This is a genomic window from Empedobacter sp. R750, assembly GCF_030324345.1.
Lineage (GTDB): Bacteria > Bacteroidota > Bacteroidia > Flavobacteriales > Weeksellaceae > Empedobacter > Empedobacter falsenii_C.
The window spans coordinates 1-57,671 of the sequence record NZ_JACAGF010000013.1 but is presented as its reverse complement, the minus strand read 5'-3'; the positions used below and the strand labels follow the sequence as shown (position 1 = coordinate 57,671).

The 57,671-nt window shown below is 32.5% G+C and carries 51 protein-coding genes and 2 tRNA genes (1 of these 53 running past the window's edge); 28 read left to right on the top strand and 25 right to left on the bottom strand.

Annotation, left to right across the window (positions count from 1 at the left end; genetic code table 11):
• The 3 genes from mqo to HXZ74_RS13145 form a co-directional block, all read right to left on the bottom strand.
• On the bottom strand, nucleotides 1-378 hold the 5' end (the start) of the coding sequence (mqo, locus tag HXZ74_RS13155; RefSeq protein WP_115001727.1) for a malate dehydrogenase (quinone). The gene continues 1,098 nt to the left of window position 1, outside the view; the window shows 378 of its 1,476 coding nt (coding positions 1-378); its start codon is at nucleotides 376-378; the stop codon falls past the left edge of the window.
• A 254-nt stretch (nucleotides 379-632) separates the two neighbouring features.
• A complete protein-coding gene (locus HXZ74_RS13150; RefSeq protein ID WP_115001726.1) occupies nucleotides 633-992 on the bottom strand; it encodes an RDD family protein in 360 nt (119 codons plus the stop codon).
• A 60-nt stretch (nucleotides 993-1,052) separates the two neighbouring features.
• Nucleotides 1,053-2,534, bottom strand: coding sequence for a hypothetical protein (locus HXZ74_RS13145; RefSeq protein ID WP_115001724.1), 1,482 nt, complete (start codon nucleotides 2,532-2,534; stop codon nucleotides 1,053-1,055).
• Between the two features lie 148 nt (nucleotides 2,535-2,682).
• Here HXZ74_RS13145 and HXZ74_RS13140 point away from each other — a divergent pair, with 148 nt between their 5' ends.
• The 4 genes from HXZ74_RS13140 to leuB are packed head-to-tail and all read left to right on the top strand — an operon-like array spanning nucleotide 2,683 to nucleotide 6,966.
• Nucleotides 2,683-3,858: a 2-isopropylmalate synthase gene (locus HXZ74_RS13140; protein WP_115001722.1), complete on the top strand. Its 1,176-nt coding sequence runs from the start codon at nucleotides 2,683-2,685 to the stop codon at nucleotides 3,856-3,858.
• The gene (gene leuC, locus HXZ74_RS13135) at nucleotides 3,855-5,240 is read left to right on the top strand and encodes a 3-isopropylmalate dehydratase large subunit (protein ID WP_115001721.1); all 1,386 of its coding nucleotides are present in this window, start codon (nucleotides 3,855-3,857) and stop codon (nucleotides 5,238-5,240) included. The genes HXZ74_RS13140 and leuC overlap by 4 nt, the downstream gene beginning before the upstream one ends.
• Nucleotides 5,241-5,252: 12 nt before the next feature.
• Entirely contained in the window at nucleotides 5,253-5,855 is a 603-nt protein-coding gene (gene leuD / locus HXZ74_RS13130; RefSeq protein WP_115001719.1) for a 3-isopropylmalate dehydratase small subunit, read from the top strand.
• A complete protein-coding gene (gene leuB / locus HXZ74_RS13125; protein ID WP_115001717.1) occupies nucleotides 5,842-6,966 on the top strand; it encodes a 3-isopropylmalate dehydrogenase in 1,125 nt (374 codons plus the stop codon). Before leuD ends, leuB begins: the two co-directional genes overlap by 14 nt.
• Before the next feature lie 82 nt (nucleotides 6,967-7,048).
• On the opposite strand, the gene groL is transcribed toward leuB, so the two are convergent.
• From groL to miaB, 9 genes are all read right to left on the bottom strand, one after another.
• On the bottom strand, nucleotides 7,049-8,674 hold the full coding sequence (gene groL / locus HXZ74_RS13120) for a chaperonin GroEL (protein WP_115001715.1): 1,626 nt from the start codon (nucleotides 8,672-8,674) through the stop codon (nucleotides 7,049-7,051).
• Between the two features lie 116 nt (nucleotides 8,675-8,790).
• A complete protein-coding gene (locus HXZ74_RS13115; protein ID WP_019975019.1) occupies nucleotides 8,791-9,069 on the bottom strand; it encodes a co-chaperone GroES in 279 nt (92 codons plus the stop codon).
• Nucleotides 9,070-9,228: 159 nt separating this feature from the next.
• A complete protein-coding gene (locus tag HXZ74_RS13110; RefSeq protein WP_286475776.1) occupies nucleotides 9,229-11,475 on the bottom strand; it encodes a zinc-dependent metalloprotease family protein in 2,247 nt (748 codons plus the stop codon).
• 5 nt (nucleotides 11,476-11,480) lie between these two features.
• Nucleotides 11,481-11,819, bottom strand: a complete 339-nt coding sequence (locus HXZ74_RS13105; RefSeq protein WP_115001712.1) for a hypothetical protein — start codon at nucleotides 11,817-11,819, stop codon at nucleotides 11,481-11,483.
• Nucleotides 11,820-12,007: 188 nt separating this feature from the next.
• Nucleotides 12,008-12,358, bottom strand: a complete 351-nt coding sequence (gene secG, locus HXZ74_RS13100; protein WP_038332909.1) for a preprotein translocase subunit SecG — start codon at nucleotides 12,356-12,358, stop codon at nucleotides 12,008-12,010.
• A 4-nt stretch (nucleotides 12,359-12,362) separates the two neighbouring features.
• Nucleotides 12,363-13,571, bottom strand: coding sequence for a tetratricopeptide repeat protein (locus HXZ74_RS13095; RefSeq protein ID WP_115001710.1), 1,209 nt, complete (start codon nucleotides 13,569-13,571; stop codon nucleotides 12,363-12,365).
• A gap of 23 nt (nucleotides 13,572-13,594) precedes the next feature.
• Nucleotides 13,595-14,104 carry an LptE family protein gene (locus HXZ74_RS13090; RefSeq protein ID WP_115001709.1) on the bottom strand — a complete coding sequence of 170 codons (510 nt, stop codon included), beginning with the start codon at nucleotides 14,102-14,104 and terminating at the stop codon, nucleotides 13,595-13,597.
• A gap of 1 nt (nucleotide 14,105) precedes the next feature.
• The gene (locus tag HXZ74_RS13085; RefSeq protein ID WP_115001707.1) at nucleotides 14,106-15,377 is read right to left on the bottom strand and encodes a sigma-54 interaction domain-containing protein; all 1,272 of its coding nucleotides are present in this window, start codon (nucleotides 15,375-15,377) and stop codon (nucleotides 14,106-14,108) included.
• A 102-nt stretch (nucleotides 15,378-15,479) separates the two neighbouring features.
• Nucleotides 15,480-16,925 carry a tRNA (N6-isopentenyl adenosine(37)-C2)-methylthiotransferase MiaB gene (miaB, locus tag HXZ74_RS13080; protein WP_280062433.1) on the bottom strand — a complete coding sequence of 482 codons (1,446 nt, stop codon included), beginning with the start codon at nucleotides 16,923-16,925 and terminating at the stop codon, nucleotides 15,480-15,482.
• 119 nt (nucleotides 16,926-17,044) lie between these two features.
• On the opposite strand from miaB, the gene HXZ74_RS13075 reads away from it, so the two are divergent.
• From HXZ74_RS13075 to HXZ74_RS13040, 8 genes are all read left to right on the top strand, one after another.
• A complete protein-coding gene (locus HXZ74_RS13075) occupies nucleotides 17,045-17,839 on the top strand; it encodes a hypothetical protein (protein ID WP_115001703.1) in 795 nt (264 codons plus the stop codon).
• A gap of 85 nt (nucleotides 17,840-17,924) precedes the next feature.
• The gene (gene topA, locus HXZ74_RS13070; RefSeq protein ID WP_038332922.1) at nucleotides 17,925-20,459 is read left to right on the top strand and encodes a type I DNA topoisomerase; all 2,535 of its coding nucleotides are present in this window, start codon (nucleotides 17,925-17,927) and stop codon (nucleotides 20,457-20,459) included.
• The gene (locus HXZ74_RS13065) at nucleotides 20,459-21,610 is read left to right on the top strand and encodes an arginase family protein (RefSeq protein ID WP_038332924.1); all 1,152 of its coding nucleotides are present in this window, start codon (nucleotides 20,459-20,461) and stop codon (nucleotides 21,608-21,610) included. Before topA ends, HXZ74_RS13065 begins: the two co-directional genes overlap by 1 nt.
• A 108-nt stretch (nucleotides 21,611-21,718) precedes the next feature.
• On the top strand, nucleotides 21,719-23,158 hold the full coding sequence (gene porK, locus HXZ74_RS13060) for a T9SS ring complex lipoprotein PorK/GldK (protein ID WP_038332926.1): 1,440 nt from the start codon (nucleotides 21,719-21,721) through the stop codon (nucleotides 23,156-23,158).
• Nucleotides 23,159-23,193: 35 nt separating this feature from the next.
• The gene (gene porL / locus HXZ74_RS13055) at nucleotides 23,194-23,865 is read left to right on the top strand and encodes a type IX secretion system motor protein PorL/GldL (protein WP_038332928.1); all 672 of its coding nucleotides are present in this window, start codon (nucleotides 23,194-23,196) and stop codon (nucleotides 23,863-23,865) included.
• Between the two features lie 49 nt (nucleotides 23,866-23,914).
• Complete coding sequence (gene porM, locus HXZ74_RS13050) at nucleotides 23,915-25,483, top strand: type IX secretion system motor protein PorM/GldM (RefSeq protein ID WP_286475774.1); 1,569 nt, start codon at nucleotides 23,915-23,917, stop codon at nucleotides 25,481-25,483.
• Nucleotides 25,484-25,506: 23 nt separating this feature from the next.
• Nucleotides 25,507-26,409, top strand: coding sequence for a type IX secretion system ring subunit PorN/GldN (gene porN / locus HXZ74_RS13045; protein WP_038332933.1), 903 nt, complete (start codon nucleotides 25,507-25,509; stop codon nucleotides 26,407-26,409).
• A 76-nt stretch (nucleotides 26,410-26,485) separates the two neighbouring features.
• A complete protein-coding gene (locus HXZ74_RS13040; RefSeq protein ID WP_286475772.1) occupies nucleotides 26,486-26,869 on the top strand; it encodes a hypothetical protein in 384 nt (127 codons plus the stop codon).
• A gap of 114 nt (nucleotides 26,870-26,983) precedes the next feature.
• Here HXZ74_RS13040 and HXZ74_RS13035 read toward each other — a convergent pair whose 3' ends face one another.
• A complete protein-coding gene (locus HXZ74_RS13035) occupies nucleotides 26,984-27,781 on the bottom strand; it encodes an endonuclease/exonuclease/phosphatase family protein (protein ID WP_286475770.1) in 798 nt (265 codons plus the stop codon).
• Nucleotides 27,782-27,925: 144 nt separating this feature from the next.
• Between HXZ74_RS13035 and HXZ74_RS13030 the strand changes: the two genes are divergently transcribed.
• From HXZ74_RS13030 to HXZ74_RS13020, 3 genes are read left to right on the top strand one after another with little or no spacing between them, the layout of a single operon-like run.
• Nucleotides 27,926-28,069 carry a hypothetical protein gene (locus tag HXZ74_RS13030; RefSeq protein ID WP_286475768.1) on the top strand — a complete coding sequence of 48 codons (144 nt, stop codon included), beginning with the start codon at nucleotides 27,926-27,928 and terminating at the stop codon, nucleotides 28,067-28,069.
• A gap of 40 nt (nucleotides 28,070-28,109) precedes the next feature.
• Entirely contained in the window at nucleotides 28,110-29,168 is a 1,059-nt protein-coding gene (locus HXZ74_RS13025; RefSeq protein ID WP_286475766.1) for an NAD(P)/FAD-dependent oxidoreductase, read from the top strand.
• A gap of 11 nt (nucleotides 29,169-29,179) precedes the next feature.
• On the top strand, nucleotides 29,180-29,641 hold the full coding sequence (locus HXZ74_RS13020; protein ID WP_286475764.1) for a hypothetical protein: 462 nt from the start codon (nucleotides 29,180-29,182) through the stop codon (nucleotides 29,639-29,641).
• A gap of 244 nt (nucleotides 29,642-29,885) precedes the next feature.
• Here the strand turns inward: HXZ74_RS13020 and HXZ74_RS13015 are convergent, their stop codons facing one another.
• A complete protein-coding gene (locus HXZ74_RS13015; protein ID WP_280062439.1) occupies nucleotides 29,886-30,206 on the bottom strand; it encodes a hypothetical protein in 321 nt (106 codons plus the stop codon).
• 107 nt (nucleotides 30,207-30,313) lie between these two features.
• Between HXZ74_RS13015 and HXZ74_RS13010 the strand changes: the two genes are divergently transcribed.
• From HXZ74_RS13010 to HXZ74_RS12995, 4 genes are all read left to right on the top strand, one after another.
• Complete coding sequence (locus HXZ74_RS13010; protein WP_038332953.1) at nucleotides 30,314-32,230, top strand: ABC-F family ATP-binding cassette domain-containing protein; 1,917 nt, start codon at nucleotides 30,314-30,316, stop codon at nucleotides 32,228-32,230.
• 74 nt (nucleotides 32,231-32,304) lie between these two features.
• Nucleotides 32,305-32,784, top strand: a complete 480-nt coding sequence (locus HXZ74_RS13005; RefSeq protein ID WP_286475762.1) for a DNA-deoxyinosine glycosylase — start codon at nucleotides 32,305-32,307, stop codon at nucleotides 32,782-32,784.
• Between the two features lie 169 nt (nucleotides 32,785-32,953).
• Nucleotides 32,954-33,026 (top strand) — tRNA-Gly (locus tag HXZ74_RS13000).
• Between the two features lie 23 nt (nucleotides 33,027-33,049).
• Nucleotides 33,050-33,133, top strand: a tRNA-Leu gene (locus HXZ74_RS12995).
• A 125-nt stretch (nucleotides 33,134-33,258) separates the two neighbouring features.
• On the opposite strand, the gene rho is transcribed toward HXZ74_RS12995, so the two are convergent.
• Nucleotides 33,259-34,914, bottom strand: coding sequence for a transcription termination factor Rho (gene rho / locus HXZ74_RS12990; protein ID WP_286475760.1), 1,656 nt, complete (start codon nucleotides 34,912-34,914; stop codon nucleotides 33,259-33,261).
• Nucleotides 34,915-35,088: 174 nt separating this feature from the next.
• Here rho and HXZ74_RS12985 point away from each other — a divergent pair, with 174 nt between their 5' ends.
• The 5 genes from HXZ74_RS12985 to HXZ74_RS12965 all read left to right on the top strand — a co-directional run bounded on the left by HXZ74_RS12985 (nucleotide 35,089) and on the right by HXZ74_RS12965 (nucleotide 41,208).
• On the top strand, nucleotides 35,089-35,502 hold the full coding sequence (locus HXZ74_RS12985) for a DUF4293 domain-containing protein (protein WP_038332961.1): 414 nt from the start codon (nucleotides 35,089-35,091) through the stop codon (nucleotides 35,500-35,502).
• Nucleotides 35,503-35,987: 485 nt separating this feature from the next.
• Nucleotides 35,988-38,174, top strand: a complete 2,187-nt coding sequence (locus HXZ74_RS12980; RefSeq protein ID WP_286475757.1) for a glutamine synthetase III family protein — start codon at nucleotides 35,988-35,990, stop codon at nucleotides 38,172-38,174.
• 176 nt (nucleotides 38,175-38,350) lie between these two features.
• On the top strand, nucleotides 38,351-39,268 hold the full coding sequence (locus HXZ74_RS12975; protein WP_286475756.1) for a T9SS-dependent choice-of-anchor J family protein: 918 nt from the start codon (nucleotides 38,351-38,353) through the stop codon (nucleotides 39,266-39,268).
• Nucleotides 39,269-39,377: 109 nt separating this feature from the next.
• On the top strand, nucleotides 39,378-40,469 hold the full coding sequence (gene prfA, locus HXZ74_RS12970) for a peptide chain release factor 1 (protein WP_038332970.1): 1,092 nt from the start codon (nucleotides 39,378-39,380) through the stop codon (nucleotides 40,467-40,469).
• 85 nt (nucleotides 40,470-40,554) lie between these two features.
• Nucleotides 40,555-41,208 carry a phosphoribosylanthranilate isomerase gene (locus HXZ74_RS12965; RefSeq protein ID WP_286475754.1) on the top strand — a complete coding sequence of 218 codons (654 nt, stop codon included), beginning with the start codon at nucleotides 40,555-40,557 and terminating at the stop codon, nucleotides 41,206-41,208.
• Nucleotides 41,209-41,290: 82 nt separating this feature from the next.
• Here HXZ74_RS12965 and HXZ74_RS12960 read toward each other — a convergent pair whose 3' ends face one another.
• Nucleotides 41,291-42,151 carry a hypothetical protein gene (locus HXZ74_RS12960; protein WP_038332976.1) on the bottom strand — a complete coding sequence of 287 codons (861 nt, stop codon included), beginning with the start codon at nucleotides 42,149-42,151 and terminating at the stop codon, nucleotides 41,291-41,293.
• Between the two features lie 448 nt (nucleotides 42,152-42,599).
• On the opposite strand from HXZ74_RS12960, the gene HXZ74_RS12955 reads away from it, so the two are divergent.
• The gene (locus tag HXZ74_RS12955) at nucleotides 42,600-43,301 is read left to right on the top strand and encodes a DUF6261 family protein (RefSeq protein WP_038332978.1); all 702 of its coding nucleotides are present in this window, start codon (nucleotides 42,600-42,602) and stop codon (nucleotides 43,299-43,301) included.
• Between the two features lie 237 nt (nucleotides 43,302-43,538).
• Here HXZ74_RS12955 and HXZ74_RS12950 read toward each other — a convergent pair whose 3' ends face one another.
• The 4 genes from HXZ74_RS12950 to HXZ74_RS12935 all read right to left on the bottom strand — a co-directional run bounded on the left by HXZ74_RS12950 (nucleotide 43,539) and on the right by HXZ74_RS12935 (nucleotide 48,251).
• Nucleotides 43,539-45,110 carry a DHA2 family efflux MFS transporter permease subunit gene (locus HXZ74_RS12950; RefSeq protein ID WP_125349612.1) on the bottom strand — a complete coding sequence of 524 codons (1,572 nt, stop codon included), beginning with the start codon at nucleotides 45,108-45,110 and terminating at the stop codon, nucleotides 43,539-43,541.
• Nucleotides 45,111-45,131: 21 nt separating this feature from the next.
• Nucleotides 45,132-46,325 (bottom strand): HlyD family secretion protein, encoded by a 1,194-nt coding sequence (locus tag HXZ74_RS12945; RefSeq protein WP_280062832.1) that lies wholly within the window; start codon nucleotides 46,323-46,325, stop codon nucleotides 45,132-45,134.
• 11 nt (nucleotides 46,326-46,336) lie between these two features.
• The gene (locus HXZ74_RS12940; protein ID WP_286475792.1) at nucleotides 46,337-47,545 is read right to left on the bottom strand and encodes a TolC family protein; all 1,209 of its coding nucleotides are present in this window, start codon (nucleotides 47,543-47,545) and stop codon (nucleotides 46,337-46,339) included.
• A gap of 76 nt (nucleotides 47,546-47,621) precedes the next feature.
• Complete coding sequence (locus tag HXZ74_RS12935; protein ID WP_221854140.1) at nucleotides 47,622-48,251, bottom strand: TetR/AcrR family transcriptional regulator; 630 nt, start codon at nucleotides 48,249-48,251, stop codon at nucleotides 47,622-47,624.
• Nucleotides 48,252-48,356: 105 nt separating this feature from the next.
• Between HXZ74_RS12935 and HXZ74_RS12930 the strand changes: the two genes are divergently transcribed.
• The 3 genes from HXZ74_RS12930 to HXZ74_RS12920 all read left to right on the top strand — a co-directional run bounded on the left by HXZ74_RS12930 (nucleotide 48,357) and on the right by HXZ74_RS12920 (nucleotide 51,184).
• Nucleotides 48,357-49,628: a DUF2851 family protein gene (locus HXZ74_RS12930; protein ID WP_286475751.1), complete on the top strand. Its 1,272-nt coding sequence runs from the start codon at nucleotides 48,357-48,359 to the stop codon at nucleotides 49,626-49,628.
• On the top strand, nucleotides 49,629-49,850 hold the full coding sequence (locus HXZ74_RS12925) for a PspC family transcriptional regulator (RefSeq protein ID WP_038332996.1): 222 nt from the start codon (nucleotides 49,629-49,631) through the stop codon (nucleotides 49,848-49,850).
• Nucleotides 49,851-49,984: 134 nt separating this feature from the next.
• On the top strand, nucleotides 49,985-51,184 hold the full coding sequence (locus HXZ74_RS12920; RefSeq protein WP_286475750.1) for a ComEA family DNA-binding protein: 1,200 nt from the start codon (nucleotides 49,985-49,987) through the stop codon (nucleotides 51,182-51,184).
• A 90-nt stretch (nucleotides 51,185-51,274) separates the two neighbouring features.
• On the opposite strand, the gene HXZ74_RS12915 is transcribed toward HXZ74_RS12920, so the two are convergent.
• From HXZ74_RS12915 to HXZ74_RS12895, 5 genes are all read right to left on the bottom strand, one after another.
• Nucleotides 51,275-54,187 carry a M16 family metallopeptidase gene (locus HXZ74_RS12915; protein ID WP_286475749.1) on the bottom strand — a complete coding sequence of 971 codons (2,913 nt, stop codon included), beginning with the start codon at nucleotides 54,185-54,187 and terminating at the stop codon, nucleotides 51,275-51,277.
• Between the two features lie 71 nt (nucleotides 54,188-54,258).
• Nucleotides 54,259-54,636 (bottom strand): fluoride efflux transporter CrcB, encoded by a 378-nt coding sequence (gene crcB / locus HXZ74_RS12910; protein ID WP_280062828.1) that lies wholly within the window; start codon nucleotides 54,634-54,636, stop codon nucleotides 54,259-54,261.
• Complete coding sequence (locus HXZ74_RS12905) at nucleotides 54,636-54,839, bottom strand: hypothetical protein (protein ID WP_115001670.1); 204 nt, start codon at nucleotides 54,837-54,839, stop codon at nucleotides 54,636-54,638. The genes crcB and HXZ74_RS12905 overlap by 1 nt, the downstream gene beginning before the upstream one ends.
• Before the next feature lie 73 nt (nucleotides 54,840-54,912).
• Nucleotides 54,913-56,481, bottom strand: coding sequence for an NAD(P)/FAD-dependent oxidoreductase (locus HXZ74_RS12900; RefSeq protein ID WP_286475748.1), 1,569 nt, complete (start codon nucleotides 56,479-56,481; stop codon nucleotides 54,913-54,915).
• Nucleotides 56,482-56,593: 112 nt separating this feature from the next.
• Nucleotides 56,594-57,671, bottom strand: a 1,078-nt coding sequence (locus HXZ74_RS12895) for a C1 family peptidase (protein ID WP_286475747.1), incomplete at its 5' end; no start/stop codon positions are given.

Genomic DNA, 57,671 nt, shown 5'->3' with positions numbered 1-57,671 from the left:
GAAATTTACATCGTCATCGCCCCAAACAAAAGACATGTGTGGAGTAGGACGTAAGAATTTTTCGGGAGAAGAAACGTAATTATTTTCGACTAAGTAAGACCAAAACTCTTTAGAAGTTTCAAATTGTTTTGCAATATTAATTGCTTTATCAATATTAACCACTCCATTTTTGTCCATTGGCGTATAATTCAATTCGCAAAAAGCAGAGTGACCAGTACCTGCATTATTGAAAGCATCAGAACTTTCAAATCCAATCTTATCTAATTTTTCGAAAACAGAAATCTTAATAGCCGGATTTATTTTTTTAAGAAGTATGCTTAAAGTAGCACTCATGATACCAGCACCAACTAACACTACCTCTTGAGGTTGTTTTTCCATTTCTCAAAAATATATTTACGTTGCAAAGGTATTAATAAATAGCCTTTTTTGCGAAATAATACGCAGAAAAAACAATGATTTTTTACATAAATTATTGTTTTGAGATAATTTGAATAGATTTTATTTTATAGAAAATTATTCAAACTCTGTTTTTCCGATACTTTCGATGTTGTCTGCTTGTGATAAATCTAATTCAAAAGCTTTTTTATTGACAACTGTAGTTTTAGAAATCTTATCGTGCCAACCATTTTCTCCTAAAAAAGATAAAACTTAAAAGGAATTATTCTACAAAGACTTCTCATAAAATAATCTTTCGTGGTAGGTGTAGAACCATCTATCATCACAACTTTTGTTCCGGTAACTAATTTGCCAATAGAACGTCCTTTTGTGATAGATTCTATCAGAAAGTAATAAAAAACTAAAACAATTGCTGCTATAATATTATAAATCAAATTGCTTTCAGGTAATTGGAAATTCATCATTACTGCTACTACACCTAATATCAATCCAATAATAAATGTACATATCAAGTATACTATGCCATCTATTAAATAATTTGCTAATCTCAAACCTTGATTGGTTTTGTGTTCGCCAACTTTGTAATCTTGATACATAATGTTTAGTGTTAATTAGTTGTAAATATATGATAAATGATAATTTTAGTGGAATTATTATTAAATTTTATCTTCCATCCAACGTCTAAGGTTGATATAATTGGTATTTCTACGCAACAAATTTTCATTGTCCGAATCTTTCAAGAAATCATCTAATTCTCTGAAAGCTTTAACTTTTTCATGAGGATACAAATCATTTAATTCAATAAAAAATAAACTAATTTTTCGTGTAATAATGTTACTATTTTTCATCTTTTTACAGAATTGATGCGTTTTGTACGAATACATATCCAATTCTTGATCGTTGCCAGAATCATATAAATTCATCATAATCAAAACCAAGGTGTAAAAATGTAAATCTTCTTGAATTGTAGATTCACTATTGATAATTTTTTGACAATAATCAAAGGAATTATCCCAATCTTTATTCAGAAAATAATACGCAGCTATTTTTAGATAAAGCACTAAAATATGGTGGTTATCGATTTTATGTTGATGCAATTTTATTTCGCGCAAAATATCTTTAATTAAAAAAGGGCTAATATTTTCTTTTGGATTAATGAAAAAATAATTCAGTTTACTATTAAATTTATTGATAAACCAAAGCGCTTCCACATTATCATTTTGAGGCAAAATCTCGTAAACAGATTCCAATTTATCAAACCAAAATTTGAATTCTTCCGAATTTTTTTTCAGATATAAAATTTTCAATAAATATGAATTTCCTTTGATAAACCAAACAGGGTGACTAAGAATTCGCTCTTTTTTCTCGTAAAATAACTCAACCCATTTTTTAGAAAATTCATAGGCAGAATGTAGGTTTTGCGTTAACATCGACAACCAAACATTTGCTTTATAAAACCACAATTTCTCTTTGAATTTTAATTTCTTGAAATCGATATTTTTTGTTTCCGAATCAAAGAAATTCTGAATTTTCTTAATTTCTTCTTCATCTTTTGCATATCCATTTTCAAGCAAAATGCTATATAATTTCAGCGATAAATTAGATAATTTACTCGCTTGTAAATTCTGTAAACTTAACTCTTCCGATTGTTCAATCAATTGATCTGCACGACCAGAAATACTTCGTGTAATAAATTGCGATTCGATAATTTTTTCGAGCTCTAAAATATCATAAGCAATAGCTTTTTCGTCAAAATCTAAGGCTTGAGTTTTGGCTTTGTCCAACATTTTTAGACTTTGCTTGTGCAAGCCTTTTTGGTATAAAATTGTAGCAAAATCAAATTGTTCACGTATTTGCATACGCGAATTCTGTTGCGAAGGATTCATTCTCAAGCTAAACAAAATTTGCTTGTATAAATGCGCTTTTAGATTTGATAATTGTTGTTTTGTGGTAATTTTTTTCTTCAAAATTGACGTTTCATCATATTCTTCCAACTTATCCAACGCTTCAAATAATAACAAAAATTTTGCATCTGCATTAATTTGCAAACGATTTACATAAAGCTTGAATTGACGTTTTTCGGAACGATTAAGCGACTTTATTAAACTAAATAGTGCGTCTTTGTTATGATTTGACATTGTAATTAAATTATATATAATAGATTGAAAATGAAATAATTGAATAAAATATTTCGGCTTTAAGAATTGTAAAACCTATTTCAATTTGAAAATTTAAAGTTAGTACAATTTTAATTTTACATCACAATAACAAACAAAACTAATTGCAATGAGTGCTGAGAAGATTCAAATTTTTGATACGACACTGAGAGATGGAGAGCAAGTGCCGGGGTGTAAGTTAAACAAAAAACAGAAGTTAGAAATTGCGGCTCGATTGGACGAATTAGGCGTTGATATAATCGAGGCTGGTTTTCCAATTTCAAGTCCTGGAGATTTCGAAGCCGTAAATGCAATTTCAAAATTAGTGAAAAATGCCACAGTTTGTGGTTTAACTCGCGCAAACAAAAAAGATATAGAATCTGCTGCCAAAGCTTTGCAATATGCGGTAAAACCAAGGATTCATACTGGAATTGGAACTTCGGATTCTCATATTATTCACAAATTTAATTCGAATCGTGAAGCGATTATCGAACGTGCAGTTGAAGCGGTTGCTTATGCAAAAACATTTGTAGATGATGTTGAGTTTTATGCTGAAGATGCAGGAAGAACGGATAATGCTTTTCTTGCTCAAGTTTGTGAAGAGGTGATCAAAGCTGGTGCGACGGTTCTTAATATTCCAGATACAACGGGTTATTGTTTACCTTTTGAGTACGGAAATAAAATTAAATATTTGAAAGATCATGTTCAAGGGATTGATAATGTGATTATTTCTTGTCACAATCATAATGATTTAGGTTTAGCGACAGCGAATGCAGTTGCAGGAGCAATAAATGGAGCACGCCAAATAGAATGTACGATTAACGGAATTGGAGAGCGCGCTGGTAATACAGCTTTAGAAGAAATTGTGATGATTTTTAGACAACACAAAGAATTGAATTTCTATACAGATATCAATGCTCAAATGTTAACAGAATTAAGCCAATTAACTTCTGAAACAATGGGAATGATGGTGCAACCAAACAAAGCAATTGTAGGATCGAATGCTTTTGCTCACAGTTCTGGAATTCATCAAGATGGTGTGATTAAAAATCGTGAAACATACGAAATTATCAATCCAGCAGATGTTGGTGTCAATGAATCCTCTATTATTCTGACAGCTCGTAGCGGGCGTTCGGCGTTAGCTTATCGTCTGAAAGATATTGGTTTTAATACATCTAAAAATGAATTAGATATTTTATATGAACAATTTTTAGAAATCGCAGATTTGAAGAAAGAAGTTGTTCGCGAAGATTTACTTGTATTAATGCATCAGTTTAACCAAACAACACAAAGAAAATTTGCATGAGAACATTATTCGATAAAGTGTGGGATGCCCATGTTGTCAGCCAAGTAGAAAATGGACCCCAAGTTGTTTACATTGATAAACATTTGATTCACGAAGTAACAAGTCCACAAGCTTTTGCAGAATTAGAAGCGAGAAATATTCCAATTTTTCGTCCAGATCAAATTGTTGCAACTGCGGATCATAATGTACCAACGATCAATCAAGATCAACCAGTTCGAGATCCATTATCAAAACAACAATTAGAACAATTAGCAATTAATTGCGAAAAAAATAATATTACATTTTATGGCTTAGGTCATCCGTATCAAGGAATTGTTCACATTATTGCGCCAGAATTGGGCGTTACACAACCGGGAATGAGTATGGTTTGTGGTGATAGTCACACGTCTACGCATGGTGCTTTTGGAGCAATTGCTTTCGGAATTGGAACAAGCCAAGTGGCGCAGGTTTTTGCAAGTCAATGTTTGTTGATGAATAAACCAAAATCGATGCGAATCAAAGTGAATGGAAAATTGAATCCAAATGTTCAACCAAAAGATGTGATTTTGTATATCATTTCTAAAGTTGGAACAAATGCAGGAACAGGTTTTTTCTGTGAATATGCAGGAGATGTTTTCGAGAATATGTCGATGGAAGGTCGAATGACCGTTTGTAATATGTCGATTGAAATGGGCGCTCGTGGCGGAATGATTGCACCAGACGAAACAACTTTTGCTTATTTAAAAGATAAACCATTTGCCCCGAAAGGAGAAGAGTGGGAGCAAAAAGTAGCGTATTGGAAAACTTTACCAAGTGATGCTGATGCGATTTTTGATGAAGAAATAGAATTTGATGCGGCGGATATTTATCCAATGATTACGTTTGGTACGAATCCGGGAATGGGAATTTCGGTGAAAGATATCATTCCATCAAAAGATTCGTTAAGCGATAATGAAAAAGAATCGTTTGAAAAAGCATTGAAATATATGGGTTTCCAAGATAATCAATCAATCATCAATCATCCAATTGATTATGTGTTTATCGGAAGTTGTACCAATGCAAGAATCGAAGATTTGCGTGAAGTGGCAAATTATGTGAAAGGAAAACAGCGCAATGAAAATGTAACAGCGTGGATTGTTCCAGGATCGAAACAAGTAGAAAAGCAAGCGATAGAAGAAGGTTTGGATAAAATTTTTGAAGCTTCTGGATTCAGATTGCGCGAACCAGGTTGTTCGGCTTGTTTGGCGATGAATGACGATAAAGTTCCAGAAGGAAAATATTGTGTTTCGACTTCGAATAGAAATTTTGAAGGTCGTCAAGGTCCAAATTCTCGTACATTATTAGCAAGTCCTTTGATTGCTGCTGCTGCTGCAATTCATGGAAAAATTGTTGATATCAATTAAAATTTACTCAAAATGGATTCAATCAATCAATTAAAATCATCGGCTGTTCCGATTAAAATAGAAAATATAGATACCGATCAAATTATTCCAGCTCGTTTCTTGAAAGCAATTAGTAGAGAAGGTTTTGGAGATAATTTATTCAGAGATTGGCGATTTAATCAAGATAATCAATCAATTGATAACTTTCCGCTGAATGATTCAAAATATGCAGGAAAAATATTAGTTGCAGGTAAAAATTTTGGTTGTGGTAGTAGCCGCGAACACGCTGCTTGGGCAATCAAAGATTACGGATTTGATGTGGTGATTAGTTGTTATTTTGCAGATATTTTCAAAGGAAATGCATTGAATAACGGAATTTTACCAATCGTTGTTTCAGATGAAATTTTAAATCAAATTTTTGAAATCATCGATCAAAATCCTTCAACAGAATTTGAAGTTAATTTAGAAAATCAAACCTTAAAAATTCAAGATCAAACCATCTACTTTGATGTTGATTCTTATAAAAAAATCTGTTTATTAAATGGATATGATGACATCGATTTTTTAATCAGTCAAAAAGATAAAATAGAAACTTACGAACAAAACCATAAATCTTTACAACATGAAAACGCATAAAATTGCAGTACTTTCTGGCGATGGAATAGGACCAGAAGTCGTTTCGGAAACAATAAAAGTTCTGAAAGTCGTAGAACAAATTTTTAAATATAATTTCGAATTTGAGGAAGCTTTGATTGGTGCAATTGCAATAGACGAAACGGGAAATCCTTTGCCTGATGCGACATTGCAATTATGTAAAGATGCAGATGCGGTTTTGTTTGGTTCTATTGGAGATCTAAAATATGACAATAATCCGAACGCTAAAGTTCGTCCCGAACAAGGTTTGTTAAAGCTGAGAAAGGAACTTGGTTTATTTGCAAATATCCGTCCAATTAAGGCTTACGAATCTTTGTTGGGGAAAAGTCCATTGAAACGTTCGCACATCGAAGGAACAGATATGGTTATTTTTCGTGAGTTGATTAATGGAATTTATTTCGGAGAAAAATTTACGGCGCAAGATGGTTCGCATGCCTATGATACGTGTTCGTACAATAGAAAAGATATTGAACAAATTACACATTTAGCTTTTCAGGAAGCAATGAAACGTCGTAAAAAAGTAACGTTGGTAGACAAGGCAAATGTGTTGGACACGTCTCGTTTGTGGAGAAAAGTTGCGATGGATATTAGCCAAGAATATCCAGAAGTTGAATTAGATTTCTTGTTTGTTGATAATGCAGCGATGCAATTAATTATCAATCCAAAACAATTTGATGTGATTTTGACTGAGAATATGTTTGGCGATATTATTTCGGATGAAGGAAGTGTAATTGGAGGAAGTATAGGTTTGTTGCCTTCGGCTTCTATTGGTACAGAAAATGCATTGTTCGAGCCTATTCATGGTTCGTATCCACAAGCAAAAGGAAAAGGAATTGCAAATCCTATGGCTTCTATTTTGAGTGCTGCAATGATGTTGCATTATTTGGGATTAGAAGAAGGTGCGAAAGCAATAGAAAATGCGGTGGAAAATGCGATTAATAATTTGATTGTAACTTCAGATTTAGATGAAACGAGTGATTATTCGACATCTGTTGTAGCAAATTATATTGCGAAGATATTATTGAGCGATCATGATCATCATTCATATTTCAATTTTGAAAATGTATTGATGGGAAAATCGACGATTATATAGTTTTTATTATTTATGACTTAATGAAAAAGCCATTCAGATTTCTGAATGGCTTTTTCTATTGTATATTTTTATGAGTTGATGATTACATCATTCCTGGCATTCCGCCTCCCATTGGCGGCATAGCTGGCTCATCTTTTTTAATTTCTGTAACAACCGCTTCAGTAGTAATTAACATACCTGCAACAGAAGCAGCGTTTTCTAATGCAACACGAGCAACTTTAGTTGGATCAATAACTCCAGCCTCGATCATGTTTACATATTCGTCAGTTTTTGCATTGTATCCGAAATCACCATTTCCTTCTTTTACTTTAGCAACAACTACAGAACCTTCTCCACCAGCGTTGTGAACGATTTGGCGTAATGGTTCTTCAACTGCACGCGTTACAATTTTAACACCTGTCGCTTCGTCAGCATTTGTTGTGTCAATTGTTAAGTTAGATAAAGCTCTAACGAAAGCAACACCACCACCAGCAACGATACCTTCTTCTACAGCAGCGCGAGTTGCGTGTAAAGCATCATCAACACGGTCTTTGATTTCTTTCATTTCAACCTCAGAAGCAGCACCAACGTATAATACAGCAACACCTCCAGCTAATTTAGCTAAACGCTCTTGTAATTTTTCGCGATCGTAGTCAGAAGTAGTTGTTTCTACTTGCGCTTTAATTTGGTTAACACGAGATTTGATTTGCTCAGCATCACCAGCTCCGTTAACAATAGTTGTATTGTCTTTGTCGATAACTACTCTTTCTGCAGTACCTAACATTTCTAAAGTAGCAGTTTCTAACGTAATTCCTTGCTCTTCAGAAATAACAGTTCCTCCTGTTAAGATTGCGATATCTTGTAACATTGCTTTTCTACGATCTCCGAATCCTGGTGCTTTAACAGCAGCAATTTTTAAAGATCCTCTTAAACGGTTCACTACTAAAGTAGCTAAAGCTTGACCTTCAACTTCTTCAGAAATGATTAAGAATGGACGACCTGATTGAGCAACTGGCTCTAATAAAGGTAAGATTTCTTGTAAGTTAGATATTTTTTTCTCACATAATAAGATGTAAGGATTCTCTAATTCAGCAATCATTTTATCTGCATTTGTAACGAAGTAAGGAGATTGATATCCACGATCGAATTGCATCCCTTCTACAACGTCAACATAAGTTTCTGTTCCTTTCGCTTCTTCAACAGTGATAACACCTTCTTTTCCAACTTTAGAAAAAGCTTCTGCGATTAATGATCCTATTGTATCATCGTTATTTGCAGAGATAGAAGCAACTTGTTTGATTTTTTCTGATGAATCACCAACTTCTTGAGATTGCTCTCTTAAGTTAGCAACGATTCCTGCAACAGCTTTATCAATACCACGTTTTAAGTCCATTGGGTTTGCACCAGCAGCAACGTTTTTCAAACCTTCGCGAACGATAGCTTGAGCTAAAACTGTAGCAGTTGTAGTACCATCACCAGCAACGTCGTTTGTTTTAGAAGCAACTTCTTTTACCATTTGCGCACCTAAGTTTTCGATTGGATCTTCCAATTCGATTTCTTTTGCTACAGAAACTCCGTCTTTAGTTACATGTGGAGCACCGAAAGATTTTTCTAAAACTACGTTACGACCTTTTGGTCCTAATGTTACTTTAACTGCATTTGCTAATGCATCAACACCTCTTTTTAAAGCGTCTCTTGATTCAATATCGAATTTAATATCTTTTGCCATTTTTATTTATGTTTTGATGTCTTAAGTCTTAAGTCTTAAGTCTTAAGTCGAATATGATTAAAAATTAAAAAATAAGTTACTTTGTACTTAATACATTTTACTTATTACAACTAAATTTAGATAATTGCCAAAATATCAGCTTCACGCATGATTAAGTAATCTTTACCTTCTAATTTTAATTCAGTTCCTGAATATTTACCGTAAAGAACTTTGTCACCAACTGCAACTGTCATTGGTTCGTCTTTTTTACCATTACCAACTGCAACTACAATTCCTTCTTGTGGTTTTTCTTTTGCTGAATCTGGGATAATAATTCCTGAAGCTGTTTTAGTTTCTGCTGGAGCAGGCTCAATAACCACTCTATCTGCTAATGGTTTAATGTTTAATTGTGACATATTTGTATTTTTTATTTTTTCTAAATTGATGATTTTTAATCAACGAAAAACGTGCCAATAGCCAATTTCTGCCATTATGGATAAGTTAATTGTAATGAGAAAAAATAAAAATGCCAAGCTGTCAGACAACTTGGCATTTAAAGTAATTTTTATGAATAATTATTTTTTGATAATCACTTTTTTCGTGAATTGTTCGTTACCTGCTTCAATCGAAACAATGTAAACACCATTTGATAAATTCGATAAATTAACTTGTTGAGATTTCGAAGAATTTAACGTGTTTGAATAAACTGTTCTTCCTGCTAAATCTGTCACCGTAATTTTACCTGATGTAAATGATTTTGTAAAATCTAAATTGATAATTCCATTTGATGGATTTGGAGAAATCGTAGCTAAATCTTTCGAATTGATTTCAGAAGTTGCTAATTTATCAGAAATTTCAAAATTTGCAGCATTTACAGCTAAGAAAACATTATCAATCGCTTTAATCATAATGCGCGCTTCTTTTGTCAAGGTAACATTTGTTGGAACTGTAAAATCATATTTTCCATTATTTGGAACTGATTCAGCTAAAACATAATCAAATGTTTTTCCACCATCAACCGATAATAAAATTTTTACGTTTTGTGTATCAATTCCATTTGCATCCGTTCCCGCAACATCCCAAGTAATTGATGCTGGATAATTTTGAGTCCAATAATCAGTTGTTGCTTGCGAAGTCACTTTGAATGGACCGAAATCTTTTGTAACAAGTACAACATTTTTACGATCAGTTTGACCTCCTTTAGGATTGTTATCTCTAACTAAAAGAGAGAATTTTAGCGTACGAGCAACGCTTGGAATAACTTCCCAGTTCATAGGAGCTGGATTTGTCTCTAAAGTTAATTTACCATCAACAATTGATTGTAAATTAGGGAAGTATCTGTATCCTACTGTAGTTGGATTAAGAGATCGAAATGTTGGTCCATTTTTATTAGTAGATACAGGAGGTTGTGTAGCTATTTGTGTATCTGTTTGTTCCCAGTTGTATGTTATTGCGTCTCCATCAGGATCACTAGCTGTTGCTTCCAAAACAAAAGCGGTTGAGTGAGGAATGTTATATGACAATTTATCTAGAACAATGACAGGTTCATTGTTTCCTGAATCAGTATTTACTGAACAACTTCCATTTGTAGAAGTAACAAAATTATATATATTACTAACACTTACAGTAGAAAAATAAGGGTCACTATTATTTTGTACATTAGGAGGACAAATACCAGCATAAGCCATAATGGTACTTCCACTACCAGGTTCAACTGCTGTAGCGCCTGAGCGATTTCCACTACAAGAATTGTTAAAAGTATGTGGTGCTCCAAATTGGTGTCCCATTTCATGAGCTACATAATCGATATAGAAAGGGTCATTTATAGGTGCTCCTAATCCAGTTACACCTCCTGCTTTAATTGTGCTACAAGGACTTTGTAAGTAAGCTACTCCACCACCACCAGTAGAAAAAACATGGCCAATATCATAATTATCTACACCTATTTCTCTGTCTAAAACAATTTGATTTTCTTTTAGCATAGCACTTCCACTATTGTTGGTGTATTCATCTGTTGTAATAAAAATAATTTTATCATTATTTTCCACTAGTTCCATTGTTACACCAAACTCTTTTTCATAAACACCATTTACACGAGTCATAGCTACATTTATAGCTGAAATAACAGCTGCTAGTTTTTCTTCATTGGTACCAGATGATAATCCAGCTCTATTTACATGGTATCTAGAGTACTCTATAGTTGTCGCTAAAGCTAAACGGTATTTTCTCATTTTACCATCAATAGCAGTTTTATTCGTAGGTATATCATTTGTGATTTGATTGATTAATTTCTGTTGATATACATCATCTGTATGACAAGAAAAATTAATATTATCATCAACATTTTTTCTACTATAAGAAATGTAAGTTGACAAATCTTCTGTATAAGCATCAATATAAGAAATATCGTGACCTTTCTGTATCATTGCACTAAAACCGTGATAAGGAGAATAACTAAAACGGATTGTAGCTTTTCCATCAACAGATTTCCCTACATAAGATTTAATCGTGTTATATTTCTCTTGTAATTTAGGCGCCATAATAGATGCTTCTTCAACAAGATATTTTGTTATTTCTCCATTTTCATTCGGAATGTTTACTAACTGAGCATTATTATTCCCTTTGTTGGCAATAGAATTTAAGTCATTAAGTAAACTTGTAACATCTAATTTAAATAATGTAAATTCTTTAGGAACAGTTGATCTTTCAACTAAATTAGTAGGTTGAAAATTTTTATTTTTCAATTCTTGCCAATGATTACTTTGCGCAAAAACCGAACTTCCTCCCATCAGAAGAGATAAGATAATAAATTTTGTTTTCATAAATTTCAATATTCTAGTGTTAAATAATTAATTTCTTTAGGTATTTCTATAAAAAATAAGTTGATAGATTTATCAGCTTCATCTTTATATTGATGTAGTTTTAAAATGTTTTTTTTAGAAGAACTAGTTAATTCAGAGATTTCGTAACGATCAATATCTTCTTTACAAATAACTGCAATATTTTTATTTGAGAAGTCAATTATTTCTAATGGTGCATTTCGTTGTCCTGGAATAATTAATGACGTTTGAAATTCATCAAAATCTTTCATATTTGTAAAAACTTTTACTTCATTTTTACATCCTTTTCCATCAAATGCAGTTCTAAAAATATTTAATTCATTCATAGAAATAGTTTTTAAAACTTTTTGTTGACCGCATCCGATAAAAAATAAAGATATTAATAGTATAAAGAAGTAATAGTGTTTCATATTCAGTGTTTAGGACTAAATTATGAATAAATATTCAATATAAGGCATTAAAAAACGCGAATCATTCGATGATTCGCGTTTTTTGATTTATTTTCTTATCAAAATTACTTCGCTGGTTGAGCTGGTAATTGATTTTGACTTGCTCCGTTTGCAGCAGGTTGCGTTGGTAAATTATTAGCCGGTGCCGTAACATTTGGCTTAATTGGTTTTATCGCATTTGGATTTTCATGCGAAGCACTTGCTCCAATAATCAATACGATTACAGCGATAAATAATCCCCAAGTTGTGTTGTCTAAGAATTTATTTGTTCTTTGAACTCCAAACATTTGGCTTCCTCCGCCACCTCCGAAAGTAGAAGATAATCCTCCTCCTTTAGGGTTTTGAGATAATACGATTAGTACTAATAATACACATAAAATCATGATAATAATCATGAAAAACTGAAATAGTCCCATTTTATTATTTAGAGTTTTTTAAATTTTCAATTTCTTTAATTCGATTTGCAAATAAACTATTTTTTTCTGGATATTTCAAAATTAATATCTTATAAGCTTTAATTGCCTTATCATATTTTTTTTGCTCAATATAAATTTGAGCCAAAGTTTCGGTCATCAAATCCGAATATTCTTCCGTATTCTGAACGAAATTTGATGGTGTGTTGACTGGTGTAATATCCGTTTTTTTCATCGGAACGATTTTCGGATTTTTTTCCAAAAAGTCATCAATCAACTTGTATTTTATTTCTCTTTCTGCAATTTCTTGTTCTTCCTCAATCTCTTGTTGTGTTTTTGATTGAGAAGGAACTTTTTTCAACCAATCTGAAAAAGAAAACGTCGATTCATCCGAATTATTTTCAATGATCTCTACTTTTTCTTCAATCATTTCAGGTTCAGATTCTTCAATTGCTTCAGCATTTTCAGACAATCCTTCTACAATTTCTTCTTCCTGATTATCTTCTATTGTTTCAATTACTTGCTGAGGTTCAGATTCAAAAATTTCAATTCCAGAAGTTTGTTGAACAGCATTTTCTATATCATTTTCAGAAGTCAAATTTTCTTCTTTCGAATTATTTTCTACCACAACTTTATTCGTGATTTCAGCAACTTCGTTCAATTCTTCATCCGAAATAATATCAACCACATGATCTGTTCTCAATTCCGATTCTTCTGTATCATTTTCGATCATTTCGTCCACAATATCTTCATTAATTTCATCAGAATTTATGTCAGAAACAACTTCAATTTCTTGGTTTGATTCTTCTTTTTCTTCAATGATTTCATCAACAACTTCAACTGTTTCGTTATTGTTTTCGATGATTTCAGAAGTAGAATTTTCTAAAATTGGTTCAGAAATAATTTCGTTTTCAACTAATTCTTCCACTTTTTCTTCTTCAATTTCAGGAGAAATAGTTTCATTTTCTACTTTAATCTCTTTCTGAATTGGTTCCGAATTGATGTAATGATACAAATCGACACGATTGCTGCTGTGAATTGACGTTTTGTTCAAATAATCCTCAAAAGAAGGATGATTTTCCTTTTTCAAACCATAAAGTAACAAAGCACGCAATGTGTAGAAATACGGATATTTTTCTACCTCTTTTTTAAGAAGTGGAATGTCCGATTTCTCGACTTCGTACGGATGTGCTACTAAATATTCAATTCTGGTCATTGCTCAAATATAAGGTTATTTTTTTACCAATCCATCGCAATAGACGCAAAAACTTGGTCGCGAATATCATCAATAATTAATGGAACAATTGACGATTCTACAGCGCTTAACATTGCATTTCCGTCATATAATTGGAAAGCAGAAAATGTTCTGTCATAACTTTTTGATTCGTCTTTATTGTTGATATATCGAACTTTTACATAAATCGTCAAACGGTTTTTTGCTGCAATATCATTTGATTGAATAGCTTCTGGAACAACATCATATCCCGTAATTTCACCTTCGATAATTAAGTCAGAATTTTCGTTAGAATTTAACTTCAACTTCGTTCTACTTCTAAAAATATCTTGAATTGCAATCGTTAAATCTTGACTTAAAGTAGGATTTTGTTGAGGTGCGTAATTCGGGAAAGTTGCCACATAAATTGTGTTCCAATCTGGTTGAATTGCAGCTCCCGAAAGTGAATATTTTATACATCCTGTTAAACTAAAAATAGCAAAAATACTAAGAATGAATAGTTTTATTTTGTTCATATTACAAATGATATTGTTTGATTTTTCGGTACAATGTACGCTCAGAAATTCCCAATTCGTCAGCCGCCATTTTACGTTTTCCTTTGTGTTTTTCTAACGCCAATTTTATCATTTCTTTTTCGTTGTCTTGCAACGAAAGTGACTCTGGTTCTTCGATTGGACTTACATCATAAACATCGTTCGAATAATCGTATTGCGGTTGTTGATAACTTGGTGTGATTGGAGCAGATTTCGTTGGAACCAAATTATATTGACTTGGTACAAAATCTTCTTCTGGTTCGTTTTGATCTTGATAAACACGCTGAATCAATTCTTGCGTATTGCCATTAAAATCTTCTACATCTTTGTGTTTGATCAAATCTAATGTTAAAGCACGCAAATCGTTCAAATCTTTTTTCATGTCCAATAAAACCTTGAACAATAATTCACGTTCCATAAAATCAGAAGAACTTCCATCTTTCGATTTATTTGTAACCATTAACATTGTTGAATTATTAGGTAATAATTCCATGATTTTTTCTAAGGAAATCACACGGTCTTTTTCAACAACAGAAACTTGTTCAGCAAAATTTCTCAATTGACGAACATTTCCTGGCCAAGGATAATTTGCAATATAGTTTTGTGCTTCTGGAGAAAGCTCAATATGAGGCATTCGATATTTATTTGCAAAATCTGAAGCAAATTTTCGGAACAATAAATTAATATCTTCTTTACGCTCACGCAAAGCTGGAATATCAATTTGAACTGTATTTAATCGATAATATAAATCTTCACGAAATTTACCTTTTTCAACAGCTTCTAATAATTTTACATTCGTTGCAGCAACAACACGAACATTTGTTTTTTGAAGTTCTGAAGAACCAACTTTCATAAATTCGCCCGACTCCAAAATGCGTAATAAACGCACTTGTGTTGCTAAAGGTAATTCACCAACTTCATCTAAGAAAATTGTTCCGCCATCCGCTACTTCAAAATAACCTTTACGTGTTTGTGTTGCACCTGTAAAAGCACCTTTTTCGTGTCCAAATAATTCAGAATCTATTGTTCCTTCTGGAATCGCACCACAGTTCACCGCAATATAATTGTTGTGTTTGCGTGCTGATTGATTATGAATAATTTTCGGAATAAATTCTTTACCAACACCACTTTCTCCGATAACAAGAACAGAAATGTCGGTAGGTGCAACCTGAATTGCCTTTTCTAAAGCGCGATTCAAGGCTACATTATTTCCAATGATTCCAAAACGTTGTTTGATAGTTTGTAAAGAATCCATTTTTTAATTTTTTAGGTTTTTGAAATTGAAATTTTCAATCTCATCAGTTTTTTGATTTGAAAAATGATACTGAAATCAGTTCAGTATAACAAGTTGAAAAAATTAATCTTCAATCATTTCACCAATCAAAGTAGCTGTTGTACAGCTATTTGCTTTTACGTTTACAAAATCACCAACTTTAGTTCCTTCCACTTTTGGGAAAACTAAAACTGCATTTTGTGTATTACGTCCGTACCAGAAATTTTCGTCACGTTTAGAGTTACCTTCAATCAAAACTTCATGAGTTTTTCCAACATAACTATTCATACGCTCTGCAGAATGTTTTTGTTGCATTTCGATGATTTCTTGTAAACGACGTTTTTTATCTTCTGGTAAAACGTCATCAGGCATTTTTTTGTGCGCTGGTGTTCCAGGACGCTCAGAATAAGCGAACATATAACCGAAATCATATTTCACATATTCCATTAACGATAATGTATCTTTGTGTTCTTCTTCTGTTTCGCCACAGAAACCTGCAATCATATCGTGAGATAAAGCACAATCTGGAACGATACGACGAATTTTATCAATTAATTCGAAATATTCTTCACGAGTATGTTGACGATTCATACGCTCTAAAACAGTCGTAGAACCCGATTGAACAGGTAAGTGAATGTATTTACAAATATTTTTGTGTTTCGCCATCATTTGTAATACGCCTTCTTCCATATCTTGTGGATTAGAAGTTGAAAAACGTAAACGAATATTAGGAAATTGCGTAGCAACCATGTCTAATAATTGCGCAAAATCTACAGCAGTTGCTTTCTGAATATCAGTTGCATTTTTGAAATCCTTTTTTGGTCCTCCACCGTACCATAAATATGAATCGACATTTTGACCTAAAAGTGTAATTTCTTTATAACCAGATTCTGCTAATTCTTTACATTCATTCAAAATTGAATGCGGATCACGAGAACGCTCACGACCACGTGTAAAAGGAACGACACAGAACGTACACATGTTATCACAACCACGAGTAATGGTAACAAAAGCTGTAACGCCATTTCCTCCTAAACGAACAGGAGAAATTTCTGCGTAAGTTTCTTCTTTTGATAATTGTACATTTACCGCATCACGACCATCTTCTACATCGTTGATTAAGTTTGGTAAATCGCGGTAAGCATCAGGTCCAACAACGATATCAACTAAATGTTCTTCTTCTAAGAATTTATGTTTCAAACGTTCAGCCATACAACCTAAAACACCAATTTTAAGACTTGGATTTTGTTTTTTGATCGCGTTTAATGTTCCTAAACGTTTACGAACTGTTTGTTCCGCTTTTTCACGAATAGAACAAGTATTTAAAAGAATTAAATCTGCTTCGTCAACTTTTTGAGTGGTTTGGTAACCTTCGTTATTTAGAATAGATGCAACAATTTCACTATCCGAGAAATTCATTTGACATCCGTAACTTTCTAAGAATAATTTCTTTGTTGCATTACGAGTAGGAGCAGTCATCAAAGCCTCTCCTTGTCTTGCTTCATCTATATGTTTTTCTTCTGTATGCATTCTAAAATGGATATTTTATCGTGCAAAAATAATAAAACTATGTGACATATTGGCAGTAAAATTTTCTTTTGCATTTTATTAACATTTTGTAGATTTGAGGAAATCTAAAAAAGTAAACTATGGATAATTATGTAAAACAACGTGTAGAAGAAATCAAACAACAAGGTTTTAAAGTTGAGACTGGCGCCTTGTTTAGTCGTGCTTGGGAAATATTTTCGGGTATAGCAGCTTATTCTATTGTAGCGTTGTTATTGTATGGTGTAGTTGTTTTGATAATGTCTTTTGTTTCGCAACTTATTTATGCTCCAGCTGCAGTGGCTATTTCTGATGTTAATGATTTAGAAGATTATTATATCGAAACTTTTACAGCACCATTGTTCTTCGTATCTAATTTAGTGAGTATTGTAGTTTATGCGGCGGCGGCTCCAATATTATTTAGTATTGTGACAATGGCTCGTAAATTTGAAAAAAGTGAAACAGTAGGAATGAATGATATTTTTGAACATTATTCTAATGGTAATTTCATGAATATATTTTTGACTTATTTAGTAATTCAAATAGTAGCAAGTATAGGATTCGTTTTATGTTTAATTCCAGGGCTTGTTTTTCAACTGGCAACTGTATTATCAGTTCCGTTTGTCTTGTTTGCAAAGGCAACAGTAGGGGAAGCTATTACTTCAAGTATTAGTGTTTCTTTCAAAAATTTTGGAAGTATTTTTGTCTTCGGATTATTAACATTTTGCGTAATTGTTTTGGGATTTTTAGCTTGTGTCGTTGGATTGGTTGTTGCAATACCACTAGTTTATATTGCATTGTATTGCCTATATAAAGAAGTTATTGGCTTTGACGACGAACAATCAGAAATAGACCAAATCGGAACAGATATTTACAAGGATAATCCTTACATGAAATAGATAAAAATACGGAGCAGTTGAAAATCATTTTTGGCTGCTTCATTTTTTTGTTATTAATTTTGCAGAAATTTTTTAAGAAAACAATATGTCTAAAAATCTCGTTATTGTTGAGTCCCCAGCAAAAGCTAAAACCATTCAAGGTTTTTTAGGTGATGATTTTATCGTGGAATCAAGTTTTGGTCACGTGGTCGATTTACCAAAGAAAGGAATGGGAATCGAAATCGAGAATCATTATAAGCCAATATACGAAGTGACACCTGATAAAAAGGAAGTTGTAAGTAAACTAAAAAAATTGTCTTCGAAAGCCCAAACAATTTGGTTAGCATCCGATGAGGACCGCGAAGGAGAAGCAATTTCTTGGCATTTGTATCACGTTCTTGGATTAGAAAAAAAGGATACAAAACGTATTGTTTTTAATGAAATTACGAAAAAAGCGATTCAACGTGCGGTAGAAAATCCACGTCAGATTGATGAAAATTTGGTTGATGCGCAACAAGCTCGTCGTGTTTTGGATAGATTAGTTGGTTTCGAAATGTCGCCAATTTTATGGAAGAAAATCAAACCAGGTTTATCTGCAGGTCGTGTTCAATCAGTTTCTGTTCGATTAATTGTTGAACGTGAAAAAGAAATTCAAAATTTTGTTCCAGTTTCATCATATAAATTCATTGCAATTTTCGAAACGAATGAAGGAAGAACATTAAAAGCAGTTTTAACAAAAGAATTTTCAACGTTAAAAGAAGCCGAAGATTTCTTAGAAACGTGTGTTGGAGCAGATTTTAAAGTAAATGATTTACAAAAGAAACCTGCAAAACGTACACCTTCTGCGCCGTTTACAACATCAACTTTGCAACAAGAAGCATCTCGCAAATTAGGTTTTTCAGTTTCGAGAACGATGCGTGTTGCACAACAATTATACGAATCTGGACATATTACATATATGAGAACGGATAGTGTGAATTTGTCTGATGACGCTTTAACAGCGGTAAAAGCTGAGATAGAATCTGCTTACGGAAACAAATATGTTGAGATAAGAAAATACAAAAATAAAAATTCATCTGCACAAGAAGCGCACGAGGCGATTCGTCCAACGCATTTCGAAAATCATTCGATTAATGCAGACGATTCAATGCGAAAATTGTACGAATTAATTTGGAAACGTACAGTTGCTTCTCAAATGGCAAATGCTGAACTGGAGCGAACTATCATTGATATTGATAACAACAAAAACAACTTTATTTTCCAAGCGAAAGGAGAAATAATTGTGTTTGATGGTTTCTTAAAAGTATATCAAGAATCATTTGACGACGAAGATGCAGATGATGATAAAGTGTTATTGCCAAGTGTAAAAGTAAATGAGCAATTGAAAGCAGATGAAATAAACGGTACTGAACGTTTTTCTCGTCCTGCGGCTCGTTATACAGAGGCATCTTTGGTAAAAAAATTAGAAGAATTAGGAATTGGTCGTCCGTCAACTTATGCGCCAACGATTTCTACAATCCAAAATAGAGGTTATGTGGAAGTTGGTGAATTGGATGGTCAAGAACGAAAATATAATACCTTAACGTTAATCGATAATCAAATCAAAAAAGTACAACAAAAAGAAATTTTTGGTGCTGATCGTCGTAAATTAATGCCAACTGATATCGGAATCGTGGTAAATGATTTCTTGGTTGATTATTTTACGAATGTGATGGATTATGATTTTACGGCGCGTGTCGAAAATAGTTTTGATGATATTGCGGAAGGTAAATTGAATTGGACAAAAATGATTGATGAATTTTACACGAAATTTCATCATGTTGTAGAAGATGTTCAAGAAAATGCAGATCGTGCGACTGGAGAACGCGAATTGGGAATTGATCCTGTTTCGGGTAAAAAAGTGCATGCACGTATTGGACGTTTTGGACCAATGATTCAGATTGGTGAAGCAGAAGACGAAGAAAAACCTCGTTTTGCAAGTCTTCAAAAACATCAATCTATTCATAATATTACCTTAGAAGAGGCAATGAAATTGTTCGAATTGCCAAAAACTTTAGGTGAATATAAAGCGCACGAAGTGGAGGTGAATATTGGACGTTTTGGACCTTATGTGAAATTTGATGATAAATATATTTCGATTCCGAAAGAGGAAGATCCAATGGATTTATCATTTGATCGTGCAGTAGAATTAATTGAAGAAAAATTAAAAGCTGATGCACCGATTGCACAATACGAAGGGTATGATGTAACAAAAGGAAAAGGACGTTTTGGACCATTTATCAAATGGAATGAATGGTTTATTAATGTTCCGAAAAAATACGATTTCGATCATTTATCTCAAGCTGATATTATCGAATTGATTGAAGATAAAAAACGTAAAGAATCTGAACGTGTGGTACGCGAATGGGCAGAACAGGAAATTCGTTTGGAGAAAGCACGTTGGGGACGTTATAATTTGATTCAAGGAAAAGTAAAAGTTGAGTTATCGAAAGAAACGAATCCAGAAGCGTTGACTTTAGCTGAGGTTGAAAAATTAATAGAAGCAGCAAAACCTAAAAAGAAAGCTGCGGCTAAAAAAGCGCCAGCAAAAAAGACAACTGCGAAGAAAACGACAACTAAAAAAACAACGACTAAAAAGTAATGTACAAAGACTTTTTAAAACCCGTTTCTGAAGAATTACAAGATTTTGCTAAATCTTGTAATTCTTTTGCGTTAGGACAAGCTATAAAATTTCGTGAAGATGTGATCGAAATCGATGAAAAATCGAACGATAAAATCGCGATTATTGGTGTAACAGAATCTCGTTCGAAACAAAAAGATTTGATCGAAGATGTAGATTTTAGCTTAGTTCGTACACAATTGTATGAGTTGCAAATGGGAAATTGGTCGATCGATTTGTACGATTTTGGTGATGTTGTTTATTATGATGATAAAGCCGAAACCGAAAAAGTTTTTAGAGAAGTTACAAACGGATTAATTCGTGATGGATATGTCGTTGTTATTTTGGGTGGAAATCCAAGTTTAGGTTATCAACAATATCGTGCGTATGATGAAATTGTTGATAAAGTTTATTACTTAACAATCGATCATAAATTACGATTAGATAAAGATGAAGCGCAAACAACAGAAAATAATTATTTAACAAAAATTATTTCGAATGAGCCTTTCAATTTATTAGATTACACGAATATTGGTTTTCAAACATATTTTGTTGCGCAAGAAAAATTAGATTTGTTGGATCAGTTAAATTTTGATGCTGTTCGTTTGGGGCTAATTTCTGAAAATGTAAAAGAAATAGAACCTTATTCTCGAGATGCTAATGCAGCTTTGCTTAATTTATCGAGTTTGCAAGGTTCGGATTTCTCTTCTTCAAAAAATATGACGCCAAATGGATTTACTTCGCGCGAAATCTGTGCGTTGACAAGATATTTAGGTTTCAGCAATAAATTGACTTCACTTTACGTTTGTGATTATATCGAAAATTATAAAAAATTAGATCATCTATTAATTTCGCAGATGATTTGGTATTTTATTGATGGAAAAAATCATCGTCCAGAGATAAAAAGTTTTGACGATACACAATATTTTGAGAAAATTTTTGTTCCTACAGAAGGATACAATTATATTTTTTATCGAAATATATTAACCAATCAATTGTGGATAGAAGTTGATAACACCGTTGATGGAGAGCGAAAATTTGAAATTATTTCATGTTCAGAAAAAGATTATGAACAAGCACTTAATGGTGAAATACCAAATAGGTGGTGGAAATATTTCAAAAAATTTTATTAAAAAATAAAGAACAATTTTAAAAATCAATTAATAAATTGCCTTAATTTGTAGCCTTATTAATTGAGAACTAAAAGTATAAAACCTGTATAAAAATAAATCTATAACAGAATGAATAGAATTTTGGTAAGTGCATTGTTGCTATCTCTTTCTTTATCATCATGTAAAATGCTGAAGAACAGAGGGAGTAGTGATAGAAATGATGGACAAATAGTTTCGAAAACATCTTCGGCTTGGACGCCAGTTCGTCCAAAGGGAATGGTTCCGATTCCGAGTGGATCGTTTGTTTTAGGACAAACCGATTACGATTTTACAAAAACAAATGATGCTCCAGTAAAAACGGTTACTGTTACAGGTTTCTTTATGGATGACACAGAGATTACAAACTCTGAGTATCAGATTTTTGTAAATTACGTAAAAGATTCTATCGCTCGTACTGCTTTGGCAAACAAGGCAGAAACTTTAGGTTTTGATCCAATGAATCCTTCGGCTGACGGAGATGGAATTGGAGCTTATGCTTACGTTTCAGGATCTGCTGATGGAGAAGGAACGCCATATGACGAATATTTAAAAAATAGTAATACAGGTCGTGATGGTCAATCATTAGATGCAAAGAAATTAAATTGGAAACAGCGCTTGGAGTGGGATAAATACAAATATCCAGATGTAGATTATGCAGAGGTTATGGAAGGATTATATTATCCACCAGAAGAGCGTATGAATGGAGAAAGACGTATTGACACGCGTAAATTAAACTACTCTTATGTAACAGTTGACCAAACTGCTGCAGCAAAGAAGAAAGGGACTTTCCGTGTAGATTTTCGTAAAGAATTTAGTTTAAATATCTATCCTGATACAACTGTTTGGGTAAGAGATTTTAACTATTCTTACAACGATCCAATGCACCAAGATTATTTTTGGCACAAAGCTTACGCAAATTATCCTGTTGTAGGTGTTAACTGGAATCAAGCAACTGCTTTTTGTGATTTCCGTACGAGATATCATAACACAGCATTGAATAATAAAAAGAAAAGAGGAAGTCAAGTAAAAGTAATTAGCTACCGTTTACCAACAGAAATTGAGTGGGAATACGCTGCGAAAGGTGGATTAGAAAATGCACCTTATCCTTGGGGAGGTCCTTACTTAACTGATGATAGAGGATGTTATTTAGCGAATTTCAAGCCAAAACGTGGAGATTATTTAGAAATCAACGATGGTAAGAAAACAGGTTATATGTATACAGCTCCTGTAAAAACATTCAAAGCGAATGGATACGGATTGTATGATATGGCTGGTAACGTAGCTGAGTGGACAAGCTCTCCTTACAACAGATCATCTTACACAATGTCTTCATCACTTAATCCGTCAATTACAATGTCTGGAGAAGTAAACAGAAGTGTAAGAGGAGGATCTTGGAAAGATGTTGGATACTTATTGATGGTATCATCTCGCGATTGGGAACACAAAGATTCTGCAAGAAGTTTCATCGGATTCCGTACAGTACAATCATTCCCAGAAGGATCAAAAGTAAATTTTAGAAAAACCAAATAACCTATTAAAAAAATAATTTAATAAAAAGCACTCTTATGGCAGTACAAGCTTCAAAACAAGAACGTCTTACAAATTTTTTGTATAATTTCTTTGCCGCAGTAGTAATTATCGGGGCATTATGTAAAATTACACATACGAATATAGGACCAATATCAGCCAATTTAATCTTAACAGTAGGTTTAGTAGCTGAAGCAATCGTCTTCTTATATTCAGCATTCTTCGATAAACCAGAAGGAAGCTACGAATGGGAAAAAGCTTATCCAGAATTATTAAGTGGAGAGCCAGTACAAAGAAAAACTGCTGCTGTTGCAACTGCAGGAAATAATTTAACTGCAGAATTAGACAAAGTATTAGCAGATGCTAAATTAGATAAAGAAGTTTTCGAAAGATTACGTGGTTCTTTAGATAAATTTGGTTCAGCTGTTAACGAATTAAACACAACAACATCTGCTGTCGCTTCAACAGAACAATATAGCAACGAAATTGCGAAAGCATCAACTAACATCAGCCAATTAAACGCTGTATATGCTGAGCAAATCGTAAATAGCCAAAAACAAGTAGAATTAAATAAACAATTTATCGAAGAAATGCAAAAATCTTCAGGTAGTTCAGAGCAATTCTTGAAAGAAATGCAAGAGCTTTCTGCTAACATTAATGCATTAAACAAAGTATACGGAGGTATGCTTTCTGCAATGAAAAACAACTAATCATTGTACGATAAATTAAACTAATTATTCATTAATTCTATAAATTATTATGGCAGGAGGTGGTAGACTAACCGGACGTCAGAAGATGATCAACCTGATGTATCTCGTGTTCATTGCAATGATGGCTTTGAACGTGGATCGTGAGGTGTTGAGATCTTTCGAAACGATAAATACTTCTTTAGAGTCAACAACGACTTTAACGAAAACAAATAACGATACCTTCTATGGTCAAATTGATCTAAAAGCGAAGGACGACCCAACTTATGCAAAAACTCAAGCAGATGCTGCAGAAGTTAAAAAGCAAACAAATGATTTTGTTGCTTATATCGATGGATTGAAAAAAGAATTAGCTGGTGCTGATTTTGTTTCAGGATCAGAAGATACAGATTACAATGCATTGTCTAATACAGAGCCTGTTGTTTCTTTATTTTTTAAAGGAAAAGGAGGTGATAAAGGAAATGAGAAAGCACAAGAGTTTACAAACAAAATTGATGGTTTCAGAAATTTCTTAATGACTTTCGCTAAGCAAAGTCCAGATGCTAAAAATGCTGAAGCTCGTATCAACGAATTTTTTGGAACAACTCCAAAAACGAAAAATCAAAGCTGGATGCAAGAGAAATTCTATGATCAACCAATGGTTGCCTCATTAACGAATTTATCTAAAATGCAAATGGATGCACGTACAGAAGAAGGTAACTTAGTAAGAGCGTTATTATCTGGTAAATTAGAAGAAAAAATCGAGTTGGATGCTTTCCAAGGTTTATTCTTATCGCCAGGTGTTGTGAAAGTTGGTGATGAAGCTGTTCTTAATGTAGTTTTAGGAGCTTACGATAATTCAATCAAAGGTTCTGTTTCTACAAGTGTTGGTTCTGCAGCTGTTGTTGATGGTAAAGCATCTATTAAGTTGAATACATCATCAGTTGGTATGCATCAATTAACAGGTAACATTACTTATGTATCGAATGGACAAACGAAAACGGTTAATATTGCACCTTCAACTTATCAAGTTGTAGCACAAACATTAGATAAAAAGGCTGCAGAGATTATTGAAAAAGATCCAACAGGAGGTTCTATTGTTGCAGATAATTTACGTGTTGTTTACCGTGGAGTATCTAACCCTATCTCAGCGACAATTAATGGAGCAAACGGACCAGTTAGTTTAAGTGCTTCTTCTGGAAGTCCTTCTGGAGCTGGAGCGAACAAATGGAATTATACGCCTGGAGGAGGAAACGAAGTGGTGTTTACGGCATCTGCAAGAGCAAGTTCTGGTAAAACATTATCTGTTCGCGAAACATTCCGTATCAAACCAGTTCCACCAGCACGTGGTGTAATTCTAGGAAATACAAGTCCAGCTATTCCAGATAATGGAATTGCAGCACAAACAATTCGCGTAGATTGGCCAGATTTCTTATTCCCAATTTCGGGTGAAGTAACATCTTTCAATGTAAAAGTTCCTGGTCAGGCAACGGCTCGTGTTTCTGGAAATAAAATGTCAGGAGCGGCTGGAGTTATTTCGAAAGCGAAAAAAGGTGATATTATTGGTGTGTTCGATATTAAATATCGTACAAATTCAGGAGCAACTGGAGAAGCATCATCTATCGCAATTCAAGTACAATAATTTAAAAAGTAAAAATTTAAAATATGAAGTATCTTTTGTTTGGTTTAATGAGTTTTTTCTCAACTCTTACAATGGCGCAAAATGTTCTTAATGCTGTTTCGCCAGAACAGTTAAGAAAAGACCGCGAAAATAAAACAAGAGTTGATGAAGCTGGAGATACAGTAAGTACGGCTCAAGATCCTATGAAATATGGCTTTATCGAAGATAAAGATGTTTTATGGTCGAAAGTTGTATGGGAAGTAATTGATTTGAATGAGCGTCTAAATCAACCATATTATAGATCTGGTGATGAGTTAGTGCAAAATTCTAAATCTTTATACGATGTATTGGTTGACGGAGTTCGTAGCAAAAAGATTAGAGAAGTTTACGACGATGAGTACTTTCAAACTAAAATGAGTTATGAGCAAATTATGGCTCGTAATGAGAAGAAAGATACACAACAGTATTACTACGATATGAAAGCTGCTGGAGAAACTCCTGACGAAGCTGCTATTTTTAATTATAAAATTAAATCTGACGATATCAAAATGGTAAAAACGAAAGGTCTATGGTACATCGACCGTCGTTTAGGAGAATTAAAATATCGTTTGTTAGGTTTAGCAATTATGGGACCTGATGCGCAATCGTTAGGAACAGAGTTTGCTGACGGAGCTTTCGTAGATTTGTTCTGGATTTGGTATCCAGATGCTCGTAATGTTTTGGTGAATGCAACGGTATTCAATCCAAGTAATTCAAATTCGGCAATTACATATGATGAGATGTTAAATGCACGTAGATTTAGTTCTATTATTTACAAAGCTCAAACAATGTATGGAACGAAAATGATTGATGATTACATTCCAAATGATGCGAAAGGTCAATTAGAAGAACATCACAAAATTAGAAATTCTATCATTCAGTCAGAAGCTGATATGTGGAATTACTAATCAGAATACAAAACAAAGAATCCAGTCATTTGACTGGATTTTTTGTTTAAACTTTAGTTCAAATTAAATAAAAGCCATGAAAAATATTTTATTATTATCATTACTAATAATATCAATTAATAGTTTTGGACAACAAAAAGTTTTAACGAACTCTATTAAAAAAACAACAACAAAATTAGATGAAAGCTCAGATAGAAAAACTTTAAAAGAGTTTGTAGAGAGCATTTACATTAATTCATTAAATACTTTTGAAGGAGAGAAACTATTGATAAACACTGATGAGCTTAGTGTGCAGATAAAAAGAAACTCTGGTAAATTTGAATCGATGAAATTGAAAGATTTGAATGATATTTCTGTAGGTCAATTAAAATCTTTTGAGTATAAAAAAGATAAAACAATCGAAGCTCTTTACGGAAGAAGAGGCGAATCATTTGGAATGGTTATGATAGAATTAAAATAGAAAAAATCCAGTCATCTACTGGATTTTCTTGTTTGTGTATTTATAAGAATTTAACTTTCTAAAATCTAAAATCTAAAATCTAAAATCTAAAATCTAAAATCTAAAATCTAAAATCTAATTCGCGTCTCCTTTTTCAATTCCTTCCTCTATTTTTTCTTCAACTTCAACCTTCTCTTCATGGTCCAATTTCATTTCTCCCGAATCATCATCACTACGTAAAACAACTTGAATACTGATAGGAAAATGATCCGAACCAATATTTGGTTCTCGTATCATATCAATTAATCGAAATTGAGAACTCAAAAAATAATGATCCAAAGGCCAACGTAAAAACCAATGATGTGCATGAAAAGTATTGAACATTCCACGACCACGACGAGGATCTAAAAGTTGTGAAGTTTTCAAAAATAAACGTGTTGTTCTGCTCCACGCAACATCATTCAAATCTCCAAAAACAATACATGCTTTTCCATATTCTTTCGCTTGTTTTCCAATGATCAAAATCTCAGCATCGCGTTCAGCACTTTCTTCATTTTCTTGCGGAACTGGCGGAGTTGGATGTAAACCATACAAACGAACAATTTGATTATTATATTCGATATCAGCAATAATTGAAGGGATCTCTGTGCTGATTAAATAATTAATTTCTTGATATTTTATAGGTAATTTAGAATAAAACAATAATCCATAAGTATTCTCTAACGGAACTTCTATTTTGTACTCAAAATCGTTTGTAGCCTCTTTTATTTTTTCCATCCATTCGTTGTTCGTTTCCAATAAAAAAACAATATCAGGATTTCTTTTCTTAATTAATTCAACCAAATTTTGATATTTCGTATTGTCTTGTAAAACATTATAAACAAGTAAATCAAGTGGTTTTTCATTTGGTTTTAGGCTTACTTGTTCAATCATTTTTTTACCAAAAGGAGAATAAGGAATAATGACCCAAAGCAAATAAATCGCAGTAAAAATTAAACAAATAAATAGACTTATTGTGACTGAAGTTTTAGGTACAAAAATGTATAAAATACAAGTTGCAATTACCAAAACAAATTTTTGAAATCGCGGATAATCAAAAACTCTAACCGTCCAATGTGTATGTTTGATGAAAGGAATAATTACGGAAAGGATAATGAGGCAAGAAATTATGGTATAGAATATTTGCATAAAATGGTTGATTTTAAGAATAAAGATAAGTAAAACCGAAACATTATTTACCTTTGTAAGCAAATTTTAGAAATTGAAAAAAGTAGAATATATCATCGTTGGTCAAGGTGTTGCAGGGAGTTGTATGGCGATGAAATTGTTGCAGGAAAAGAAATCTTTTGTGGTAATTGATAATCATTTTCATAAAGCATCGGCGATTGCTGCTGGAATTTTTAATCCTGTTGTGCTAAAACGTTTTTCAATTGTTTGGAATGCGACAAAACAAATCGAAAGATTGCGCGAAGTTTTTGGTGATTTTGAACAATTATTTAACAAAAAATATATCTACAATTTTCCTGTTTATAGAATTTTTAATGACGAACAAGAGAAAAAAACGTGGCTGAAAAAAGCGACAACTCATCCAGATTTGATTGATTATTTAGCAACGGATACAGAACAATTGAATGATTTTTCTTCAATCAATTCTCCGATTGGTTCTGGTGAAGTTTTGCATACTGGTCGTGTTGATTTGACAAATCTTCTGGCTGATTTTAAAGATTATTTAGTCGAAAATGATGCTTTTTTAGATGAAACTTTTGATTTCGCAGAATTAAAATTGGCAGATAATCAAACGAGCTATAAAAATATCGAGGCAACTAAAATAATTTTTGCTGAAGGTTATAATATTTTGAACAATCCTTATTTCAAAAATTTACCTGTAATTGGTGTAAAAGGTGAAGTGTTGAAAATTGAAACTGATGCCAATTTACCCGAAGCAGTTGTGAAAGGAAAAGAATTTTTGATGCCTTTAGAAAATAATCAATATTTTGTAGGTGCAACTTACGATCGCGATCATGTGAATTATGAAAATACTGAAGAAGCTAAGAAATATTTGGTTGAAGGTGTTCAGAATTTTTTCAAAGATGATTTTGAAGTTGTGGAGCAACATGCGTCAATTCGTCCAACTGTTGTCGATCGTCGTCCGATTATTGGAGCGCATCCAACGTATCAACAATTGATTTGTTTGAATGGAATGGGAACGCGTGGAACAATGTTAGCGCCTGTGATGGTGGATGATTTGTACGAATTTTTAGAAAATAATCAACCGATTGATAAAGAAGCGGACATTGCGCGTTTCTATGATCGATTTTAAACCTATTTTGAATGAAAAACTTTAACATAAAAATATTCGCAATTCAACTCGTAGCAAGCGTTTTGTTATTCTTAGGAATTCAACAATTTTACGTTTTGGCTGAATTAGATTTGATTGAATTAGTTCATTCAATGGGTAAAGATAATTTTGCTTTTTTGGTCAGAAAAAGTGATGAATTCGGAATCAGCGAAAAACTAAAACATTTAGCTACAATGAAAACTATTTTGAGTTTTGTAGGAATTGTTTTGGCGTATATTTTATGTTCAGTGATTAACCACAAGCGTAATTACGATTGGAAAATAGCGGTAACGATAGTAGTATTGTGTTTTTTAGTTTTTCAATTCAGATTAATCAATCTTCCAATTAATTTTATTGCAACCAAAAATCTTGCATTGGCTTATTTTGTGCCAGCAACTTTTTCAATTTTAATCAGTTTTGTTTTGTATTTTTTGAGTTATCGTTTAAAACCTTAAAAAAATCAATACAAAATTCTACAATTAGCATTAATATTTTTGGCTTCTTCTACAAAAGTTAAAGCTAATTGTTCATCGTTGATATCAATTATTATTGAATGTCCATTTAACAATTTGTCAACATTACTTTTAGCAACTTTTAATGATAGTTTTAGTAAGTCAATTTGTAATTGTGTTAAAGCTACTTTTTGAAATCCTTCATTTCAACTTTCAATTATTATCTTCATAAATGATTTTAATATTATTAAAAATAGAAATGAATACTTGTTTTAAGTTCTAATGCTTTATGAAATATATTGATAATATTTTTACATTCAGGAAATGTTTTATTTAATTGATTATAAGTGCTTTCAATTAGAGTTAAATTATTAATTTTTTCGTATTCATAATCATCAATTATTGAATTACAAGTTTGATTAATTAAATCAAAAACACCTTTCTTCCATAAAATATTAAATTCTGATTCATTTAACCTAATTTCGATTAATTCGTTTGGAGAAGCTGTATCATAATCTAATTTTAATTCAGCTTCTTTGTTAATAGGAACAATAATAATTTTACTCATAATCATTAATTAAAAGGTTCTTGTTATTTTTAAAACACTTTCACAATATACTACTTATAGTTTTGAGATAAGTTTTCATCTAACAAAAAACATTGTATTTTTGCAAAATGTTATTAGTACAAAATTTAGGAGTTTATTTTGCGGGTAGATATTTATTCGAAAACGTTTCGTTCCGCATCAACAAAGGAAACCGTGTTGGTTTGGTAGGGAAAAATGGAGCAGGAAAATCTACTTTGCTTAAAATTTTAGCCAAAAGTCAGCAATCTTCAGAAGGTGAAGTTGTTTATGAAGGCGACGTTACAATCGGATATTTATCGCAAGATATTGATTTTGTACAAGGAAGAACGGTTTGGCAAGAAGCGGATTCTGCTTTTGAGCAATTGGTTGAAATTCAGGAACGTATTGATTTTGTAAACAAAGAATTAGCCGAAAGAACAGATTACGAATCAGACGAATACGGGAAATTAATCGAAGATATTTCGCATTTAACAGAACGTTTCGGACTTTTAGGAGGTTACACAAAAGATGCTGAAATCGAGCAAATTTTAATTGGTTTAGGATTCAAAAATTCAGATTTTCACCGTTCAACAGAAGAATTTTCTGGAGGTTGGAGAATGCGAATTGAATTAGCAAAACTATTGTTGCAAAAACATGATGTAATGCTTTTAGATGAGCCTACTAACCACTTGGATATCGATTCGATTGTTTGGTTAGAAGATTTCTTGAAAGATTATCCTGGTGCTGTTGTGTTGGTTTCGCACGACCGTCAATTTTTGGATAATGTAACCAATCGTACCATCGAAATTGCGAATCGTCATATCTCAGATTTCAAGGCGAATTATACGCGTTATTTGGAATTGCGTGAAGATCGTCGTGAGAAATTAGAGCAAGCGCAGAAAAATCAGGAACAAATGATTAAGCACACGGAAGATTTGATTTCCAAATTCCGTGCAAAAGCGAACAAAGCTTCGATGGCGCAATCATTAATCAAAAAATTAGATAAAATAGAACGCATCGAAATTGAAAATGATGATGTGACGAAGATGAATATCCGTTTTGTGGACGCTGTTCAGCCAGGTAAAATTATTTTCGAGTTAGATGACGTAGGAGTTGCTTTTGGCGATCATCAAGTTTTTGATCATGTTTCGTTTTATGTAAATCGTGGAGAAAAAGTAGCCTTTGTTGGTCAAAATGGTCAAGGAAAAACGACTTTATCGCGTGCGATTATCAACGAACAAGAACATTCAGGTAAAATAAAACATGGACATAATGTAGAAATTGGATATTTTGCCCAAAATCAAGCACATGTTTTGAATGATAAATTAACGGTTTTAGAAGAAGCGGAAAATTCTGCAACAGAAGAAACACGTAAACATGTTCGCGACTATTTAGGAGCATTTATGTTTGGTGGCGAAGCGGTAGAGAAAAAAGTTTCAGTTCTTTCGGGAGGTGAGCGAAATCGTTTAGCGTTGTGTAAATTATTGTTGCGTCCATTCAATGTATTAATCATGGATGAGCCGACCAATCACTTGGATATTGTATCAAAAGAATTATTGAAAAAAGCGTTGCAAAAATATTCAGGAACATTAATTTTAGTTTCTCACGACCGTGAATTTTTAGAAGGTTTAGTAGATAAAGTTTTCGATTTCCGTAATGGTCAAGTGAAAGAATATCTTTCTGGAATTGATGATTATTTAGCACAAATTAAAGCGGGAAGTTTCCGTGAAGTGGAGAAAGGAAATAGTTTGGCTGCACCAAAAGAAGAGAAGCCGATTGAGGTTAAAATAGAACAAGCGAAACGAGTTTTATCTTTTGAGGAAGAAAAAGAGCAAAAACGCCTTAAAAATAGATTGTCAAGAATCGAAACGGAGATTTCTGATTTAGAAACGAAGATTGCGGATTTAGAAAATAAATTGCATTCAGGTTCGCAAACGCAACAAGAATTGGACAAATACTCGAATCTGAAAAATGATTTAGATAAAAAAATGTTAGAGTGGGAGGAGGTTTCTGAACAAATTATCTAACGAAAGAAATAGAATAAAAAGTGCTACAATTTGTAGCACTTTTTTTGTACATTATATTTTTAGAATAAGACAAAATGCATAAACAATCTTTTGCTGCAATTATATCAGAACAACCAAAAACATTAATTCTTGGCTCTTTACCTGGTGATTTATCGTTAGAAGTCAATCAATATTATGGGCATCCACGTAATCGATTTTGGAAAATGATATTTGAGATTTTTGAGACAGAATTTTCAGAAGATTATGAAGTGAGAAAACAACTTATTTTACAAAATAAATTAGCTCTTTGGGATGTTGCGCATTCTGCTGATAGAAAAGGAAGCATGGATGTGGATATGAAAAATGTTTCGCCAAATCTGATTAATGAATTGTTGAATGAACATCCTACAATCGAGAAAATAATTTTCAATGGAAAGAAAGCGGAACAATTATTTTGGAAATATTTTGATGAAAAAACATCCATAGAGTATATTTCTTTGCCAAGTACAAGTCCAGCAAATGCTCAATTTTCTTACGAACGATTGATTGAAATCTGGAAAAATGCAATTATTTAAGATGAATTTTTCATGTTCAAAATAATTTAATCCAAGAAAAGTAAAATTATTTTAGTGCTTAAAAATATTATGATGAGAAACTTAGCTTTTGATGTAAAATAATTATGAAAAAAATGTTTCCTAAAAGTTTTGTAATTCAAAAAGCTGTTCTATATTTGCACTCACAATCGCGGGAATAGCTCAATTGGTAGAGCGTCAGCCTTCCAAGCTGAATGTTGCGAGTTCGAGTCTCGTTTCCCGCTCAACTTCTTTCCTAGAAGTGGATGCCTTGGTGGTGGAATTGGTAGACACGCAGGACTTAAAATCCTGTGTCCATTAGGACGTGCGGGTTCAAGTCCCGCCTGAGGTACAACAAAGCTCAAGAATTTATTTTCTTGGGCTTTTTTTATTGTCTATATTTTTCATAAAATAGGTAAACAAAAAAAACCACCTAAATAACTTTAGATGGTTTTTGAAATTATAAGTTGTAATAAATTACTTATTCATAGAGATTAAAAACTCTTCGTTAGAGCGCGTATGTTTGATACGATCGTGTAAGAATTCCATCGCTTCTACAGGATTCATATCCGATAAATGGTTGCGAAGAACCCACATTAATTGTTGTGTTTTGTCGTCTAATAACAAATCATCTTTACGCGTAGAAGAACTTACCAAATCAATCGCAGGGAAAATACGTTTATTCGAAATCTTACGATCCAATTGTAATTCCATGTTTCCTGTTCCTTTAAATTCCTCGAAAATAACTTCATCCATCTTAGAACCTGTATCAATCAAAGCAGTTGCAATAATTGTTAAAGAACCTCCATTTTCGATGTTACGAGCCGCTCCAAAGAAACGTTTTGGTTTGTGTAATGCATTTGCATCAACACCACCAGATAATACTTTACCAGAAGCTGGAGAAACAGTATTGTAAGCACGTGCCAAACGTGTAATAGAATCTAAAAGAATCACCACATCATGTCCACATTCTACCATACGTTTTGCTTTCTCTAAAACGATATTCGCAACTTTTACATGGCGATTTGCTTCTTCATCAAACGTCGACGCAATAACCTCTCCGTTTACCGAACGCTTCATATCTGTTACCTCTTCCGGACGCTCATCGATTAATAAAACAATCAAATAAACTTCTGGATGATTTTGTGCAATTCCATTCGCAATATCTTTCAATAACGTTGTTTTACCCGTTTTTGGTGGCGCTACAATCATTCCACGTTGACCCTTACCTATTGGTGTAAATAAGTCAATCACGCGATTTGATAAAGATTTAGAATTACTTAAATTGAATTTCTCGTTAGGGAAAAGAGGAGTTAAATGCTCAAAAGCGATACGATCACGTACATAATCTGGCGTACGACCGTTGATTTCTTTGATTTTGATTAAAGGAAAATATTTTTCACCTTCTTTTGGAGGACGAACTTCTCCTGTAATTGTATCTCCCGTTTTTAATCCAAATAATCTAATTTGAGATTGCGAAACATACACATCATCAGGTGAAGACAAATAATTAAAATCAGATGAACGTAAAAAACCATAATTATTATCTGGTAAAATCTCTAAAACACCTTCAGTTTCAATAATTCCATCAAATTCATAATTCGCAGCGCGATATTTATTTTTTTGATTTTGATTGTTGTGATGATTATTTTGTTGAGATTGATCGTTTTGATTACGATTATCAGATTGATTATTTTTCTTCTGATTCTGATTATTTTGGTTATTCTTTTTCAGATCTTGGCTTTTGTTCGCACGTTCCTGAAATTTATTAACGCGAGGATTATTTTCTTCTTTTTTTTCTGTTTCGGGAGAAGTATTTTCAACTTTTTCAGTTTTTACTTCTTCTACAACAGCCTCTTTTTGTTGAACTTCTCCTTCCGAATTCTGAACTCGTTTGCGTTTCGGTTTCTTTTCTTCTGCAGGTAGATTTTCAGCTTTATCTTTTTTGGCAGGTTTTGTATCTGCTTTAGCTTCAACTTTTTCCTCAACCTTTGGTTGGTTGTTGATAAAACCTAAAACAGCGTCTAACAATTCGCCTTTTTTTAATTTCTTATACCCATCGATTTTCAGTTGCTCTGCAACTTGTTGTAAATCTGGTAATTTGAATGATTTTAATTCTTCGATATCAAACATAATCCTATAATGAAGGTATTAATGTGTTTATATTTTTTTATTCAATAAAGTAATTGGGAATCATAACAATAGAATTGTTATAAAGCGTATAAATTTGAGATTTATTAATGCAATAGTACGAATAATTATAAAAACTCAAAAAGTTTTTTTACATTTGTATTCGAAATTTAAGAAATGATTCAAAGAAAGCAAAGTATATATTTATTCTTAAGTGGAATAATTTCGAGTATATTCGCCATGAATTTTGATAAGCTGTTTGATATTCCATTAAATTGGTTACAAAATCCGGAGAAAGGAGATTACATTTTTTCGTTAGCCTTTTTCTCATCAGCTTTAATTTCATTTTTAACCATTATGTTTTTCAAAAAACGTAAGTTACAAATTAGCTTAGGATGGTTAAACATTATTTTGAATGTTTTATTAATTGGTTCTTTTGTATATTGTCTATTAACATTACCTGGAGAAGGAAATTCTGAGAAAGGTATTTGGGCATTAGTTCCTTTAGCTTCGATTGTGCTTCTGTCAATTGCCAATCGTTTGATTAAGAAGGATGATGATCTTGTAAAATCAGTAGACCGTTTCAGATAGACCAAAAACTTTTTATATTATGAGTGTCTAAAAGCAGTTTCAAGCAATTGAAACTGCTTTTTTCGTTTCATTAAATTTATACTTAAAATCACCACATAGATATATAGCTTTTTTAGTCCATAAATAATATTAGATGTACGAATCGTTTTTATCGAAGATAAAGAACGATTAATTTCTAATCTAACTTATCTATTTCTATGTATCTATGCGCTTAAAATAAGTTTAAACAACATTACTAAAATCTTCTATTCATATAATTTGTATAATTACGCTGATTTTTTCGAATTATCATTCCAAGAATTATTCGAATGTTAAATAAAAATTAATTTTAGATTGATTTTTAAATTATTTTAACCAAAACATAGGGGTGTGAGATTTATTTATGGTTAAATTTTAATTAGACCCCTAAAAAAAAGGGGGTATTTTTATTTTGTTTTTAATTTTTATTTATTTTTGTACCATAAAACAACACAAATTATTTTTTTATGACATCATTTCGTTTTGAAGCTTTAAAAGCCGCAAGCAATCGCAAACCGGTAGCTGTTCCTGAAATAGGTAAAAAATCAGAAATTTTTGGAAGCAATGTTTTCAATGATAAAGCAATGCGTCAACATTTAACTTCAGAAGCATATAAAGCCGTTCGTTCTGCAATGGATTATGGTACAAAAATCGACCGTAAAATGGCAGATTTTGTTGCTTTAGGAATGAAAGAATGGGCGATGAGCAAAGGTGTAACACACTATACACACTGGTTTCAGCCATTAACGGGAACAACAGCAGAGAAACATGATGCATTTTTCGAAACTTCATTTGACGGAAGTGATCCTGTAGAAAAATTCAGTGGATCATTATTAGTTCAACAAGAACCAGACGCGTCTTCATTTCCAAATGGAGGAATTCGTAATACATTCGAAGCGCGTGGATATACAGCTTGGGATCCAACTTCTCCAGCATTTATTTTCGGAACAACATTATGTATTCCGACAGTATTTGTTTCATATACAGGAGAAGCTTTAGATAACAAAGCGCCTTTATTAAGAGCACTTTTATCAATTGATGAATCAGCTACAGAAGTGGCGAAGTTTTTCGATAAAAACGTGAAGAAAGTAACGCCGACTTTAGGCTGGGAACAAGAATATTTCTTGATTGATGATGCTTTAGCGGCTTCTCGTCCAGATATTTTACAAACTGGTAGAACGTTGTTAGGACATGTTTCGGCAAAAGGTCAACAATTAGAAGATCATTATTTTGGTTCGATTCCTACGCGTGTTTTAAATTATATGCGCGATTTGGAGAATGAATGTATGTTGTTGGGAATTCCTGTAAAAACTCGTCACAATGAAGTTGCTCCAAATCAATTTGAGTTAGCGCCAATTTTTGAAGAAACGAATTTAGCAGTTGATCACAATTCATTGTTAATGGATGTGATGCAAAAAGTAGGTGAGCGTCATCATTTTAAAGTATTATTTCACGAAAAACCATTCAAAGGAGTTAACGGATCAGGAAAACACAATAACTGGTCGTTAGCAACAGATACTGGAGTAAATTTATTAGCACCAGGAAAAACACCAAACAGCAATTTACAGTTTTTAACGTTCTTTATTAATACCATCAAAGCGGTTTCAATTTACGAGGAATTGTTACGTGCTTCTATCGCTTCGGCTTCTAATGACCATCGTTTAGGTGCGAATGAAGCGCCACCAGCAATTATTTCGATCTTTATTGGTCAACAATTGACAAAAGTATTGGAAGAATTAGAAGGTGTTTCGACAGGGAAATTATCTCCTGAAGAAAAAACTGATTTAAAATTAAACGTTGTAGGTAAAATTCCAGATGTTTTATTAGACAATACAGATAGAAACAGAACTTCTCCATTTGCTTTTACAGGAAATAAATTCGAGTTCCGCGCTGTAGGATCGACTGCAAACTGTGCAAATGCAATGACAACGTTGAATGCAATTGTAGCAAAACAATTGATCGATTTCAAAAAAGAAGTTGATGCGTTGATTGAAACAGGTTTGAAAAAAGACGAAGCAATTTTCAATGTTTTACGTGAATATATTAAAGAAACAAAGAATATATTATTCGAAGGTGACGGATACAGCAAAGAATGGGAAGAAGAAGCGGCTCGTAGAGGATTGTCAAATCACAAGACAACTCCATCTGCTTTAAAAGCAAAAGTTTCTCAAAAATCGTTGGATTTATTTTCTGAACTTAATGTAATGAACAACACAGAAGTTGAAGCGCGTTACGAAATCGAATTAGAAGATTACATCAAAAAAATTCAGATTGAAGGTCGTGTTTTAGGTGATATTGTGAGAAATCATATTATTCCGACAGCTTTCAAATATCAAAACATATTGATCAAAAACATTAAAGGATTCAAAGATATTTTTGGAGATGATTATGAAGAATATGCAGGCGAACAATTAATCATTTTGAAGAAAATTTCGATGCATGTAAACGAATTAAACGCAAAATTGCACTTAATGATGGATGCACGTAAAGAGGCAAATGTGGTTGAATCTTTAGAAGAAAGAGCACATGCTTATTGTGACAAAGTAAAACCATATTATGATGAAATTCGTTACCACGCTGATAAGTTAGAATTAATGGTTGATAACGAATTCTGGGTTTTAACAAAATACAGAGAATTATTATTTACGAGATAATATTTTTAACAATAAATCACAAAACCGATGAGAAATCATCGGTTTTTTTTATTCCAATAATTTATAAAGTAATTATTTTGAATAATTATAAAAAATACTTTTTAACACTATAATGTTGTTGTTTAAAGATATTTTTTTTAAGTTTGTTGAATATTAACATTTAAAATGAATTACTTATGAAAAAAAAATTATTTTCTTTATTAACGATTGCAGCAGTTTCTGCAAATGCACAAATTTCAACTATTTTTGAAGATTCTTTTGAGACTTATACTGATTTTTCTGTAGGAGGTATAACTTCTACTGTAAATACAGGTAAAATAGGTGATTGGTCGTTAGTTGATGGAGATAAGTCAACAACATATGGTTTCAATGGCATTACTTTTGCTAATTCGGGAAAACAAATGGCTTATATTGTGTTTAATTCAACTAAAACTACTCCGGTTATAACTCCTTCAACAGGAAGTGATTGGACTGCTAGAACTGGAGAAAAAGCTATGGTTAGTTTTGCCGCTACAAAACCTAAAAATAATGATTGGCTAATCTCTCCTAAAATTAAATTAGCTGTTTCTGATAACGTTCTTAAGTTTTATGCAAAAGCAGGAGATGAAGAATATGGAATGGAAGAATTTAATGTATTAATTTCGACTACTGATACAAATACAACAAGTTTTACTAAATTAAAAAGTGAAGTAATTGATTATGATATTGAATATGCGGAATATTCATATGATTTATCAGCTTACAATGGGAAAGAAATTTATGTAGCTATTCAATGTGTTTCAAATGATCAATTTGGATTTATTCTTGATGATTTTAGTGTTTCAGGTAATTCATCATTAGCTACTTCTGACATTAATACAAAACAAGTTACTAACGTTTATCCTAATCCAGTTGAAGATTCTTTTAAAATTGATTTAGGTACAACTTTAAATAAAGCGAACGTTACAATTGAATTATATGATATGGTTGGTAAAAAAGTACAATCATTTGATTATGCAGATTCTTACAACATTTCTTCTTTACCAAAAGGAGTATATGTTTTAAAAATTAACGATGGAACAACTAAAGTTGTAAAAAAGATTATTAAAAAATAATTATATAACAACTAATAAATCACAAAACCGATGAGAAATCATCGGTTTTTTTTATTCAAATTTTCTGAATCCCTTGAGTTATTGTATCTTTGCAATCCAATAAAAGTATATGGCAGATTTAGGTCTATTAGATAAATTAAGAGCAATCAAACAACGTTTCGATGAGGTAGCAGATTTAATCATCCAACCAGATATCGTAACAGATCAAGCTCGTTATGCGAAATTAAACAAAGAATATTCTGATTTGAAAGACTTTGTTGAAATGCAAAAACAATACGAAAACTTAATCAATGTAATTGAGGAAGCAGACGAAATTATTCAAGATGGTTCTGATGCAGAAATGGTTGAGTTAGCTAAAATAGAAAAAGACGAAGCAATCAATGCGATTCCACCTTTAGAGGAAGAAATCAAAATGATGTTGATTCCAAAAGATCCAGAAGATGAGAAAAACATCATTGTCGAGTTACGTTCTGGTACAGGAGGAGATGAAGCAGCGATTTTCGTAGAAGACATTTACCGCATGTATTCGATGTATTTCAAAGAAAAAGGATGGAAACACGAAGTCTTAAATACTTCTGAAGCATCTGGAAAAGGATACAAAGAGTTGGTGATGCAAGTAGAAGGAAATGCAGTGTATGGAACGATGAAATACGAATCGGGTGTTCACCGTGTACAACGTGTTCCTGAAACAGAATCGCAAGGGCGTGTGCATACATCGGCGATTACAGTTGCGGTTTTACCAGAAGCAGAGGAGGTGGATGTAGTGATTAATCCAGCAGATTTGGAGTATCAAACAGCACGTTCGTCTGGTGCGGGAGGGCAAAATGTAAATAAAGTTGAAACAAAAGTTCAATTAACGCACAAACCTTCTGGAATTGTAATTGTTTGTCAAGAAGCGCGTTCTCAACACAAGAACCGTGAAAAAGCCTTACAATTATTACGTACAAAATTGTATGAAATTGAGTTTGAGAAAAAACATTCAGAACGTTCTGCTCAGCGTAAATCGTTAGTTTCTACTGGTGACCGTTCGGCTAAAATTCGTACATACAACTATCCGCAAGGACGTGTAACAGATCACCGTATCAATAAATCAATTTATAATTTGGATAACTTTATGAATGGAGATATTCAAGAAATGATTGATGCATTGAAAATGGCAGAAAATGCAGAAAAATTAAAAGGTTCGGAAGAAGATTTCTAAAATCAATTCTAAATCTTAAACATACAAAACACTTCAATAAATTGAGGTGTTTTTTTATATATTTATAATATTAAAATCAAAACAAATGATGAAAACAAGAGTTAAAATTTGTTGTATTAGTAGTAAAGAAGAAGCACAACAAGCAATAAAATATGGAGCTAATGGATTAGGTTTGGTGGGTAATATGCCAAGCGGACCTGGAGTAATCGGTGATGATTTAATCAAAGATATAACTAAAACTATTCCACCAACATTGGCTTCGTTTTTATTAACAAGTGAAACAACTGCAGAAGCAATTATTCAACATTATAAAAAAGTTTATACGAATACAATTCAGTTGGTTGATGAGCTGAAAAACGAAGAATATCAAATTTTGAGAAACGAATTACCTTGGGTAAAGTTGGTACAAGTGATTCATGTGATTGATGAAAATTCGGTAAAAGAAGCAGTAGAAAAATCTCAGTTTGTAGATGCAATTTTGTTGGATAGTGGAAATCCTAATTTGAAAGTAAAAGAATTGGGCGGAACTGGACGCACACACAATTGGGTGATTAGCAAAAAAATTAGAGAAGAAATTAACATTCCTTTATTTTTGGCTGGAGGTCTTAACCCTGATAATGTTCGTGAAGCGATTGACGCTGTTCAACCTTTTGGTGTAGATATTTGTAGCGGTGTACGAACTGATGGAAAATTAGACGAAAAGAAATTAGAAGCTTTTTTTAGAGCTATTAATGGTTAGAAAATAACCACCTTGTCAAGGTTTTAAATCTTGACAAGGATTACTTATTTAGTTGAAGTTGTTATTTTGGCGCACAGTACAATTAAATATCATTGGTTCTACTGCTTCTTTTATAGAGATAACATTTCATAGGACTCATACAGTGATCATTATCATTGTATGAAGAGAAAAATCCTTCTAATAGGTTTCCATTCTGTATAAGCATAAGTGATAAAGCTCCTCTATCAATATGATTTTCACTAGACGATTCATAACTCGCAGTTAAAATTAGATTTTTAAAGGTGCCATTTACTTCATATGTATGAATATCGCTTGCACCACCAATTTCAATTATTTTTCCAGTAATTTTATGTCCATTTCTCTTTAGTTCAGCTCTTACTACAATTGGTTTTGCTGAAATTGATATAAAAGATCTTTCTTTTGTTGATTGGTTTGAAGAATTGTTTTTTTTGTCATAGATAATTTCAGCTTCAACTTTTTCTTCTTTACCTGTTTTTTCATCATATATTGTTGCTGAAGTTGTCATCGGATTAGTTTCATTATCTTTGGATTCCGGTTTTAAAGATTCTTCTGATTTAAAAGAATTTTTTTTTCTCATCTCTTTAAATCTACTCCAAGCTAATTCTTTTTGCATTTTGTCAAGTTCGTCTAAACCAATAAATGGAACAATAAAGCCATTCCATTCTCCTTCTATTTTTACATCCTGATATAATAAATTTTCAATAAAGACTAATAAGTTTTTTTTCCATAAAACTTGGATTATAAATAAAATTATAGCTGTTACAACACCACTGATGATACCATCAATCCAAGATTTATATGTACTTGTATTTAAATTTTGCTGGTAGAAGAATATTATTAATAATGAAATTACTCCAAAAATAATTATCCAAAATAATCCTTTGAGAATATAGTTATTAAAAAAAGATTTGAATTTTTTCACTTTTATATAGTTTTTTATTGTGGCTAATATTGTTTTTTACGAAATAAAACATAATCAAGTTTCGTAAAAAATACGTCAGTATTTCGTTTAATTTTCGCAAATATAATTAAATATAACAATAATAGTTAATGAGTTGTTTTTGTTTTCTTAATTAATACAAGAAGATTTTATTACAAACAAGTTTGTTTATAATGTTTGTCAAGAAAATTTTATTATAAACAAGTCTGTTTGTAATGATTGCCAAGAAGATTTAATTGCAAACAGGTGTGTTTGTAATGATTGCCAAGAAGATTTTATTACAAATAGGTGTGTTTGTAATGTTTGCTAAGAAGATTTTATTACAAATAAATCTGTTTGTAATGTTTTCTCATTAATAATTATAAGATTTATTGATTATATTTATAAAACATTAAAATTAAATGAATTATAAATACTTAATCTACCTATTATGAAAGTGAATTTATCAAAATTATCTACAAAAAATCTGGCGACATTAGCGCAAAGATTAATTAATTCTTCTAAAACGGGGAATTATAAAATTATAGAAAATCATCCTTTACTTTTGGCTTTGGAAACTTCTTATAACAGATACGATACTGTTTATACAAAGCAGACCTATAGCGGGAAAGGGAAACATGTTGCCGAAGCAGATAAAGAGCGAGATGTTGCATTTAGTAACATGAAGGCTTTCCTGAATGGTTACCGCAAATTGACTTCTGTTGCAAATTATCAGGATGCGGAGGTTTTGTATGGTGTGTTCAGAACTTTTGGGTTAAGTCTTGATTTGATGAGCTATTCTGCTGAAACAGCTCAATTGAAGAAGCTTATCGAAGAATTAGAAAAGCCTGAGAATACACAACGTCTTACAAATTTAGCGCTTGCAACAGCTTTTGACGATTTGAAAACAAAGCATCAAGCATTTGAAGTTATTTTTGCAGAACAAGCCGAAGCTAATGCAGATCTTCGTCAATTATCGAGTGCAACATCTACTCGAAAAGAATTGGAACAAGTGCTGCGATCTTACCTCAATCTAATTACAGCAATGAAAGATGTGCCTGATTGGACAAAATTGTACCACGATTTGAATGAGATTGTGAAAGCGGCAAAGAATAGTGCGCTGCTTACAAATAAAGGAGATAATCCAAATTAAGATATTTTAAACACCCCTATAATCCCCTCAAGGGGATAATATTCCCCTCTTAAGAGGGGGTAGGGGAGTGTAGAATTTAGGTTTCGATACAATTTTATGTATTTCTAAAAATCACTCGAACCGACGAAGTTTTATTCAAAATCTAGATTATATGCAACAACAAAAAAATCCATCTCAAGAACTGAGATGGATTTTACATTTATAAAAAACCTGAAATACTAAAAATAATTATTCTGATTAATGTCCTGCACTGATTACTTTACCTGCTCCTTTTTTGATAAAGAACAAAATAAACGGAATACAGATTAGGAAAACTACACCCAAATACAAGAAAACGTCCATGTACGTTAATACAGTTGCTTGTTTGGTAACTTGTAAATCGAGTAGGTTGTAGGCTTTATTTAATGCTTCATTTGGGGCAAAACCTTTGCTCACGAAGCTCATTTGTAAATTCTGAATATGTTTTTGTACATCAAAATCGGATGTATCAAGATGCGAAACTAAATTTGTTCGGTGTCCAACTGTCCAACGAGAAATAAATGTTGTAATAATCGCGATACCAAAAGATCCTCCTAACTGACGCATCATACCTGTAAAGGCAGCTCCTTCACCAATTTGTTGCCCTTTCAAGCTAGAAAGTGAAAGTGTGGTAACGGGTACGAATAATAATCCTAATCCAACTCCACGTACAATTAATGGCCAGAAGAAATGTTCGGAACCTGTGTCTGGTGTTAAGATTTTGTATGACCAAAAACTGTAACAGAAAAAGATAAAGAATCCTCCTGCAACCATATATTTTGGTGGTACACCTTTTTGTAACATTGTTGCGATGATTGGCATCATGAAAGCAGTCATCAACGATGAAGGAATTAATAATAAACCTGCATCAGTAGCTGTCCATCCTAAGATTGATTGTGTATAAATTGGAATAACGAATGTCGATCCATATAATCCAAATCCTAAGATGAAGGATAAAATAGTACCAACTGCCAAGTTGCTATCTTTCAGTACACGTAAATTTACAATCGGATGTTTGAAAACTAATTCTCGCCAAACAAATAAAATGAATCCGAAGAAACTTGCAATACTCAAGGTTACAATTGTCGAATCTGAGAACCAGTCGTCTTGTTGTCCATGTTCTAATACATATTGTAACGATCCTACTGCAATGGCTAACAAAATAATTCCCAAGAAATCGACTTGACTTAGTTTTGATTTCTCTGCATATTTTGGACTGCGAACAAATGATATCGTTAACAATACGGCAATAATCCCGATCGGAATATTGATGTAAAATATATATGGCCAAGACCAATTATCAATAATATAACCTCCCAAAGGCGGACCAAGCGTAGGACCAACGATAACTCCCATTCCGTAGATTGCTTGCGCTAAACCACGTTTTTCGGGTGGATAACTTTCGGTAATGATGGTTTGCGAAGTTACCAATAGCGCACCACCACCAAGTCCTTGAATAAATCGGAACAAGATAATTTCCCACAATGTTGTTGCATTTCCACAAAGAAATGAGGCAACTGTAAAAATGATAATCGAAGCCGCAAAATAATTGCGTCGTCCAAATTGTTGCGACAACCAGCTGGTCATCGGCACTACAATTACGTTGGCAATTGCGTAAGCGGTAACCACCCACGCAATATCAGTTAAAGAGACACCCAAACTACCTTTCATGTCGTTCATTGCAACGTTAACAATTGTTGTATCAACAATTTCTAACAATGCACACATGATGGCGGTAATGGTGATGATTACACGTCTTGCACCATATTCAACTAAATTATTTTCTTCCATAATTTTTCTGAATAGGTGTTATTACTTTGCAGAAGTATTCGATTTTAAAAGAATATCAGCTTCCACGTTCATACCTGGACGAATCATTTTCAACATTTCGTCTTTTTGATCGATAAATTCGATTTTGATAGGAAGACGTTGAACTGTTTTTACGAAGTTACCAGACGCATTATCTGGAGGTAATAACGCAAATTTAGCACCAGTTGCAGGTGATAAAGACGTTACTTTCGCTTTAAATTCGTGGTTTGGATATGCATCTACTTTGATGATGGCTTCTTGTCCTTCTCTAATTTTTTCTAATTGAGTTTCTTTGTAATTTGCCACAACCCAAATATTATTTGTAGTCACAATATTAAACAAAGATTGACCAGCTTGAACCAATTGTCCTGGTTGTAAATTAATTTTAGAAACTTGTCCATCTTCAGCCGCAATTACATACGTATAAGACAAATATAATTTTGCATTATCGATGTTTGTTTTGCTTTGACCAATTGCTGCTTCTGCAACTTTAATTTGTGCTTTCGAAGCATCAGCTTGTGCTTTCGAAGTGTTCACTTGTTTTGCAGTAGCTTGTGCTTGTTTTGCAGTAGAAGCTAATTGAGCACGAGAAACACCTAATTGTTCTTGTACAATTCGCAATTGTTTTTCAGCTGTTTCTTTTGCTGCTAAAGCTTGTTCGTATTGTTGTTTTGTGATCGATTGATTTTGGTATAATTTATTGTAACGATCAAAATCATTTTTCGTTCTCCAAACTTGTACTTTTGCTGCTTCTACATTTGCTTGAGCTGTATTAACACTTGCTTGAGCTGTTTCGATTGTAGTATTTGCTGCAACTGCACCAGCTTCTGTTACTCCAATTGCTGCACCAGCTTGAGAAACGCCTGCGTGAGCAACACCTAATTGACCTTCTGCTTGTAATAAAGCATCTTGCGATTGTTGTAATTTCAAGGCAAATTCAGATCCGTCCAAAACAACTAATGTATCACCTTTGTGAACCATTTGGTTATCTTCTACTAAGATCTTCTGAATGTATCCTGAAACTTTAGGGATAACAGGTGTTATTTTTGATTCAATTTGCGCATCATCAGTAATTTCGTGCGCTTGTCCGTGTAAATATTTATAAACTCCATATCCACCTCCAAGGATGATTAATGCTCCTAAAACGATGATAAATTTTGAATTTATTTTTTTCTTTTCTTGATTATTTTCTTCCATATCGAGAGGTGTTATTGTACGTTTTCTAATAAAATTCCTGTAGTATAGTAATATTCGTAGATCGCTAATTGTTCGTCAGCATCTCCCACAACTTGATTGATTTTTGCTTGTAATTGTTGTACATCTGCTTCTAATAAATCGTCTGTATCAGCCAATCCGTTGTCATTTTTATCTTTTACAATTCTGTAGTTTTCGTTCGCTTGTTCTACAGCTTCTTTGTAAACATTATTTTTCTTTTTTGCTAAATCATACTTTTGAAAAGCTTCGTTCATTTCAACTTTCGCTTTATCAATTGTCGTTTCTTTTTGCATCTCATTTTCTAATTTTTGAGCTTTTGCAATTTCAACTTCTGCTTTATTTTTATACAAAGAAGACAAATCATATTTCAATCCAACACCAACATTTGTCGCATTTGTAACAGAGGCAACTTTGTCAATATCCATTGCAACATAACCAGTAGAAACCGCTAATTGAGGGTAATAAGCTGCTTTTGCGATTTTGATTTGACTATCAGCGATTTGATTTTTCACATCATATGATTTCACATCTGTACGATTGACGTAATCTTGAGAATTTTGATTGATAGTTTTCAAAGTTTCTACATTATCAACATGAACGATTTTAGTTTCGTCTTGTCCAGTCAATAAATTCAATCGGTAATTGATGTTTTTGTATTGTGTTTCAGCTTCATCAATTGCAACTTGTACATTCGATGCTTGTAATTTAGCTCTCAACAAATCATTTCTTGCGATGATTCCGTTATCCAAAAAGTTCTGAAAATCTTTCACACGTTGATTTGCTCTCACCAAGTTTTCATTCAAAACATCGATAGAACGTTGCGTTTTGTACAATCCAAAATATAAATTAATAGCTTGCCAAACTACATTTTCTTTTGTTGCTTCGATTTGTAAGTTTGATAAATCAACCATCAATTCACTGCTTTTGATTGCATTTTTAATTTTAAATCCAGCAAAAACAGGAACAGAAGCACTTGCTTGTCCTAATAATAATTGATTTGGTTCAACTCCCATTCCTCCACCAGAAGATTGCATCGGAAGTTTGATGTCTACATTTGTTGTCGTAAACAAATGCATGTATTGTCCACTCAACGAAATGTCTGGTAAACGATTGTTTTTAGCGCTTTGTACTTTATACTCACTTGTATTTTTGGCAGCTTCGGCAACTTTCACAGATTTGTTGTTCTGCAAACTTTGTTGAATAACTTCCTACAAAGAAACGTTGGTTTCCTGCGCATGAGCGAAAGTAGCAACAACTAAACAAATCGGTAAGAAAATTTTATTTTTCATCGTATAGTAAAATTGCTTTTAAAGAATCTATTAAATAAGGGTAATATTCTTCGTGAATATGTTCTGTAAACTCTTCATGAGAAGATAATCCCCATTGTTTCATATATGTTTTTTCGTTCAAAATCAAATAAGATGTTCCACCAATAACTACCATTACAACAGCTTCGGCAGGAGCTTTTCTTTTAAAAACGCCTTCAGAATATCCTTCACTAATAATATTTGTGATATATTCTAAATTTTTTGTTTTTAAGTCATTGACTTTACAATCAATTTCTAAAATTGAATCTCTTTTCGAATATTCTCTTGCCATAATTCGATGAAATTCAGGTTTATCCAAAATTCTATTCAAATAAGCTTTTAGGATTGACTGTAACTTTTCAAATGGAGAAAGTGTAGAATTTTGTGAAATTGAGGCCAATGATTCATTGAAAGTTGTGATACGCCAACTAAATAAATTCTCGACCAATTTATCTTTTGATCCAAAATAATAGCTAATCATCGCAATGTTAATGTTTGCTTCTTTTGCAATTTCTCGAACACTTGCAGCATCAATTCCTCGTCTTCCAAAAACTCGTTCAGCCGCGCCCAAAATTTCTATTTGCTTCTCACTTAATTCCATCTTATAAAAATTGAACGCGCAAGGTTAAACAAACGTTTAATTAATTTTAAAAAAATAAGTATTTATTTTAATAATTTTTTCTAATTCATTGATTAACTTTTGTCTATGAAAGAAATTTTTCTACATCATATTTGGAAACTGAATCAATTTTCACATCAAAGCTTACAAACTTTTCATGGAGATTTCATTGAAATTGTGAAAGTTGGAAAGTTAAACCATCATGCTGGGCCAGATTTTTTGGAAGCAGAAATCATCATTGGCGATAAATTGTGGATTGGAAGTGTCGAAATGCATGTCAATTCTTCGGATTGGAATTTTCATCAACATTCAAATGATTTATCGTATCAAAATGTGATTTTGCATGTTGTATGGAATCACGATTGTGAAGTTGATATTTTGCGTCAACGTAATGTACAAACTTTGATTTTACAAGATTTTGTAAAACCGGAAATTGTTTTTAATTATCAAAAAATTATTAATTCTAAGTTGGATAAAATTTATTGTGAAGAATTTTTAGATTCAATTGATTTGAAGCAATTTTCTTTTTGGTTTGAACGAATTTTAATCGAACGTTTCGAAGAAAAAACAAACGATATTGTACAAATTTTAGAACACAATAATTCCAATTGGGAAGAAACATTGTTCAAAAGTTTGGCAAAGAATTTTGGATTAAAAGTTAATGTAGAAACTTTTGAGATTTGGGCAAATTCTTTTCCGTTCAAAGTTTTGCAAAAAATACAATTTAATGCCCAAAAAGTTGAAGCCTTGTTTTTTGGACAAGCCAGTTTTTTAGAAGAAAACTATGAGAATGATTATTCTAAGCAATTAAAAAACGAATATCAATTCCTGAAAAATAAATATCAATTACAACCAATTGAAAATAGTTTGTTTCGATTTTCGAAAATGCGACCAATTGGTTTTCCAACGATTCGTTTGGCACAATTCGCATCGATTTATGTGAATTATCAAAGTTTGTTTTCGGAAATTATTCAGCCCAAAAATTTGAAAGAATTTTATAAAATTTTCGATAAACTTAAACTAAATCCTTTTTGGGAAACGCATTATACATTCAAAAATGAATCGAAATTTCAGCTTAAAAATCTTTCAAAAGATAAAATAAATAATTTGCTCATCAATTCTATTATTCCGATTCGTTATGCATTCGAGCGACAAAAAGATGAGGTGGAAATTGATTTTTATTTGGATTTATTGAATGAAATGGAAGCAGAAAATAACTCGATTTTAGATGAATTTGAACGAATTGGTTTCGAAAATAAATCGGCAAAAGATTCGCAACAATTAATTCAGCTCAAAAAAAGATATTGCTCCGAAAAAAAATGTTTAAATTGCGCTATCGGACAACAAATTTTACGTTAAATGAAAGATCAAATAAGGAATTTTACCGAAACAGAATGGTTCAATGTGATTTCGCGATTTGCTGATAAATTGGGAATTCGTGTTGCAAAATTACGTTTGATTTTCATCTATTTAACCTTCGCTACTTTTGGTTTAACATTTGTTGGTTATTTTATTATGTTATTCTTTTTTTGGGTAAAAGATTGTTTTGTCATCAAACGAAAATCTGTTTTTGATTTGTAAAAAATATTTACAAATACTTAAAACCTATTATTAATTTTATACTTCATAACTTGTTAAATATTTGATGGTTATATCGTTTTTCGATACGGTGAGTGTGTGATAAGGATTTTATTTTCACCTCTTTTTCAACCAAGATGAAATATTTAAAAAAATCTACTTTTTACCTGAATAAATCGCAACGATTTGGCTTGTATTTATTATTTGTTCTGATTTTGTTATTTGAAATTTTTCAACATATTTCAGTTGAAAAAGAAACATATCAGTTAACAGAATCGGATAAAGCCTTGCTTGCAAATTATCAAACAACTCCGAAGAATTATCCATTTAATTCAACTTCAAAAAAGCAAATAAAAGATTCAATCAAACCTTTTAATCCAAATGATTTGTCTTTAGAAGATTGGATGAATTTAGGATTTTCGGAACGTCAAGCCGAAGTTATTTTGAAATATAAAGGAATTGTTGGTGGAGAATTTACATCGAAAGAACAGCTTAAGAAATGCTATGTTATCGATGAAGAAAAGTACAAGGAATTAGCTCCTTTTGTTCTTTTACCAGAACAATCTAAATCGAGTTTTATAGATTATTCATCACCAAAAACTAAAATCGTTTATAAAAATTTCAATCCAAATGATTTGCCACAACAAGGTTGGGAAAAACTTGGTTTTTCTCCAAAACAGGCAGAAGTAATCATGAAATATAAACAGATTGTTGGAGGAAAGTTTACGTCGAAAGAGCAATTGAGGAAATGTTTTGTGATTGATGATGTGAAATATGCGGAGATGAAAACGTACATTTTGTTACCAGAAAAATCGAAGGAAGATGAAAAAAATGAGAAAAAACAAAGTGGTAAAAAGATTGAATATGTAAAATTTAATCCAAATAATTTTTCTGAAAATGATTGGCAAAAAATAGGTTTTTCGTCTAAACAAGCGACTTCAATTCTGAAATATAAAAATATTTTGGGTGGACAATTTAAATCGAAAGAACAATTGAAAAAATGTTATATGATTTCGGACGAAAAATATGCAGAAATGGAATCTTATATTGATTTGCCTGAAAATGTAATTTATAAAGCTGAGCAACCAAAAGTTGAGCAACCAAAAATAGAGGAAAAAGTAGTTGAGAAAATTGAAGTTAAAGAGAAGTTTAATCCAAATAATTTGAGTCATGAGGATTGGATGAAACGTGGTTTTACAGAGAAACAAGCGAATACGATTCTTAATTTTAAACGTTCGTTGGGAGGTAGTTTTAAAGATGCAAAAACGTTGAAAAGATGTTACGGGATAAGTGAAGAAAAGTTTAAAGAAATTGAGCCCTATTTGGTGTTTGAATGATTATTATTCATTCATAGGTTAGTTTTTAAAAAGATAAACGCGTTATAGGATTTCCTAAACGCGTTTATTGATTGATATGATTTTAGCCGATTAATAATTGAATAAATCTTCTAAAGTCAATTCTTTTACTTGTCCTAATTTCTCTACAGAAGGCCAATCTAAGTTTGTTTTATTTCCTATTAAACCTACATTGTATTTCTGTCCTTTGATATGTTTGTTAAAGAAATCATTCAACTGATCTAATGTCAAAGTTGATGTTTGCGCATAAATATCTTTGTTGATATCATACGATAAACCGCGATCTTGTAACGACAACCAATAGAAGAAAATATTAGATTTTGTGTAACGTTTTGTAGCAATTTGTTTTAAAGCAGCTTGTTTCGAATTTTCAAATTGATTTGGTGCTTTTGGCATATTATTCATCAATTCGCTCATCGCTGCAACCGCTTGTGGCAATTTATTTGCTTGCGTACCAATATTCGCTCTTACGTAGTTGTATAAATCTTTTTTACCTGCATTTGCATAATTTGCACGAGCAGAATAAGCCAAAGATTTTGACTCACGAATTTCTTGGAAAACAATAGATGATAATCCTCCACCAAAATATTCATTGAAAATTCCAGAAGAAGTCAACAAGTTTTTGTCAAATTTGTTATCTCTTGCCACGAAATTAATTTCCGCTTGCACCATGTCGTAAGGAGCAAAATAAACTTTTCCGTCTGTAACAGGTTGTGGAAAATCTTTTTTCGCTGGATAATCTAATCCTTTTCCGAAATTGTGATATTGTTCTAATGCTTTTTTCGTTGCAGCTTCATCATTTCCATAATAGAAAATTTGATGCTTGTAATTCAATACATTTTTAATTAATTGCGTTAATTCAGTCGGATTAATTGCATTCAATTCTTTTTCAGAAATAATATCTCTGAAACGATTATTTTCTCCGTATTGCGCATAATTATTAAGCGCAACCGCAATTGCGTTTTTATTTTTCTTTGAATTTTCTCTCGATTTCAAGATCGTTTTTACATATTCTTGATACGATTGTTGATTCGCAACAGCATCATTCAATAAATGTTCAAATAACTTGATTCCTTCTGGTAAATTCTTTTGTAAACCTGTCAAATAAACAAAACTTCTGTCTGTTCCAGAATTTACATTGTACGAAACTCCTAATTTATAGAACTCTTTTTTCAACGCTTCTGGCGAATATTTAGACGTTCCTAAATAGTTCAAATAATTGATTGCTAAACCTAATTTTTTGTTGTGATCAGAGCCCAGATCCAAGATATAGTACACAGAACTTAGGTCATTTGTATTATTTTTGATCGAAGTAAACGCTGTATTTCTAACTTTACTTTCGTTCAATTCTTTTTTGAAATCAACAAAAACTGGTTGAATATCTTTTGTTTCAATTTTTTGGAAATCTTTGTAGAATTGAGATTCAGCATCACGATTCAATTGAATTGGCGTAATTCCAGGATTAGAAACACGAACCAAATCTTTGTTTTCACCTTGACGTTTGTAAACAATTACATAATTATTATTGTAATTTTTCTTCGCAAAATCCATCAATTGTTGTTTCGTGATTTTAGACAAATCGTCGTATTCACTTACCACATTCGACCAAGGCGTTTCGTTGATATACGCAGTATATAAGCTGGCTGCCAATGCACGAGAATTTTCCCACGATTGTAAACGTGATTTTTTCAAATCATTTACAACGGCATCAATCATCCAATCTTCAAATTTTCCTTGTTTGATATTTTCTATCTGACCTAAAATCAAATCACGAACTTCTTCTAAACTTTGACCTTGTTTTGGCGTTCCCGAAAAAGAATGCATTCCCAAATCACGGAAAAATGAAGCGCCACTTCCAGCTCCTAAAGCTTTTTGTTGTTGATTGATATTTAAATCAATTAATCCAGCCGTAGAATTGCTTAAGATATAATCAATTAACGTTACATATTTTGCATCGTCGCTATTTGCGCCATTAAAACGATAAGCAAATTGAACGCGCTCCGAAGATGGACTAAAAACTTCACTTGTTACGATAGATTTTATCGGTTCTTCTTTCGCTACATATTGCTGTGGAGCAGGTTTTGTAGCATAATTTCCGAAATATTTATCAATCATTGGAACAGCTGTATCAAAATCGAAATCACCAATCAACATCACAGCCATATTGCTCGCTACATAATATTTATTGAAATAATTATGAATGGCAACCATTGATGGATTTTTCAAATGTTCTGAAGTTCCAATTGTAGTTTGTGTTCCGTAATGCGATTTCGGGAATAACGTTTGCATCATCTTATAGAAAACCAAACGTCCGTCGTTGTCTTGCGCACGATTAAATTCTTCGTAAACAGCTTCTAACTCCGTATGGAAAAGGCGTAAAGTTAATTCTCCAAAACGCTCAGATTCTACTTTTAACCATTTTTCTAATTCGTTATTTGGAATATTATTATGGTAAATTGTTTCCTCTAAAGACGTATGTGCATTAGTTCCTGATGCTCCCAAAGACGAAATTAATTTATCGTATTCGTTTGCCACAGCATATTTGGATGCTTCTTGCGAAACTTGGTCAATTTTTTTATAAATCTCAACTTTTTTTGCAGGATCTTTTTCTGCTTTGTGTTGTTCGTATAAATCTGAAATTTGTTGGATCAAAGGTTTTTCAACAGCCCAATTTTGAGTTCCGATTTTAGAAGTTCCTTTAAAAACCATGTGTTCTAAGTAGTGAGCCAAACCAGTATTGTCTTCTGGATCGTTGTTAGAACCTGTTTTTACAGCAATATGAGTTTGAATTCTTGGTTCATCTTTCAATTGAGCCAAATAGATTTTCAAACCATTTTTTAGCGTATAAATTCTTGTATTCGAAGGATCATTTTCTACCATTTCGTAGGTATATCCTTTGTTGTCAGTTTTTTTCACTGTTTTTAATTGTGCGTGAGTAAATACAGAACCAAAAATGATTCCGCAGATCAAAATAGATTTCCTCATGTATTAATTTTTTAAGTTGCTTAAAAGTAACACATTAAAACGAATAAGAGAAAACTATTTTCGATATAGAGTTATTTCGTTAATCTAAAACCAATCATTGTAAAGATTAATCCAATGAGTACACTTGAAAAAATATAAATAATTGGTGTGATATAATTTTGTTGTTGAATTAAGTTGAAATTTTCATACGAAAAACTAGAAAATGTGGTAAAACCTCCACAAAATCCTGTTATCAGTAAAAAATTGAAATAGGTATTTCCTAAACCATTTTTGATTGAATATCCATATAAAGCGCCAATCAAAAAACAACCGATAACATTTGTCAGAAACGTAGCAAATGGAAAAGGTTGTGAATAATATTTTCCGATTCCGTACGAAATTAAAAATCTTGCAACACTACCAAAAGCGCCACCTAAACCAACAAATAGTATAGATTTTAAGAGATTCATTAAATTCTGTTAACAATTTTAATCAAAGCTAAAAATAGTAAAATGATGAATGAAATAATTCCTAAAAAGAATAAACCTAATCCAAAATAAACAATTGTAATTGTTCCAATATTCCAACCGATTAAGTTGATTGAATAACCAATCAAAATCAGTACTACTGAAATCAATAAAAATTTGAAATTATTTACTTTTTTTAGATTCATCATTTATAAAGAAGCGAAGCTGAAACAAGTTCAGCTTGACATCCGTATTTTATTTTGAGTATTAAATATAAAACTATTTTTCGATAAAATTCTTCACAGCAATTGCAACTTTTGCTCCGTCCATTGCGGCAGAAATAATTCCACCAGCGTAACCAGCTCCTTCAGCGCAAGGAAATAAACCAGCAACTTGCGTATGTTCTAACGTTTCTTCATTTCTTGGAATACGAACAGGCGAAGAAGTTCTGGATTCTGTTGCGACAATATTTGCGTTTTCAGTATAGTAACCATTCATTTTTTTACCAAATGTTTGGAAACCTAATTTTAAAGATTGATGAACTTCTTTTGGTAAAACTTCGCTCAATAAACCTGATGTTAAACCTGGTAAATAAGAACAATCATTTAATGAATTAGATAATTTTCCTGAAACAAAATCGGTCATTCGTTGCGCAGGCGCTTTTAATTTACCTCCACCAACTTGCCACGCTTTTTGCTCGACCATTTGTTGAAACTTCATTCCAGCCAAAGGTCCAGTAAAACCATATTTAGCAAAATCTTTTTCATCAACTGTTACAACCATTCCCGAGTTTGCAAAGAAACCGTCACGTTTGGAAGGTGACCAACCATTTACCACCAATTCCCCTTCGTCTGTAGATGCGGGCGCGATAATTCCACCAGGACACATGCAAAAAGAGAAAACGCCGCGACCTGCTTCTTGCGAAACTAATGAATATGAGGCAGGAGGTAGAAATTCATTACGCTCCGTTCCAATTGGACAATGGTATTGAGCAGAATCAATCAAACTTTGGTGATGTTCTACACGAACACCCAATGCAAAAGGTTTTGCTTCAATTAAAACATTTTTTTCATCTAACATTCTGAAAATATCACGAGCCGAATGTCCCGTTGCTAAGATCAAAGAAGAAGTTTTAATTTTTTTATCATGATTGATTTCAATTCCTTTGATTTGATTATTCTCGATGATAATATCTGTTAGTTTTGTATCAAACCAAACTTCACCACCACATTCAATAATCGTTTCACGCATGTTGGCGATAATTCCAGGCAATTTATTCGTTCCGATATGTGGATGCGCTTCTTGTAAAATACGCTCTGTTGCACCGAAATGGACAAACCATTGCAAGGATTTCAGGATGTTTCCACGTTTTGTAGAACGCGTATATAATTTTCCGTCCGAATAAGTTCCAGCGCCACCTTCACCATAACAATAGTTAGATTCAGGATTTACTTTTCCTTCTTTATTCATCGCAGCTAAATCACGACGACGATCACGAACATTTTTACCACGCTCGATAATAATTGGTTTCAGACCTTGTTCTATTAATTCTAACGCAGCAAATAATCCAGCAGGACCAGCACCAGCAATATAAACTTCGTGTTTATTTTCTACATTTTGAAGATTTGGATGAAACTCGAAAGCATCAGAAAATTCTTCATTTACAAAAACATTGACTTGTAATTGGGAAATAATATTTCGGCTTCGCGCATCTAATGAGCGACGAATAATTTGGTAAGCATTGATATTCTCCGGTTTTGTTTTAACAGCAGATGCTAAACGTTGTTTCAAAATTTTCTCGTTTGCAGCTTCTGTAGGAGAAATTCGTATCGTTACATTTTGAGGCATATTTATTGACTAAAAATTAGACTGCAAAAGTACATCAAACCATTTGAAATATTCGTTTTTAAACAAAAAAAGCATTTCCGAAGAAATGCTTTTATTATGATTGTATCAGAAATTAAATTCCTAATTTTTTCAACGTTTGTTTTTGAACACCGTTTTTATGAACTAAAATATTTGTTGTTTTGTACTGAACAAAAGCTTTTGTTACATAAAGATATCCTTCGTAATCGTTAGTTAAACCCCAAGAGTTTTTCACAATGTAGTAATCTTTTCCGTTTTGATCTTTTGCAATACCAACAATGTGCATTCCGTGATCATCAGTCGTTTGATAATCATCAAAAGCAGCTTGACGCATATCTTCTGTAATCACTTTTTCTGGTTTTGGACCTTTGAACATATCTGCTTTTTGTTGTGCATTCATATCTGCAAAATCAACTTCTGGTACATAAGCCACACCATTTTTCCAGCTAAATCCTTTTTCAGAAACATCTGTTGCCCAAGCAACTGTAAATCCGTTTTTCAAAGCATAATCAATGTTATCAGTCATCTCTGTCATCGGAACATTGTAGAAAGATTCGTAAGCCCAGTTATCAGGAATCGCTAATACAAACGGTTTGTAATAGTCGTGATCTTTAAAAGATGTAATCGCAACATAATCGTTTGGATTAATTCCTACCACTTGATCAGCAAATGTACGTGGTGTGTATTTTTTTCCGTTATACGTGAATTCCTTTGGATATTCTCCTAAATAGCTATCCAAAACAGCTGTATAGGCTTTCTCCCAGTTTGGAGTTAATTTACCATTTGGATTTGCAACAACCGCTTTCAAAACTCCTTCTTGAATTGCAGCCATCTCACCAAATTGATTTGTTTTTGTTCCGTAATTTAAACCTGTGTAAGTTTCAGTTGGAACTGCTCCGTATTTTTTGATTGTATTCAAAACATCATAGAAAGAACCACCGTCACCTAAAGTTGTTGCACCGTGCATGCGAACATATTGTTTTCCTTTCTCAACATATGTGTTTCTTGCATTGAAAATTGGAGACAATTGAATAGGTTGTTTTCCCATTCTTAACATTTCTGATTCGAAGAAAGAATTTCCTGAATATGACCAACAAGTTCCTTTAGATTTGAAAATCTTAAATTGTAGTATAAAAAGAAGAGAAAAGAGTTTGAGTACACTATAACGAGTT

What these genes read in the sequence shown, in the direction of transcription:
- HXZ74_RS13150 (WP_115001726.1), bottom strand. Translation starts at nt 992, where the DNA reads ATGTATCAAGATTACAAAGTTGGCGAACACAAAACCAATCAAGGTTTG.
- HXZ74_RS13145 (WP_115001724.1), bottom strand. Translation starts at nt 2,534, where the DNA reads ATGTCAAATCATAACAAAGACGCACTATTTAGTTTAATAAAGTCGCTT.
- HXZ74_RS13140 (WP_115001722.1), top strand. Translation starts at nt 2,683, where the DNA reads ATGAGTGCTGAGAAGATTCAAATTTTTGATACGACACTGAGAGATGGA.
- leuC (WP_115001721.1), top strand. Translation starts at nt 3,855, where the DNA reads ATGAGAACATTATTCGATAAAGTGTGGGATGCCCATGTTGTCAGCCAA.
- leuD (WP_115001719.1), top strand. Translation starts at nt 5,253, where the DNA reads ATGGATTCAATCAATCAATTAAAATCATCGGCTGTTCCGATTAAAATA.
- leuB (WP_115001717.1), top strand. Translation starts at nt 5,842, where the DNA reads ATGAAAACGCATAAAATTGCAGTACTTTCTGGCGATGGAATAGGACCA.
- groL (WP_115001715.1), bottom strand. Translation starts at nt 8,674, where the DNA reads ATGGCAAAAGATATTAAATTCGATATTGAATCAAGAGACGCTTTAAAA.
- HXZ74_RS13115 (WP_019975019.1), bottom strand. Translation starts at nt 9,069, where the DNA reads ATGTCACAATTAAACATTAAACCATTAGCAGATAGAGTGGTTATTGAG.
- HXZ74_RS13110 (WP_286475776.1), bottom strand. Translation starts at nt 11,475, where the DNA reads ATGAAAACAAAATTTATTATCTTATCTCTTCTGATGGGAGGAAGTTCG.
- HXZ74_RS13105 (WP_115001712.1), bottom strand. Translation starts at nt 11,819, where the DNA reads ATGAATGAATTAAATATTTTTAGAACTGCATTTGATGGAAAAGGATGT.
- secG (WP_038332909.1), bottom strand. Translation starts at nt 12,358, where the DNA reads ATGGGACTATTTCAGTTTTTCATGATTATTATCATGATTTTATGTGTA.
- HXZ74_RS13095 (WP_115001710.1), bottom strand. Translation starts at nt 13,571, where the DNA reads ATGACCAGAATTGAATATTTAGTAGCACATCCGTACGAAGTCGAGAAA.
- HXZ74_RS13090 (WP_115001709.1), bottom strand. Translation starts at nt 14,104, where the DNA reads ATGAACAAAATAAAACTATTCATTCTTAGTATTTTTGCTATTTTTAGT.
- HXZ74_RS13085 (WP_115001707.1), bottom strand. Translation starts at nt 15,377, where the DNA reads ATGGATTCTTTACAAACTATCAAACAACGTTTTGGAATCATTGGAAAT.
- miaB (WP_280062433.1), bottom strand. Translation starts at nt 16,925, where the DNA reads ATGCATACAGAAGAAAAACATATAGATGAAGCAAGACAAGGAGAGGCT.
- HXZ74_RS13075 (WP_115001703.1), top strand. Translation starts at nt 17,045, where the DNA reads ATGGATAATTATGTAAAACAACGTGTAGAAGAAATCAAACAACAAGGT.
- topA (WP_038332922.1), top strand. Translation starts at nt 17,925, where the DNA reads ATGTCTAAAAATCTCGTTATTGTTGAGTCCCCAGCAAAAGCTAAAACC.
- HXZ74_RS13065 (WP_038332924.1), top strand. Translation starts at nt 20,459, where the DNA reads ATGTACAAAGACTTTTTAAAACCCGTTTCTGAAGAATTACAAGATTTT.
- porK (WP_038332926.1), top strand. Translation starts at nt 21,719, where the DNA reads ATGAATAGAATTTTGGTAAGTGCATTGTTGCTATCTCTTTCTTTATCA.
- porL (WP_038332928.1), top strand. Translation starts at nt 23,194, where the DNA reads ATGGCAGTACAAGCTTCAAAACAAGAACGTCTTACAAATTTTTTGTAT.
- porM (WP_286475774.1), top strand. Translation starts at nt 23,915, where the DNA reads ATGGCAGGAGGTGGTAGACTAACCGGACGTCAGAAGATGATCAACCTG.
- porN (WP_038332933.1), top strand. Translation starts at nt 25,507, where the DNA reads ATGAAGTATCTTTTGTTTGGTTTAATGAGTTTTTTCTCAACTCTTACA.
- HXZ74_RS13040 (WP_286475772.1), top strand. Translation starts at nt 26,486, where the DNA reads ATGAAAAATATTTTATTATTATCATTACTAATAATATCAATTAATAGT.
- HXZ74_RS13035 (WP_286475770.1), bottom strand. Translation starts at nt 27,781, where the DNA reads ATGATTGAACAAGTAAGCCTAAAACCAAATGAAAAACCACTTGATTTA.
- HXZ74_RS13020 (WP_286475764.1), top strand. Translation starts at nt 29,180, where the DNA reads ATGAAAAACTTTAACATAAAAATATTCGCAATTCAACTCGTAGCAAGC.
- HXZ74_RS13015 (WP_280062439.1), bottom strand. Translation starts at nt 30,206, where the DNA reads ATGAGTAAAATTATTATTGTTCCTATTAACAAAGAAGCTGAATTAAAA.
- HXZ74_RS13010 (WP_038332953.1), top strand. Translation starts at nt 30,314, where the DNA reads ATGTTATTAGTACAAAATTTAGGAGTTTATTTTGCGGGTAGATATTTA.
- HXZ74_RS13005 (WP_286475762.1), top strand. Translation starts at nt 32,305, where the DNA reads ATGCATAAACAATCTTTTGCTGCAATTATATCAGAACAACCAAAAACA.
- rho (WP_286475760.1), bottom strand. Translation starts at nt 34,914, where the DNA reads ATGTTTGATATCGAAGAATTAAAATCATTCAAATTACCAGATTTACAA.
- HXZ74_RS12985 (WP_038332961.1), top strand. Translation starts at nt 35,089, where the DNA reads ATGATTCAAAGAAAGCAAAGTATATATTTATTCTTAAGTGGAATAATT.
- HXZ74_RS12980 (WP_286475757.1), top strand. Translation starts at nt 35,988, where the DNA reads ATGACATCATTTCGTTTTGAAGCTTTAAAAGCCGCAAGCAATCGCAAA.
- HXZ74_RS12975 (WP_286475756.1), top strand. Translation starts at nt 38,351, where the DNA reads ATGAAAAAAAAATTATTTTCTTTATTAACGATTGCAGCAGTTTCTGCA.
- prfA (WP_038332970.1), top strand. Translation starts at nt 39,378, where the DNA reads ATGGCAGATTTAGGTCTATTAGATAAATTAAGAGCAATCAAACAACGT.
- HXZ74_RS12965 (WP_286475754.1), top strand. Translation starts at nt 40,555, where the DNA reads ATGATGAAAACAAGAGTTAAAATTTGTTGTATTAGTAGTAAAGAAGAA.
- HXZ74_RS12955 (WP_038332978.1), top strand. Translation starts at nt 42,600, where the DNA reads ATGAAAGTGAATTTATCAAAATTATCTACAAAAAATCTGGCGACATTA.
- HXZ74_RS12950 (WP_125349612.1), bottom strand. Translation starts at nt 45,110, where the DNA reads ATGGAAGAAAATAATTTAGTTGAATATGGTGCAAGACGTGTAATCATC.
- HXZ74_RS12945 (WP_280062832.1), bottom strand. Translation starts at nt 46,325, where the DNA reads ATGGAAGAAAATAATCAAGAAAAGAAAAAAATAAATTCAAAATTTATC.
- HXZ74_RS12935 (WP_221854140.1), bottom strand. Translation starts at nt 48,251, where the DNA reads ATGGAATTAAGTGAGAAGCAAATAGAAATTTTGGGCGCGGCTGAACGA.
- HXZ74_RS12930 (WP_286475751.1), top strand. Translation starts at nt 48,357, where the DNA reads ATGAAAGAAATTTTTCTACATCATATTTGGAAACTGAATCAATTTTCA.
- HXZ74_RS12925 (WP_038332996.1), top strand. Translation starts at nt 49,629, where the DNA reads ATGAAAGATCAAATAAGGAATTTTACCGAAACAGAATGGTTCAATGTG.
- HXZ74_RS12920 (WP_286475750.1), top strand. Translation starts at nt 49,985, where the DNA reads ATGAAATATTTAAAAAAATCTACTTTTTACCTGAATAAATCGCAACGA.
- HXZ74_RS12915 (WP_286475749.1), bottom strand. Translation starts at nt 54,187, where the DNA reads ATGAGGAAATCTATTTTGATCTGCGGAATCATTTTTGGTTCTGTATTT.
- crcB (WP_280062828.1), bottom strand. Translation starts at nt 54,636, where the DNA reads ATGAATCTCTTAAAATCTATACTATTTGTTGGTTTAGGTGGCGCTTTT.
- HXZ74_RS12905 (WP_115001670.1), bottom strand. Translation starts at nt 54,839, where the DNA reads ATGAATCTAAAAAAAGTAAATAATTTCAAATTTTTATTGATTTCAGTA.
- HXZ74_RS12900 (WP_286475748.1), bottom strand. Translation starts at nt 56,481, where the DNA reads ATGCCTCAAAATGTAACGATACGAATTTCTCCTACAGAAGCTGCAAAC.